The following is a 56267-nucleotide window of genomic DNA, read 5'->3' as shown; positions in this document are numbered from 1 at the left end:
TCGCACGCACAAGCTGTCGGCGTTCGTGATGTCGAGCATCGCGTCGGTCGCGATCACGTTCGCGGTGGCCTTCACCGTTTATCTGATCTATAGCCGCGCGACGGTTTTCGCGCGCTACCTCGGCGTCGAGGGCACCAAGGTCGCGCTGCGGGTGTCGGCGTTTCTGCTGCTGTGCATCGGCGTGCAGATCATACTGACCGGCGTGTCCGAATTCCTGATTCCGATTGCGACGATGCCGCCGGTGGCCAGATAACGCCGCCACGCGGTTAACGGGCGAGCAGCATCGAACCGAGCACGGAGAACGCCGTCGCCGGCAGCTCGGCGAGGCGGCTGATCACCACGTTGCGCGGGTAAAAGTCTTCCACCGCGTCGGTCAGCACGCCGATCCCCACGAGCTCGATGCCGCGTTTGCCGATCGCCGCGACGCGTTCGCGCAGATCGCTGCGCAACACCCGCGGATCGCCGTCGCCGGTGGACGGATAGCCGTCGGAGAACACCATCAGGATGCGGCGCGCGGCCGGATGATCGGCAAGTCGCGTCGCGGCCCATGCGAGCGCCTCGCCGTCCGGGTTTTCATGACCGCAGTCGATTTCGGCGATACCGCTCAGGTCCGTCGCGCCGAAGCGTTTGTAGATCTTCAGATCGAGCCGTTCGACGAAGCGGTTGTAGCGGCGCAAATCCGTGCCGGCCGCGAGCTGCCGCTCATGGAGCTGCCTCATCGGCGCCGATTCGAGCGAGCAATAGCCGAGCACTTCGCAATCGAACGACAGTTGGGTGAGCGCATCGCACAGCGCGCTCGCGCACAGGCGTGCGAGTTCGATCTTGCGCCCGGCCATCGAACCGCTACGGTCGATCAGCAGGCTCACCGCGACGTCGCGCCCCCTGGCGGCGCGCTGCGTGCGAAACGGCGTGCGATAACCGGGCGACGTCGCGAGCTTCGCGAGCGCGGTGCGGTCGATCTCGCCGCGCTCCTGCTCGCGGCGCCAGCGGATGCGTTCGTCGGCGCAAAGCGCGCGTTCGAGCTTGTCCTTCAGCGGCGCGGTGTCCGCGCGGGCTTGCGCGCGCAGCGCGCGCCATGCGGCGCTGTCGCCCTGGCCGGTGAGATCGGCGATCACGTCGAATTCGGTGGCGAGCGGAATCGACAGCAGCATGGGTGCCGCGGACGTGGCGGCCGCGCCGGGTTCGCCGGCGTCGCGCGTGGCGGCCGACGGTGAATCGGCGAGCGTTTGTCCCATGCCGACCGCGTCGTCGGACTGGGCGCCGCCGCCTTTCTCCGAGGGCGGCGTGGCCGCGTTGTCCTGATTGGCCAGCACGGTATCGTCGTCGCTGAACGAGGCGGACGAGACCGCCGTTTCCGTGTCGATGTCCTCAACCGGACCGGCGCTGAACATCATGCTGTTCGCATCGCCCGCCGACAAAGCCCGTACCCGCGCGACCAGGTCCCGCGCGAGCGCGATGCTGCGCGCGGTCGAACCGCTCCCGCGCGCCTCGTGCAGCAGATCCTGCGCGGCATGCAACGCGGCGAGCAGCGAATGGCTCGCTTCGGTGCGCGTCGGTGTTTCGTCCCACAGCGTGCGCTCGACCAGCCACGCGAGCCGGTCGCGCCAATGCAGCTTCGGCCAGCGTTGCCGCGCGCGCGCGGCCGCATGCGCGCGCAACCTGCCGATGAACCAGCGCGCGCCCGGATATTCGTCGAGCAGTTGCGCGCACACGCGGCGATCGTCGATCACCTGCGCGAGCTTTGCGGTAATACCCGTGGGCAACGCGTCGAGCTGCGCGAGCGACGCGTGTTTCGCGCGCGCGACCAGCAGGTCCAGATAGCCGATCAGCACGTCGCGTTCGACGCCGCCGTTCGCCTCGTAATCGGGAATCACGATGCGGCCCGGCTCGACGCGCGGGCCATCGGGGCTGAACACGACCGTCACGCCGTATTGCCCGGTCAGCACGCGCGCGACCTTGCCGAGCGTCGATTCGAACGCGAAGCCTTGCGTGTCGCGTTGCAGGTGGGCCGGGTGCCGGGCGTTCATCGCTGTCGCTGGGTTGTCGTCGCTGGGTGTCGTCAGCTACTTCCGTTTGGTGTTTCCGCGCGGGCCTTTGCTCAGTCCGCCGGCGCGATGTGATGACGGATGATGCCGCGAATCAGCGCGGCGTCTTCCGGACTCACCTTCGCATAGATGGCCGGGGCCGCCGCGCGCTCCGGGTCGCCGGTGCGCAGCATCAGTTCGGCCCAGTCGAGCAGCCGCCGCGTCGAGAACGCGCTCGCCAGGTCCTCGCGCGCGAACGCCGCGCGGCAGTCGGCGGCAATCGCGGCGAGCGTGAGCGCGAGCGGGCGCGTCATATGCGGCGCGAGCGTGCGCATCAATACGTCGGTTTCCTCGGCGGGCGTCAGATAGTCGAGCAGGTACACGCGCCAGCGATCGAGAAACGCCTCGTTCATCAGGTTCGCGCCCTGATACAGATGGCGGAACTGGCTCATCGCGCCGACCGCGTTCGCGGTCGCGAAGAGCCGGAAGGCCGGATGCGGCGCGACGATTTCGTTGCCTTTCTCCTTCAGCACGAGCCGGCCGTGCGGTTCGAGCACGGCGGTCAGCGCGGCCAGAATCGACGGTTCGGCGAAGTCGATTTCATCGACGATCAGCCACAGGCCTTCGCGCATCGCGGTGGGCAGCACGCCGTCGACCCACAGTGTCTCGCCACCCTTGACGGTCCAGAAACCGACGAAATCGCCGACCGTCGTCTGTCCGTTCATGTTCGAGCGCAACACGCCATGCCGGGAGCGCGCGGCGACCTGTTCGATCAGGCTGGTCTTGCCGGCGCCCGTGTGACCGATCAGCATCACGCGGCGGTTCTCGACGATGTCTTCGACGATGTCGTTGAAACGCGGCGAAAACAGATACGCGGGGTTGATGCGCGGCACGAGCGGATGGGGCGCGCCGCGTCGCACGTCGACGTGGCCGATGCGCACGGTGCCGTGCGGCTCTTCCCGGGCGGTTTCATCCGCTGCCGCGCGCTCCTGCTTCGCGGCCAGCATGCCCGCCGATGCCCGCCGCAGCTCCGGCATGAAGGCGACGCGGGTGGGCACATCGCCTGCGCCCGCGTCGCCGCCGTCGATTGCAAAGCCTTCGCGGCGCCACTTCTTCAGCTTCGCGCGCAGATTTTCCGCATCGACGACCAGATCGATATCGACCACGCCCGCGCCGTTTTCATCGCCGGTGCCGTGTTCGAGGCGATAGGTTTCGGGCCGGTCGCCGACGCTCACGCGCCACCATTGCGCGCCGCTCTGCGTCGCGCGCCGATAGAGGCCGAGGTTGTCGTCCTTGTTTCCGTCTTCGGGTTCGATCAGGTCGGGCGCGCTCATGGCAAGAGGGTCGAAGGTCGAATCGCACCATGCGTTTCGATCTGGCCGAGGCCAGCTTGCCGATCATCTTATCGTGCGCGGCTTTCGATCGTCCAGGTTGTCGCCGCGCGCGTCGCGTGGCGGCGCCGCCGGCAGCTTGCGCAGCCGCACCGGAATCGACTTCGACGCCGGCACCAGACTCGCCTTCGCATGATGCGCGAGCGGGATCAGTCCGTTGCATTCGGGGTAATAGCCCATCACGCAGCCGCGCGGGATGTCGTACGCGTGCACGCGCATGCCGTCGATCTCGCGCGCGAGTCCATCGTCGCAGACGGTCGAGATACGCACCGCCTCGCCTTCCACGAAGCCGAGACGCGCGAGATCGTCCGCATGCATCAGCAGCACGTCGCGCGTGCCGTGCACGCCGCGAGCGGCCGGTGAAAACCGCCGGGTTGCCGGAAGCGGCGGTTGAAATCCTTGAACTGATCCGGATACGTGCGCTCGATCGCGTCGCGCACGAGCGCGTAATCGCCGACCCATGCATCCCAGTCGATGCGCGGATTGCGCGGCAGCAGCGCCTGGGCGATCCCCGCGACGATCGCCGGCTCCGCCAGCAGCATGTCGCTGACCGGTTCGGCCAGCCCGTGCGAGCCGTGGATGCACGCGGTGCTGTCTTCGACGCTGACCCACTGCTCGCCGCTCGCCCGGCGGTCGATCTCGATGCGCCCGAGGCACGGCAGCAGGTACGCGACTTCGCCATGCAGCAGGTGGCTGCGGTTGAGCTTCGTCGCGATCTGCACGGTCAGGCGCAGGCGCCGCCATGCCGGGTCCATCACCTGATGATCCGGAATCGCCACCTGGAAATTGCCGCCGAGCCCGATAAACGCCTTGACCCTGCCGTCGAGCACGCCCCGGCACGCCTCGACGGTGCTCAGCCCTTTGTCGCGCGGCGGCTCGAAGCCGTACAGCGCCTTCAATCTGTCGAGCGGCGCGAGCTCCGGCTTTTCGGTGATGCCGACCGTGCGCTGCCCCTGCACGTTGGAATGGCCGCGGATCGGACAGATGCCGGTGCCGGGGCGGCCGATATTGCCGCGCAGAAGCAGCAGGTTCGACAGCATCTTCACGTTGTCGACGCCGCTGCGATGCTGCGTGATGCCCATGCCGTACAGCACCATCGCCGCGTTCGCGTGCGCGTAGACACGCGCGGCTTTTTCGAGCGCGGCGCGCGGCAGTTGCGCATGCCGCTCGATGTCCTCCCATGAGATCGCGCGCATTGCCTGCGCGAAGGCCTCGAAGCCCTGCGTATGCTCCGCGATGAACGCGGCGTCGACCACGCGCGGACAGCCGCTGCGCCGCGCCTCGTCGTCCCATTCGATCAACTGCTTGCACAGGCCCGCAATCGCGGCGAGATCACCGCCCACCTTCACCTGATGGTATTGCGTGCTGATCTGCGTCTGCGCGGGCGTCAGCATGTCGAGCGGCGATTGCGGATTCGCGAAGCCGACGAGACCGGCCTCGCGCAGCGGATTGAACGTGATGATCTGCGCGGCGCGTCTGCGTGCGTCCTGGAGCTGATGCAGCATGCGCGGCGCGTTCGTGCCGGTGTTGTGGCCGAAGAACAGCATGCAGTCGGTGGACGCGAAATCCTCGAGCTGCACGGTGCCGACCGGCACGCCGATCGTCGTCGGCAATGCGACCGACGTGCTTTCGTGGCACATGTTCGAGCTGTCCGGCAGATTGTTGGTGCCATAGAGGCGCGCGAGCAGCGCAAACATATACGAGGTTTCGAGCGACGCGCGCCCCGACGTATAGAACACCGCTTCGTTCGGCTCGATCTGGCGCAGTTCGCGCGATGTCGGCGAACGCGTGTTCCCAGGTGGTCTGCACGTAGCGGTCGGTGGCCGCGTCCCAGCGCATCGGCGCGCTCAGGCGGCCGCGCGATTCGAGCGCGAAGCCGCTCCATCCGCGCAGCTCCGTCAGCGTATGAGTCGCGAAGAAGTCCGCGTCGATGCGCCTGTTGGTGATTTCCCACGCGGTCGCTTTCGCGCCGTTTTCGCAGAATTCGAACAGATGCGGATCCGCGGGTTTGGCCCATGAGCAACTGACGCATGCAAAGCCTTCCGGCTTGTTCTGCCGCGACAGGACCCGGCTGCCGTTCAGCGCGACATGCTCGCGCACGAGGATCGACGAGACTGCTTTCAGCGAGCCCCAGCCGCCCGCCGGATGGTCGTAAGGCTTAAGGGGCGCGGCGGCTGCTTCGGTGTCGGGGGCGGCCCCGGTATGCGCGGAGTTCGTGCTCATGTCCACTCCTGATGGTTGTCCGCCGATCGGTACGGGCGGTTTGTCCGGGAGGGCCGCAATGAGTGGACCTGTGTGTTGCCCGCGCACGATGCATGCAAGGGCGGGGGGCTCGCCGGCGGATCGCCCTCGGGTGTGTCGTCCGGATCGCCGAGGGGATCGTCGGGCAGCGGATCAGGATCGATGTTCGGCGGTGGTGTTTTGGGCGGCGTCTGAGGGTCGACCTCGGGTGGCATCGGTGTGTGCAGGCGATACATGAGTGGGTCCGTGTGCGACAGCGTCCGCAACGGGCGCGGGTCGAGTTTGCCGAACACGCGGCGCGGGTGAAGGGTCGGGTGGGGTAAATACATCGGGCTCTCCTGGGGTGTCCGTGTTCGGATGCGCAACCCTCATGCCCCGACGCCGCGCTTATCGGCGATCAGCGCGCGACGCATCGGCGCCGCGTTGAGGAACGTCTATTGCTTGATGCCGTCACGCGCACGACATGGCGCGCGACATCGACATACGCAAAGCACAGGACGAGGAACGCACATGGCGCGACACAAGGCCGACGTGGCTGACGATGAGTTCGAGATTTACGCCAGCTATCACGGAACAGGCGACGGCCGTTACATCGGAGGACTGAAGGTGGTCAGGAAAGCGGACAGGCGGGTCCTGTTTCCGTTCGACGGCGCGCCGCAGATCGGCCCCTATGCGACCGCCGACGAAGCGCGGCGCGCGGCCATCGCGTACGGCCGCGAGATCGTCGCGGCGGATCGCGCGGCGCCGGAGAGTTGAGCGCGGCCGCGCCATCACGGCATGCCGCCGAGCGATGGGGAAATCGTGCTGCCGCGCGCGGGGTCGTCCGGATGCCGGTCGGGCACGACGGGGCACGCCGACAGCGGCGGATGCTCGCGGTAGCAGGTGTCGACCGAACCGTCGACGAGGCATTGCTGGAAGGCATCGGCGTCGCTCTTTTGCGCGAACGCATACAGCGTGCGCTCGACCTGCACTTCGGTGTCGGATACGCGGATGGTCGTGATGCTCATGAAGTGCTCCTTTTTACAAAGAGATCGTGCGGCTCTGCACGTGTCGATGCCGCAATGGCCGTGCCCGTTGTTCCGCCATTGCGGCCTGGGCGGCGAGATCTGCGCCCGCTCGGGAAGGCTCGATTGTTGCTGCGCGAATGAGGTGCCTGAAGTGATTAACGAGGAGGGCGTCATGCAGGATCACCAGTCGACCGATATGCCGATGAAGGAGCCGGCCGCCGCGCCAGCCGGAAAGCAACCCGAAAGCCGCGCCACGCCGGCCACGTCCGAAGAAGTCAGGGCGCGCAACAAGCCGAGCGGCACGCACTATGTCGAGCCGAGTCCGCTCGGGATCGAGCCGGTCGAGCAGACCGGCGTGGACCGGCAGACCAACCCCCGGCGTTCGAACGAGCCGGCTCGTCAAACCGCCGAAGTGCCGCTCGGCACCGGCGGGCACGCCGAGCCGCCGGGCGGCGGCGGGCGCGAATCTCATCACAAGGAGCGGGGCGGTCAATGACGTCGCGCGCCGGCGACTCGCATCGGAAAGCCAGGAGCCCATCATCATGTTCAACGATTCAAAGCACGGTTTCGACGCCGCGCAGACCGGGTACGAAGCGTTCATGCTCGCGCCGCACGACTGGGTGCCGAACAATCGCAAGCTGCCGGTCGTGATCTACCGGCGCGCGCTGGCGCCGGCAAGCGGCAATCTGGCCAGCGAGTTCGAGATCCTGTTCGAGCGCAACGCGTGGCCGGCGCAATGGCGCAACAGCATCTTCGATTTCCATCATTTCCATGCGACCGCGCACGAGGTGCTCGGCGTCACCGGCGCGCGCGCCGAGGTGATCGTCGGCGGGCCGGGCGGGCGTGTCGTGACGCTGCACGCGGGCGACGTGCTGCTGTTGCCGGCCGGCACCGGCCATTGCCTGCAATCGTTCGAGCGGCACTTTCAGGTGGTGGCCGGCTATCCGGCGGGACAGCAGTGGGACATCCGCCGCGAAGCGCTGACGCCGGGCGAACTCGCGAAGATGCAGGCGTTGCCGTTTCCGCCGCTCGATCCGGTCGACGGCAAGCAGGGTCCGCTGATCGAGCATTGGCTGCACGCGGCCTGAACGTCATTCGTTTCCGCACAGCGAACCTGTGGCGGCATCGCGTGCAGAGTTGCGTGGATCGGCGCATCATCTGTGGGCTTCGCCGCGATTTCCGGCACGCGCTTTCATCTTTCACGTATCGCCGACGTACCGCGTGACTCCACGCCGACCCGATGCGCCGCTTCCCGCGAGCGCCGCGCAATGCGCCCCGGCCATCTTCCGAATTGCCGAACAAGGAGCGTCTCATGCAAAACGATTCCGCCCTCGATCAGTTGTGCATCAACACGATCCGCACGCTGTCGATGGACGCCGTGCAAAAAGCCAATTCCGGCCACCCCGGCACGCCGATGGCGCTCGCGCCGGTCGCCTATCACCTGTGGCAAAACCATCTGCGCTACGACCCCGATGAACCGCTGTGGCCGAATCGCGACCGTTTCGTGCTGTCGGTCGGACATGCGTCGATGCTGCTTTATTCGCTGCTGCATCTGGCCAACGTGAAGGCCGTCGACGGGCACGGCAAGCCGACCGGCGCGCCCGCCGTCTCGCTCGACGACATCGAGCATTTCCGCCAGCTCGACAGCAGGACGCCCGGCCACCCCGAATACCGGATGACCACCGGCGTCGAAACCACCACGGGGCCGCTCGGCCAGGGGCTCGGTAACAGCGTCGGCATGGCGATGGCCGCGCGCTGGTACGAAGCGCATTTCAACCGCGCGGACGCGCCGCTGTTCGATTACCGCGTCTACGCGCTCTGCGGCGACGGCGACATGATGGAAGGCGTGTCGCACGAAGCGGCGTCGCTCGCGGGCCATCTGAAGCTGTCGAACCTGATCTGGATTTACGACAGCAACCGCGTGACGATCGAAGGCCATACGGACCTCGCGTACAGCGACGATGTGGAGAGCCGCTTTCACGGCTACAACTGGCATACGCTGCACGTCGACGATGCGAACGACGCGGCCGCGCTCGAAAAGGCACTGGTCGAAGCGAAGAGCGTGACGGACCGGCCGACGCTGATCGTGGTCCACAGCATCATCGGCTGGGGCGCGCCGCATAAGCAGGACACCGCGTCGGCGCACGGCGAACCGCTCGGCGTCGACGAAGTGGCGCTCGCGAAAAAGGCCTACGGCTGGCCCGAGGACAAGTTCTTCTACGTGCCGGATGGCGTGCACGAACGCTTCGCGCAAGGCATCGGCGCGCGCGGCAAGGCGGCGCGCGAGCAATGGCAGACGAAGTTCGAAGCCTATAAAAAGCAGTATCCGGAGCTCGCGCGCGAATTCGCGCAGATCGAAGCGCACGAATTACCCCAAGGCTGGGACAGCGATATCCCGAACTTCGACGCGGACCCGAAAGGCATCGCGACGCGCGAATCGTCGGGCAAGGTGCTCAATGCGATCGCCGCGCGCGTGCCGTGGATGATCGGCGGTGCCGCCGACCTCTCGCCCTCGACGAAAACCAATCTCAAGTTCGAAGGCGCGGGTAGCTTCGAAGCGGACAACTACGGCGGCCGCAATCTGCACTTCGGGATTCGCGAACACGGCATGGGCGCGGTCGTCAATGGTCTCGCGCTGTCGAATCTGCGGCCGTTCGGCTCGACGTTCCTGATCTTCAGCGACTATATGAAGCCGCCGATCCGGCTGTCGGCGATCATGGAAGTGCCGGCCATCTATATATTCACGCACGATTCGATCGGCGTCGGCGAGGACGGCCCGACGCATCAGCCGATCGAGCAGCTTGCGTCGCTGCGCGGCGTGCCGGCGCTCACCGTACTGCGCCCCGGCGATGCGAACGAAGCGGCCGAGGCGTGGCGCGTCGCGCTCACGCAGCCGCATCGGCCGGCCTGCATCGTCGTGTCGCGCCAGCCGCTGCCGACGCTCGATCGCAGCCGCTATGCGCCCGCCAGCGGTGTCAGGCGTGGCGCCTATGTGCTCGCCGATGCACCCGCCGGACAGAAGCCGCAGGTGATCCTGATGGCGACCGGCAGTGAACTGTCGATTTGCGTCGACGTGTACGAGAAGCTGAAGAGCGAGGGTATCGCGGCGCGCGTCGTGTCGATGCCGTCGTGGGACATCTTCGAGCGCGAGGACAGTGCGTATCAGGAGTCGGTGCTGCCCGCGGACGTCGAGGCGCGCGTCGCGGTCGAGCAGGCCGCGTCGCTCGGGTGGGACCGCTATACCGGACGGCTCGGCGCGCAGATCGTGATGCATACGTTCGGCGCGTCGGCGCCGATTGCCGAGCTGAAGAAGAAGTTCGGCTTCACGCCGGAGCACGTGTACCGCGCGGCGAAGGAGCAGATCGAACGGGTGAAGGCAAAGGGCTGAGGCCCGCGCGCGGCGCAGTGAGGCACGCTCAATTCGCCGGAATCGTCACCACCGGCGCCTTGCTGCTGGTATCGGCTTCGGCGAGCGCCATCAGATTCTGCACCACCGTGAACGCGTATTTCGAATCGAAGTCGTTGCGCTCGACCCAGTACATCGACGGTCCATACGCGATCGACACGTACGCGTCGGCGGGCGCGGCCTTGCCCGAATGCACGATGATCGTCGGACGCGTTTCGCCGCCGATCAGGCCGACGGTCGGCTTGGTCGAGCCGTCGCTGATCCGTTCGACCGGCACCTGCACCTGCGCGCCGAGATCGCTGAGGATGCCGAGCACCGAGCGCGTCACCATCGGGATACGGTCGCCGTTCCGATACGCCGACGACGGTCCATACACGATCTCGTAGCTGCGCGTCTTCGGCGACAGATGCAGCAGTTTTCGCACGCGCGCGACATCCGCGGCCGTGCGCGGCGATTCGCCGCTCGTGGTCGCGCCGATCACGAGGAACACGCCCATTTGTCCGGTGTTGGCCGCGCTATTGCCGCTCCTGTTGCCCGCCTTGTCGGCCGTCCTGGTGTCGGGCTGGCGCGATTCGATGTTCAGCTCGCCGGCGAGTTGCAAACGCCGCAACGCCTGCAGCAGCTCGAAGAAGCCCGGCGCGCCCGCGCTGTTTTCGCCGCCGAGCGCGTTGCCGTTCTGCAGGCCGCCGATCGATTGCGCGGTGATCCGCAACAGCAGATCGATCGGCACGCCGCCTTCGGCGAGCGGCAGCACCAGCGCCGGCGCGAGCGGACGGATATAGGCGGATGCGAATGCTTCGCCGGTGGTCGGCGTGAACGTGAAGGTCGGGCGATTCGAATACGACACGCTGCCGGTCGCCTGTGCGTAGTTCGGCATGCTGCCCGACCCGGTGTTGAGCGTGGCGCCGCCGGTGGTGTCGAACGTGTACGCGGCGATGATGCTGCTGACGGTCAGGAAGGCCGGCGCGTCGCCGTAACGCAGGCCGATCACGGCGGCGAGAATCTCGCGCTTCTTCGCGTCGCCGAGCGCGCGGGCGTAGTCGACCTGATCGGCCTTCAGGCGGGCAGGCCCGATATGCACACAGGCGGAAGTGAGACAGGCGGCGCACAGCGCGGCGGCGACGGAAGCGGTTCTGAACATGGCAACGGGCGCAAGCGGGGTTAATCCGCTGAAGAATGGAGTTCGTCGTCGGCGGTAGCAGAACCCATTCCCGTGCCAGCGGCCGGTATCGATGTTTATGCGCAGTTACCTGCCCCCGCCGCCGTTGGCAGGATTTGCCGCCGGCTTGCAAGATTTGCATGAAATTTGCGCGGCGCCAGTGGGCCAGCGAGATGACCCACGCACACCGCGCTTACGAACCTTCGGCCTGTTCGGCTCGTTTCACCTCATCGGTCTTTTCGTCGCCGATTGCATCGAGCGCGCCGCGATATGCGCGCGATTGCATTTCCGCCAGCCGGCTCAACGTGCGCGACAGATCGTGCGCGCCTTCGAGTCCGATCAACGCCGTCTCGATCGGCTGATCGGACGCGATGAACAGCGCGCGCTTGCGATCGTAGAAGATGTCGATCAGCCATATGAGGCGCTGCAACGTATGCGACTGCTGGAGTGCCGCGGTGTGCAGGTTATCGACGATGAGCCCTTGCCATTGCCCGGCGAGATCGAGGTAATCGAGGTGCGAACGGCTCGCCACGCACAGTTGCTCGAAGTCCACCCACAGCAGCGCGCGTCCCGCCGCGCGCGCCGCGAGCGGGCGGCCTGCCGCGCTCAGCATCGACGGCTCGACAGGCGCGCCGGGTTCGTGGCTTGCGAAGATCTCCCGCAGCGCGTGCTGGCTCGACGTGTCGAGCGGCGCGAAAAAGCGCGGCACCTCGGCCGCTTCGCCGCCGAAACGGTAGTCGCGCGCGCCATCGAAATGAATCACCGTGAAGCAGCGTTTGATCTGCGCGATGGTCGGCAGGAAACGCTCGTGAAACTCGGAGTCGGGCAGCAGATCGTCGGGCGCGTAGTTCGAGGTCAGCACGATGCGTATGCCGAGTCCGATCGCGGTATCGAGAAAGCGGCCCATCAGGAACGCGTCGGCGATGTCGTGCACGTGGAATTCGTCGAAGCACAGCAGCTCGATGCCGTCGAGCCATTGCCGCGACACGTCGCCGAGCCGGTCGTCGCCGCGCGGCGCATTGACGAGCCGCCGGTTGATCTCGCGCAGAAATTCGTGAAAGTGCAAACGCCGCTTGCGGCACTGAGCGAGTTCGAACAGGGTATCGACGACGAGGCTCTTGCCGCGTCCCGGCAGCCCGTGGCAGTAGACGCCTTGCGGCGCGAACGCGGCGCTGGACCACGCGTGCCGCGCGTGTTGCTGCGAGCCGAGCAGCGCGGCGAGCGCGCTGATGGCCTCGCGCTGACGCGTATCGGGTGTGATGCCGCGCGCCGCCAATGCGCGTGTGATGCGGGCTTCGTCAGGCATCGGCGGGGGCCGCCGCGAAGACGGAGAGGATAGGTGCGGACATGAAAGGACGGCTGACGTAGGAACGTGCAACAGGAGCGTGCAACAGCGCATGCAACCAGCGCATGCAACCAGCGCGCGTCATTTTAACAGCCACATCCCCCGTCAAAACCGTTGCCGCCCGCACGCCGGTCGAGCGCTTGTCGTTGCGCTCCTTCGTGACGTCATGGGTCGCGATGCCCCGGCAGCACCGCGCCGAGCACCTGCTTCGCCGTTTCGACGACGACGTTGCCTTCGTCGGGATCGCCCTTCATCAGCGTCGACGCAAACGCCTTCGCCTGCGCGAGCGTGATGTGCGGCGGCAGCGGCGCGACATCCGGATCGGCCTTCACCTCGATCACGACCGGACGATTCGCGCCGAGCGCATCGTCCCACGCAGCGGCCAGTTGTTCGGCATCGTCGACATAGATACCCTTGAGACCGATCAGCTCCGCGAAACGGTGATACGGCACGGACGGAATATCCTGTGATGCCTCGAACTTCGGATCGCCTTCCATCGCGCGCTGCTCCCATGTGACCTGATTGAGGTCGCCGTTATTGAGCACCATGCAGATCCAGCGCGGATCGCGCCAGCGTTGCCAGTATTTGGCGACCGTAATCAGTTCGGCCATATTGTTCATCTGCATCGCGCCGTCGCCGACCAGCGCGATCACGGGCCGCTCGGGGTACGCGAACTTCGCGGCGATCGCATACGGTACCGCCGCGCCCATCGACGCAAGCCCGCCCGACAGCGAGCACATCATGCCGCGCTGCACCTGAAGATCGCGTGCATACCAGTTCGCGACCGAACCCGAATCGCTGGTGACGATCGCGTTCGACGGAATCCGCCTCGACAGTTCCCATACCGTGCGCTGCGGATTGACGCCATTTCTCGCAGGCTCGTGCGCGCGTTTGTCGAGCGTTTTCCACCAGTCCGACGTCCAGCCTTCGATCCGCTCGCGCCACCCGCGGTCTTTCTTCTCTTCGAGCAGCGGCAGCAGCGCGCGCAACGTCTCGGCGCTGTCGCCGACCAGGTTCACCTCCATCGGATAGCGCAGGCTCAGCATATCGGCCTTGATATCGATCTGCACGCCGCGCGCGTCGCCTTCCTTCGGCAGAAATTCCGCATACGGGAAGCCCGAACCGATCATCAGCAACGTGTCGCAATGGGTCATCATGTCGTAGCTCGGCTTCGTGCCGAGCAGGCCGATCGAACCGGTGACCCACGGCAGATCGTCGGGCAGCACGGCCTTGCCGAGCAGCGCCTTGGCGACGCCCGCGCCGAGCCGATCGGCAACGGCTGTCACTTCGTCGGTCGCTTCGAGCGCGCCCGCGCCGACGAGAATCGCAACCTTGCGGCCCGCGTTGAGCACGTCGGCCGCCCGGCGCAACTGGTCGTCACGAGGCACGACGCGCGGCCGCTCGAAGCCGATGCCCGAATGCAGCGTGCCGTGCTTGCGGCCCGGCGGCTCATAGGGCAGGTCCTGCAGATCGTTGGGCAGCACGATCGCGGTAACCGTGCGTTCGGCCAGCGCGATGCGCACCGCGCGGTCGACCAGATGGCGCACCTGCGCGGGCACCGCCGCCTGGCCGACGAACGAGCCGGCGACGTCCTTGAACATCGAGAGCAGATCGAGCTCCTGCTGATAGTGTCCGCCGAGCGCCGCGCGCGCCTGCTGTCCGGCAATCGCGAGCACCGGCATATGATCCATGCGCGCATCGTAGAGGCCCGTCAGCAGATGCGACGCGCCGGGCCCGGACGTCGCGATGCACACGCCCAGCTCGCCGGTGAACTTCGCGTGCGCGGCGGCCATGAACGCGGCCATTTCCTCGTGACGGACCTGAATGAATTCGATCGGGCCCGGCTGATCCGTGTCCTTATGGCGTTTTTTCGCATTGGACTGCGCGCGGTTCAGCGCGCCGAACACGCCGTTGATGCCGTCGCCCGGATAGCCATAGATGCGCCGCACGCCCCATGCGTGCAGCCGGTCGATGATGAAGTCGCCGACGGTTTCAGCCATGATCCTCGCTCCTCGAAGTTCGTTCGATGCCGCCGTGCGAGACGGCATGATCGTGGAACGGGCGAGCAAGGGGTGTTCCTTGCGGGGGTATCGAACAGAGGCCCTAGCCGGTTTCGATTTTGGGCTGCGACGCATCGAGCGGTTCGTGGCCGAAGCGCTCGTATTGCGAAATCACCTGCGCGCCGAACAGCAGCAATGTGGCGAGCCATTCGAAGCTCAGCAGGATCACGATCGCCATCGTCAGCGATCCATAGACGACGCTGACCTGCGACAGCGTGGCGAAATACCAGACCAGCACATGCCGCGTGATCTCCCACAGCATGCCGGCCACCACGCCGCCGATCAGCGCATGCTTGAGCGACGGACGTCCGACCGGCATCACCAGATAAACCGACGTCAGCACGAAGATCTCGCCGGCGAGCCCCAACAGATACAGCAGCATGCGCGAGAGGCCCTGCAACGACACGTGCAGCCCGAATAACTGGATTCCCTCGGCGCCGATTGCATCGAGCACGCTCGACACGCACGTGACGATCAGCAGCCCGACGCCGAGAAACAGGATGTAGCAATAAGGCAGCAGCGCGGACACGAGAAAGTGCCGCCGCTTGACGACGACGCGATGCACGAAGATCAGCGACATCGCGTTTTCGAGCACGGTGAACGCAAGCGAACTGAAGAAGATCATCGTAATCAGCAGCACCACGCCGATCACCGCGCGATGCGCGAGAAAGTTGGAGAGCTCCCGCACGAGCGCATTCGACTGCCCCGGTACGAGCCAGCGCAGCAGATGCGCGAGCGCGTCGAGCACGAGCTGCTGCGGCACCACGCGCGACAGCACGATGACGATCAGGATCAGCAGCGGCACGATCGACAGCAATGCGTAATACGCGACCGCGCCCGCGAGCAGCAGCCCCTGGTTCGCGCGGAATGCCTTCAGCGTCTGTAGCACGAAGCGGCCGGGATGTCGGGCGATATACAGCGCCTGCTGGTCGAGCATGATCTGCATGGGGCCTCGCGGTGCGCGCCGGGCGCTGCCGGGTGGCAGCCGGCCTCGACACGCCTGTCTGCTTTATATACCGTAAGCAGGAACGCGGCCACATCGCCCCCCGGCGTGAGCGTTTTCGGCGGGAATGCAGTTTGCTTGGCGCGGCGTGGGGAAGCCTGCCGGATGCTTTCTTTCCTGAATGGATTGTCAATCGTGTCGCTAATCGTGTCGTAAAGGAGCCGATGGACCAGCCGCAACGTCAGGTGAATCTTGCAACAGAGCATGCCGATCTGGTCGTCGCGCGGCCCGAGGGGCTGTATTGCCCGCAAGGCGACTTCCATATCGATCCGTGGCAGCCGGTCGAACGCGCGGTGATCACGCATGCGCATTCCGATCACGCGCGCTTTGGCCATCAGCGCTATCTGGCGACGCGCGCGGGCGCGGGCGTGCTGTGTTCGCGCCTGCCCGGCATCGCGTTGCAGACGCTCGAATACGGCGAGCCGCTGACGATCGGCGCGGTGCGTGTGTCGCTGCATCCAGCCGGGCATGTGCTCGGTTCGGCACAGGTGCGCATCGAACATGCGGGACGTGTGTGGGTCGCATCGGGCGACTACAAGCTCGACGCCGATCCGACCTGCGCGGCGTTCGAACCGGTGCATTGCGACACCTTCATCACCGAATCGACGTTCGGGCTGCCGATCTATCGCTGGGATCCGCCGCAAACGGTCTTCGATTCGATCGATTCCTGGTGGCGCCACAACGCGTCGGAAGGGCGCGCGTCGGTGCTGTTCTGCTATTCGTTCGGCAAGGCGCAGCGCGTGCTCGCGAGCGTCGACGCGGCGATCGGGCCGATCTTCTGTCACGGCGCGGTCGAACCGCTCAATCGCGCGTATCGCGACGCGGGCGTGCGCTTGCCGCCGGTCGGCCTGGTTAGCGACATCCCGGCGAAAGAGAAGGCGATATTCAAACAGGCGTTGGTGATTGCGCCGCCGTCCGCGCAAAACAGCGCATGGCTCAAGCGCTTCGGCGACTATAGCGATGGGTTCGCATCGGGCTGGATGCGTCTGCGCGGCGCGCGCCGCAGACGCGGCGTCGATCGCGGCTTCGTGCTGTCGGACCATGCGGACTGGCCGGGGTTGCAAACCGCGATCCGGGAGAGCGGCGCCGCGCGCGTGATCGTCACGCATGGGTCGGTCGAGCCGATGGTGCGCTGGCTGAACGAGCAGGGCTTGCAGGCGAGCGCGTTCGCGACGCAATACGGCGACGATACCGTCGAGGCCGATGCCGCCGGCGCGAACGCCGAGGTTGGCGCGCCACCCGCCGACCCGTCGCCGGCGGACAATTCATGAGCGCACGATGAAACGCTTCGCGGCCCTCTACACCGCGCTCGACGCGACGACCTCGACGCACGACAAGCTCGCGGCGCTCATCAGTTATTTCGCGGCGGCCGAGCCCGAGGACGCCGCATGGGCGTCGTATTTCCTCGCCGGCGGCAAGCCGCGTCAACTGGTGCCGACGCGGCTGCTCACCGAGATCGCGCGCGAGCGCGCCGGTCTGCCCGAATGGCTGTTCGAGGAGTCGTATCACGCGGTCGGCGATCTCGCGGAGACGATCGCGCATATCCTGCCGCCCGCGCAGCGCAGTTCCGAACTCGGTCTCACGCAATGGATCGAGCAACGCATGCTGACGTTGCGCGGCTTGCCGCCCGATGAGTTGCGCGCGCGTCTGCTCGGCTACTGGGATGAACTCGACTGGAGCGGGCGCTTTCTGCTGACGAAGCTGATCGGCGGCGGCTTTCGTGTCGGCGTGGCGCGACAACTCGTGGTCAGGGCGCTCGCGGAGGTGGCGGGCGTCGATCACAAGCGGATCGCGCAACGCATGGTCGGCTGGACCGATTCGCAACAGAAGCCCGACGCGGCGCGCTACCTGCGTCTGATCGCGCCGCAGGCCGATGACGGGGCGAAGCCGGACGAGCAGCACGACAGCGATCTCGGCCTGCCGTATCCGTTCTTTCTCGCGCATCCGTTGCAGGCCGATCCGGCGACACTCGGTGATCCGTCGCAATGGCTGATCGAATGGAAGTGGGATGGCATTCGCGCGCAGCTCGTCAAGCGCGGTGGCCGCGTATGGTTGTGGTCGCGTGGCGAGGATCTGATTACCGATCGCTTTCCCGAGATCACGGCATTGGGCGATGCATTGCCGGACGGTCATGTGATCGACGGCGAGATTCTTGCGTGGGAGCCCGGCGCGAGCACGCCGTTGCCGTTCGCGCGGCTGCAACCGCGCATCGCGCGCAAGACGCTCACGCGCGGGATTCTCGCCGCTTCGCCCGCCGCGCTACTCGCGTACGATCTGCTCGAATACAACGGGCAGGACCTGCGCATGACGCCGCTCGTCGAACGGCGCGCACGGCTCGACGCGCTTGCCGCGTCCGTCGACGGCACGCTCGCGCGCGGTCTGCTGCGCGTGTCGCCGCTCGTCGGCGCGCCGGACTGGCAGGCGCTCGCGGCATTGCGCGACGAGAGCCGCGCGCGCGGCGTCGAAGGTCTGATGCTGAAGGAGCGCGAGTCGATGTATGGCGTCGGCCGCACGAAAGCATCGGGCACGTGGTGGAAATGGAAGATCGAACCTTATGCGGTAGATGCCGTACTCGTTTACGCGCAGCGCGGTCATGGTCGCCGCGCGAGTCTTTATACGGACTTTACGTTCGCAGTGTGGGACGAAGCCGACGGCGTGCGCACCCTCGTGCCGTTCGCGAAGGCTTATTCAGGATTGACCGACGAAGAAATGCGCGAGGTCGATGCGATCGTGCGCAAGACCACCGTCGATAAATTCGGCCCCGTGCGCAGCGTGACACCGACGCTCGTATTCGAAATCGGCTTCGAAGGCATTCAGGCGAGCACCCGCCACAAGTCGGGCGTGGCCGTGCGTTTTCCGCGCATGCTGCGCTGGCGCACCGACAAACATATCGACGACGCCGACACGCTTGCGATGCTGAAAGGCTTTATCGACGACCGTGCGGGATAACCCGCAGAGCACAAACCCCTAACACGCAGGATGTTTTTTTATCGGCGCTGTCGCTTATTCTTTCGTTATGACCGCGCATTCGATACGCGCCACTCAAAGCGCGAGCGGCACGCATTTTGAATCCCCTCACGCCGTTGAAAACTCACGTCGCGCAACGCCCGCTAACGAGGCGGGCTGCACGACGGCAGTGCATCTGGGCGACGCGCGCGCGCCATTATCGCGGGCGCTGTCACTGAAGCGTCGCCGCGAATTGGCAAGCTGAATCGCGCATTCGAGTCGATACGCCGCGCTGAGGCGCTTGCGGCGGCGTTCCAGCGGCAACATGAATAGCGCATAAAGAAGCACGGTTAAAGCAATGCGCTTAAAAGCGCAATAGGAGCAAATCTTGCGCGTGACGCGAGATGCCCTTCAGGGCGAATGGAAAATGGCGAGAAAAAATGACGATATTCAACGACAACGTGGACAGCAACGACGACGTACTCGTGTGGCGGCCGATCCGTTACGCGATGGCCGCGCATCGCCGCGTGCTCGTGGTCGACGATTACCGGGAAGCGGCCGAAGCGCTGCAAATGTTGCTGATCGCCGATGGCTTCGACTGCCGTGCGCTCGACGATCCGTTTGCCGTGTGCGAGATGGCGCGCGAATGGCAGCCGTTCGCGGTGGTGCTCGACATCAAGATGCCGGGGCTCGACGGACTCGAACTGGCGCGCCGGTTGCGCGCGCATCCGCAGACTTCGCACATGCTGCTGATCGCGTGTACTGCGTTCGCGTCGCGCGAGGATCGCGTGCTTGCGAAGGATGCGGGCTTCGACGCGCATTGCGCGAAGCCGTTGACGCCGGAGCGTCTGCTGCGCGTGCTCGAATCGGCGGCGGCGTTGCATGCGGTAGGGCCGCCTTGAAGATGTCGTGCGGGTGCCGCATGGGCGCATGCTGCCGCCGCGTTTGAATTACGCCGACGCGCCGATCCAGGCGGTCTTCATGACCGGCATTTTTTCCCTCTCCGTTGCACTTTTCCCGCTCCAGACGCCCGGCGCCTGCCACGCATACATGTATCGCTTCGCGTGGCGTGCGCGGGCCTACCGGTTGCTGAACCGTTCGTGACGCGACGCCTTTCGCGCGCCGCCGATGTCGACCAGCTTCCGGAGATCCATCATGAGCAGCGATACGCAACGTCCCACGCCACCGTTTCCGAAACAGCAGCAGGCGCGCACACCCGGCCGCACGGCCTCGATGGACCCGCCGCCCGATCATGGCGAAAAGACCTATAAGGGCTCGGGAAAACTCGCGGGCAAGGCGGCGATCGTGACCGGCGGCGATAGCGGAATTGGCCGGGCGGTGGCGATCGCCTTCGCGCGCGAAGGCGCCGACGTGCTGATCGCCTATCACGACGAGGACGACGATGCACGCGAGACCGCGCGCTGGGTCGAGGACGCCGGCCGCAACGCGGTGCTGCTCGGCGGCGACATCCGCGATCACCGGCATTGCGATGAGATCGTCGACAAGGCCGTCGAGGCGTTCGGCCGGCTCGACGTGGTCGTCAACAATGCCGCGTATCAGATGAGCTATCCGTCGCTCGAGGCGATCAGCGACGAAGAGTGGGACAAGACCTTCGATACCAACATCGGCGCGATGTTCAGGATCACGCGCGCCGCGGTCCGTCACATGAAGCCGGGCGGCGCGATCATCAATACGACGTCGATCAATGCGGATCATCCGAACCCCGGTCTGATCGCGTATGCGGCGACCAAGGGCGCCATTCAGAACTTCACCGGCGGTCTCGCGCAGTTGCTCGCGGAAAAGGGCATTCGCGCGAACTGCGTGGCGCCGGGGCCGATCTGGACACCGCTGATTCCATCGACGATGCCGCCGGAAAAAGTCGAGCAGTTCGGCGCGCAGGTGCCGATGAAGCGCCCCGGTCAACCGGCGGAACTGGCGGCGGCCTATGTGATGCTCGCGTCGGACGAGGCGAGCTATGTGTCGGGCGCGACGTTGGCGGTGACGGGGGGCGCGCCGATTATCTGAGCGGTTGGGGCGGGCGCACTGGCCCGTTGCCGTTGCACGGCAGGTGCTCCGCCCGAAGACGATCAATCCGGCGCATACCTGAATTCCGGCAACGCCTCGAGCGATTTCTTCGTAGCGTCGGGCAGTACGACGCGCCGGTTGTCGATCTGCAGATCGTTGAACGGCACGGCGACCAGATGCTTGCCCATGCCGAGAAAGCCGCCGACCGACAGGATCGCGTACGTGGTACGCTCCGCGCCCGGCGACACGATCAGATCGTCGAGCGTGCCGATGCTGTCCTTGTTGCGGTTATACACGGTCACGCCCGTCAACTTCGATGCCCGATAGCCGCTCGCGAGCTGCACGACGTCCGTGCGTTTTTCGGTAATCGCCTGCGGCGCGCCTTGCGCATACGCGCTGCCGTACAGGCCGAACACGGGCGTCAAGGTGGCCGCGAGAAGCGATGCGGAAACCACGAGTGGTTTGATCTGCGTGTTGCGCATGATGTGTTTCTCCCTGGTTTTCGTGGCGGTTATGCCTGTCGTGTTTGCACAGCCCGTTGCAAAACTCATGCCGCGCACGGAACGGCTGGCATCCGCTGCCGCAAAACCCGGGTCCGTAATTTGCTACTCCAGCGGGCTTCCCCGCGAGGCGCCGCGGAAAGTCCGCATCGCCCGCTTTCACTGCCTACACTTGGAAAAGTGCTGGCATACGCATGCCAACCGCCGTTGCGTTCACAGGAACCGCTATGTCATCGCAGACTCACTATTCGACGCGCATTTCGGAAGGCACGCCTTTTCCGCTCGGCGCGACATGGAACGGCAACGGCGTCAATTTCGCGCTGTTCTCCGCGCACGCGACGAAAGTCGAACTGTGTCTGTTCGACGAAACCGGCCAGCACGAAATCGAACGGATCGAGCTGCCCGAGTACACCGACGAGGTCTGGCATGTGTTCGTGCCGAATCTGAAACCGGGCGCGGTGTATGGGTATCGTGTACACGGTCCTTACGAGCCCGGCAGCGGCCATCGCTTCAATCCGAACAAGCTGCTGCTCGATCCGTACGCGAAAGCGCACATCGGCGAACTGAAATGGGCGCCGGAAATTTTCGGCTATACGCTCGATTCGGAAGAGGGCGATCTGTCGTTCGACGAACGCGACAGCGCGGCTTTCGTGCCGAAATGCAAGGTGGTCGATGCGAACTTTTCGTGGAGCCATCCCGAGCGCAATGCGCTGCCGTGGGAGCGCGTGATTCTCTACGAGACCCACGTGCGCGGCTTTACGAAGCGTCACCCGGACGTGCCCGAGCGTTTGCGCGGCACCTTCGCGGGGCTCGGCCAGCAGGCCGTGCTCGACTACATCCGCGGCCTTGGCGTGACCACGGTCGAACTGCTGCCGATCCAGACCTTCGTCAACGACAGCTATCTGCTCGACAAGGGCCTCACGAACTACTGGGGCTACAACACGATCGGCTTCTTCGCGGCCGATCCGCGTTACTTCGCGTCGTCGAACGATTCGGTCGGCGAGTTCAAGGAGATGGTGGACCGCTTTCACCAGGCCGATCTCGAAGTGATCCTCGACGTCGTGTACAACCACACCGCCGAAGGCAACGAGCGCGGCCCGACGATCTCGTTCAAGGGCATCGACAACGCGTCGTACTACCGCCTGATGCCCGACGACGCGCGCTACTACATCAACGACACCGGCACCGGCAACACGCTGAACCTGTCGCATCCGCGCGTGCTGCAGATGGTGACCGACAGTCTGCGCTACTGGGTCACGGAGATGAAGGTGGACGGCTTCCGCTTCGATCTCGCGACGATCCTCGGCCGCGAGGATCACGGCTTCGACGAAGGCGGCGGCTTTCTCGACAGTTGCCGGCAGGACCCGGTGCTCTCGAGCGTGCGGCTGATCGCCGAGCCGTGGGATTGCGGCCCTGGCGGTTATCAGGTGGGCGGCTTTCCGCCGGGCTGGGCCGAGTGGAACGACCGCTTTCGCGATACCGTGCGCGAGTTCTGGAAGGGCGACGAAGGCAAGGCCGCCGATCTCGCGACGCGGCTCACCGCGTCGGGCGACAAGTTCAATCATCGCGGCCGGCGGCCGTGGGCGAGCGTGAACTTCATCGCCGCGCACGACGGCTTCACGCTGAACGATCTCGTGTCGTACAACGACAAGCACAACGACGCGAACGGCGAGGACAACCGCGATGGCCACTCGGACAACAAGTCCTGGAACATGGGTGTCGAAGGACCGACTGACGACCCCGAGATCCGCCAGCAGCGCGAGCGTCAGAAGCGCAATCTGCTCGCGACGCTGCTGCTCGCGCAAGGCACGCCGATGCTGCTCGCCGGCGACGAATTCGGCCGCACGCAGCAGGGCAACAACAATGCGTACTGTCAGGACAACGAGATCAGTTGGGTCGACTGGAGTGCGATCGACGACGACGGCCGCGCGCTCACCGAGTTCGTGCGCAATCTGACCACGTTGCGTCATCGTCTGCCGGTGCTGCGGCGCGGCCGTTTTCTCACCGGCGAATACAACGAAGCGCTCGACGTGACCGACACGCGCTGGCTGTCGCCGGACGGCACCGACATTTCGGCCGAGCAGTGGGCCGATCCGGCGATGCGCTGCTTCGGCCTCGTGATCGACGGCCGCGCGCAGGCGAGCGGCATCCGCCGGCTCGCGTCCGACGCGACGTTGCTGCTGGTGCTGAACGCGCATCACGACGTGGTCAATTTCACGCTGCCCGACATCCCCGAGGCCGAGCGCTGGACCTGCCTCGTCGACACCAACATGCCGGTGCGCGCGGAGCTGCCGCAGTTCAGCGCGGGCGACACCTATCAGGTGACCGGCCGCTCGCTGCTGCTGTTCGCGCTCGAAGCGCCGAGCCGCGCGACGCAGCGCGTGTTCGACCGCCTGGAAGAACAGTTGACCTCCGACGAAGGCGAAGCGCCCGCGAGCGCGTGACGTTGTCCCGCGCCGCGCCGACGTAAGCCATGCCACGCGCCCCAGGTATGGCCCTTGCTCGACCCTCAGCGACGATGTACGCGTTTTCCGGCTCATTGCGTTACGCATGTGTGCCGGCGGCGCGCGCACGCAAGCAGCCAATACCGGCCTTCGCAAAATCCAACCTGGGGCAATCAAATGGAACACGAACCAAACGTCGAAGAGCAGATTCGCACGCGTGCCTACTACCTGTGGCAGCAGGCGGCGGAACCGAAGGGCACGCCTGAGCAGTACTGGGAGCAGGCACGCGACGAGATCGAAAAGGAAGCGCCGCCGGTCGAAAGCGGGCCGGTTTCCGGGGATAAGCGGAAATAACGCTTCTTCAACGTGGCGAAATCGAACCGCGGGCCGGCGCGCAAAGGTGCCCGCCCGCTGCCCGGCTCATGACATGAAAGACCTTCCCGAACCGCGCGGCGCGAGCCCCGCCACGCGTATTCAGGCGGCGTCCGCCGCCTTCGGTGTCGAGGGGCTCATCACGCTCGTCGTGGGCGTGACGGCCGTGACCTGTCTGTACTTCGCGAGCGCCGTGCTGATTCCGATCACGCTCGCGATCCTGCTCAGCTTCCTCGTCGCGCCGCTCGCCGATGCGCTCGCGCGGCTGCGGCTCGGCCACGTCGCGTCGGTCTTCGCGGCGGTGCTGATCTCGGTGTCGGTGATCGCGTTGCTCGGCGCGTTGATCGGCACGCAACTGACCGATCTCGCGGCCGGCATGCCACGCTATCAGGCGACGATCGAACACAAGCTCGACACGGTGCACAACCTCACGATCGGCAGGCTGAACCGTTTCGCGACTGCGGCGGGGCAGGCGCTGCAGCGCGCGACGATCGAAGCTCCGCAACCCGAAGTGCCGAGCGGCGCCGCCGCGCCGGCCAGCGCGCATGCGTCCGCCGTGCTGCCGGTCGAGGTGCGCGAACCGGTGCCGACGCCGATCGAGCTCGCGCGACGCGTGCTGTCGCCGGCCGTCAGCCCGCTCGAAACCGCGTTCATCGTCTTCGTCGTGACGATCGTGATCCTGCTGCAACGCGACGATCTGCGCGACCGCGCGATCCGTCTGTTCGGCTCGCGCGACCTGCACCGCACGACCACCGTGATGGACGAGACCGCGCGGCGCCTGAGCCGCTACTTCGTGTCGCAACTCGGCCTGAACACCGGCGTGGGTGTCGTGATCGGCGCGGGGCTCTTTCTGATCGGCGTGCCGAATCCGATCCTGTGGGGCATTCTCGCCGCGCTGCTGCGGCTCGTGCCGTACGTCGGCATCTGGATCGCGGCGACGCTGCCCGCCGCGCTCGCCGCCGCCGTGAGCCCCGGCTGGGCGATGGCGCTGTGGTCGCTCGCGCTGTTCGTGACCGTCGAGCTGCTGGTCGGGCAGGTCGTCGAGCCACTGCTGTACGGCCGCAGCACCGGGCTGTCGCCGTTTTCGGTGGTGGTCGCGGCGATCTTCTGGAGCTGGATCTGGGGGCCGATAGGGCTGATCCTGTCGACGCCGCTGACGCTGTGCCTGCTGGTATTGGGCCGGCATGTGCGGCGCCTCGAATTTCTCGACGTGCTGCTCGGCGATCAGCCCGCGCTGACGCCGGTCGAAAACTTCTACCAGCGCGCGCTCGCGGGCGATCCGGACGAAGCGATCGAGCAGGCCGAGCTATGGCTGCGCGAGCATTCGCTGTCGGCCTACTACGACGAAGTCGCGATCAGGGGGTTGCAGCTCGCCGCCGCCGACGTGACGCGCGGCAGCGTGACGAGCATTCAGCTCGCGCGCATCGAGTCGACGACCAGCGATCTCGTCGATGGCCTCGACGGCTACGAGGATCGCGAGCCCGAGCCGCTCGCGCGGCGGGAAAACTGGAGCGCGGTGGGACCGATGGCGCCGCCCGGCGCGGCGGAAGCCGCGCCTGCGCAGCCGAGCGAAGCCATCGCCGGCGCGCACGCCACGGACGCCGCCCACAGTCCCGAACAGCCGCCGGTACCGCCGCTGGATGAAAACCCGTCGCCCGCGTCCGCCATCGCATGGCATGCTCCGACGAGCCGGGTGCTGTGCATCCCCGGCCGCGGGCCGCTCGACGCGAGCGCCACGACGCTCCTGTTGCAGTTGCTCGGCAAGCACGGCTTTGCCGCGCGTTCGCTGCCGCACGAGTCGGTGTCGCGCGCCTCGATCGACAGTCTCGACGCGGAGGACGTCGGCATCGTCTGCATTCTTTATCTGCGCATCGACGGCATTCCGTCGCATCTGCGCTACCTGGTCAGGCGGCTTCGCGCGCGGCTGCCGAACGTGTCGGTCGTCGTGGGTTTGTGGACGCCCGAGGATGCGCAGCCATGGAGCGCGGATCTGCAAGGCGCGCTGGAAGCGGAGTGCCATGCGACCTCGTTGCAGGAGATGCTGGCCGCGTGCCGGCGCATCGATGCTGCGCGAACCGCGCTCGACGAACCGGTTTTAGCGGGCGGCTAGCCGCTCGTTCGCGAGGTGGCCGCCGCATCCGCATCGCTCTGCCAGCCGCCGCCGAGCGCCTTGTACAGCGACACGAGATCGGTGCTGACCTGCATCGTGCTTTCGGCGTATTGCTCGCGCGCCTGCGCGAGCTGCCGTTGCGCATCGAGCACGTCGATGAAGCTCGTCAGCCCCTTGCGATAGCTGTCGCGCGCGAGATCGAACGAGGTCCGCTGCGCGGCGACGCTTTGCGCCTTCGCCGGACTTCGTATCGCCGCTGCTTCCCGCCGCGTTACGTTCGGGTGCTTCCTGCTCGCTGCCGGCGGAGCGGGTTTCGTCTGACATGGTTATTGGTTCCCTTCGTTGCGCTGCGTGGCGAATGCATGAACACGGAAAACCCGCCCGCGGGCACCGCCGCGGGCGAGGTCGCGGCCGTGTCGCGCGAGGCGGGCCGCGCGTCTAGCGATCAGCCGGCTTGTCGTGCCCGCTCTTCGCGTCGTCCTTATCGGGGACGATCTTCGTGGTGCCGCCCGTGGAAGGCGGATCGCTGGCCGGAAAACTGTCTTCGACCTGCTTGTCGATCTGCTTTTCGCTCTTTTCAGCGTGCGGATGTTTTTCCTTGTGTGTCGTCATGGTGGCTATTCCTCCAGGTTAACCGGTCGCGCCGCGTCGCCGATGATCTTCAGCGCGTCGGCGCGCGACAGCCCGTCGCGCATCGCGTCGATCAGACGCGCGGTGAGCGCTTCACGTTCGCAGGCGAGCACCGCGTCGACATGGCCGTCGCGCACGTACAGCGCGATGAACTGCTGATGGTCGAGATCGCCGTCGACGACGATCTCGTCCCACTCGCTCGCATGGCCGAGATATTCGAAGTTCCTGCCGTAGTGATAGGTCCAGAAGTAGGGCACGCCCGCGTAGCGATTACGCGCGCCGCACATGTTCTGCGCGGCGATGCGCGCATGCTGCTGCGCGACGCGCCAGTGCTCGATACGCACCGGCTCCTGGTTCTCGTGCAACGAAAACACCGCGATATCGCCGGCCGCATAGAGACCGCCCGCCGCGTGCATGCCCGCATTGACGACGATGCCGCCGTCCTTCTGCAACGGCAAACCTTCGACAAAACCGGTTGCGGGCGTCACGCCCGTGCCCAGCAGCACGAGGTCGGCGGCGATGTGCTCGCCGCTTTCCAGCATCACCGCATGCACGTTGCCTTCGTCGCCCTCGAGCGACGCGATCTTCGCGCCGAGATAAAACTTCACACCGTTGCTTTCGTGCAGCGCGCGCACCATCTGGCCCACGCGCTCGCCGAACTGCTTCGCGAACGGCACCCTGTCCGGCGAAATCACGGTGACGGGCACGCCATGTTTGCGCAACGCGGATGCCACCTCGAGGCCGATAAAGCTGCTGCCGAGAATCGCGACCCGCATGTGCGACGCATCCTCGCCGAGCGCGTCGACGAGCGCGGTGGCATCGTCGAGACGACGCAGCACGTGCACGCCGCCGAGTTCGCAGCCGGGGATGTCGGGCACCTTCGGCACGCTGCCGGTCGCGAGCAGCGCGGTGTCGTATTTCAGCGGTTCGATACCTCGGTTGCCACCTTGGGCACCGGCCTCGAAATAGATCGTGCGCGCGGGCACGTCGAGCCGCGCGACCTTCGCGACGATGCGCTCGATGCCGTGCGTTTGCAGCCAGTCGGGCGAGACGAGCGGCGGTACGTCGGCGGGCGGCATTTCGAACGACGGCACGAATTTGCTGAGCACGGTGCGGTCGTACGGCACGTACGCTTCGTCGCCGATCAGCGTGATGCGGCCATCGAAACCGCATTCGCGCAACGTCACACAGGCGGCGCCGCCCGCCGCGCCCGCGCCGATCACCGCGTAGTGCAGCTTGGGCGCGGCGGGGTCAGCCGGCTTCGCGCGTGCCGCGGGCTGCCGCGGCGGCACTTTCTCCGGCGTGACCAGCACGTCGTCGCCGTCGATCGTGACCGGATAGCGATCGAGCGGCAGCAGCGGCGGCGGCTCGAGCACGTCGCCGGTCGCGGCGTCGAACGTCCCTTTGTGCCACGGACAGATGATGCGGCCGCGGCACAGCGCGCCCTGTTCGAGCGGGCCGCCCGCATGCGGGCAATCGGCGGAATAGGCGTGGACCGTGTCGCCGTCGCGCACGAGCAGGATCGGCGTGTCGTCCACGCTCACGCGCTCGGCGCGGTCCACCTGCAGTTGCGATAGCCGGGCGACGCGGCGGGCAGTCGTGGACATGGTGATTCCTCGCGAAAGGATGGGCTCTGCCGGTGGCTGGAACGCGTCAGAAGCCGTGACGGAAGTCGGGTCTCGCGCCCAGGCAGCGGCACGAAAGCCGCGGATAGAGAGCCACTCATGACAGAGCAATCCATGTGCCCGCCGCGGCGCGAGTGGCGGCGCTAGCGGCGTATTTGGGGAGACGGGCGGAAGTGCGGTAAATTTCCGGATAAAGGAATTAGCGCGCGAACAGCGACGCGCTAATTCTCATGCACCGTGTGCAATGCCTTCCCTGATCGTATGTAAATTTCATGGAGTGCGTGACCGTGCAGCGTGCGGAACGTGTCGCAGTCGACTTGCCGATGCCGTCGCGCAATTTTGCGGCGACCCGGCGCATGCTGCTGATCGTGCTCGCGGTGTCGGTCCTGTTTCCGCTGGTGTGCCTCGCGGGTTACGGCTATTTCGATTACCAGCGCCGCATCGCCGACGCGAACGACATGATCGACCGGCTCGCGCGCGTGACCGAGGAGCAGGCGGTCAAGGTGCTCGATCTGAACCGGCAGATGGCCTCGCGCATCATCGAGCTGCTCGGCAATTCGGACGATGCGCAGATCCGCGCGCGTCAAGCGGAGTTGCATCAGCGTCTGCGCGATATCGGCGGCGATTTTCCGCAGGTGTCGGCGATCGCGCTGCTCGGCGCGAGCGGCGACCTTCTCGTGTCGAGTATCGCGTATCCCGCGCCCGCGATATCGACCGCGCAGCGCGATGATTTTCTCGCCGCGAAAGCGATGCGCCCGCAACCGTATTTCTCGCTGCCGATGTTCGGTCCGCTGTCGAAGACCCACGTGTTCACGACCGCGATCGGACGCTCGGGTGCGGACGGTCAGTTTCTCGGCGTCGTCACGGTCGCATTGCGCAACGACTACTTTTCGCGCTTCTATCGCGAGCTGACCAATGGCGACCCGGCGCTCGCACTCGCGCTGTTTCGCCAGGACGGCAATCTGCTGGTGCGCTATCCGCCGTGGCCAGCGGGCGCGCGGCCGCTGATGCACAGCGCGTTTACCTTGGCGTTGCACGACAAGCAACTGTTCGGCCACGTGCGCCAGAGGTCGGGCGTCGATGGCGTCGAGCGGCTGCTGGCGTTTCGCCGCGTCGGCGACTATCCGCTCTATGTGATGAGCGCGTACGCGACACCGTCGATCGCGGCCGCCTGGCGTAGTCACTTTCTGATGATCGCGGCGCTCACCGCGGTGCCGTGCATCGCAATCTGGCTGCTGGTGTTCTATTCGCTGCGCCGACTCGCGGCCGAGCGGCGCGCGTGGGAACGCTGGCAGGGCGAGGTGGCGATGCGGCTGTCGGCCAAGGCATCGGGCCGGCAATTGCAGCGCATGGGCGCGCTCGGCAATCTGGTCGCGAACGTCGCGCACGATTTCAACAACCTGCTGATGGTGGTCTCCGCCAACATCGAGCTCGCGCGGCTCAAGCATTACAACGGTCTCGAGAAGGAAGTGCTCGCGGTCGAGCGCGCGACGGCCAGCGCCGAAGCGCTGACGCGGCGTCTGTTGAGCGTCGCGCGCAAGCAGCCGCTGAAGCAGGAGGCCATCGATCTCGCGCGCTGGCTGCCGGCGGCCGCGCCGCTGATCGATGCGGCGCTCGGCGACACGATCGAACTGTCGCTGCGCCTGCCCGACGATCCGTGGCAGGTGCTCGCCGATCCGACCGACCTCGAATTCGCGATCATGAACCTCGCGATGAACGCGCGCGATGCGATGCCGCACGGCGGGCACTTCGTGATCCGTTGCCAGAACAATCGTCTGGTCGGCAGCGATACGCTGCTGCCCGACGGCGAATACGTGCTGATCACCTGTTCCGACGACGGCGAGGGGATGCCCGAAGCGGTCATGCGGCGCGCGTTCGAGCCGCTGTTCACGACGAGGCTGCGCGGCTCGAACACGGGGCTCGGCCTCGCGCAGGTGCTGTCGATGTGCGAGCAGGCGGGCGGCACCGCGAAGATCGACAGCGTGCCCGGCAGCGGCACGACGGTGCGGCTCTATCTGCCACGCTATCGCGCGCGTGATGCCGAGGCGACGAGCGCGGACGCGCTGCCGGCCGCGCCGACGTCGGCCGGCGCCGTGCTGCTCGTCGAGGACAACGAAGACGTCGCGGCGGGCGTGACCGCGGTGCTCGAAACGTTCGGCTGCGAGGTGCGGCACGAACCGACCGCCGACCAGGCGCTCGATGTGCTCGCCGGCGGCGCACGCTTCGAACTCGTGCTGTCCGACATCCAGATGCCGGGCAAGCTGAACGGCATCGACCTCGCGGAAAAAGTCCGCAGCGCGTGGCCGTCGCAGAAGATCGCGCTGATGACCGGCTACGCCGACGAGCTCGAACGCGCGCGCCGGCTTGGCATCGCGATTCTCGCCAAGCCGTTCAATATCGACGAACTGCATGCGCTCGTGGCTTGCGCGCCATGAGGCTTTCCGGGTGACTGGCGCGCGGCGCGTGAGGCGGCTCGCGTTTCAGCGCCGTTTCTTCATGTAGACACGCCCGGCGTTTCCGTTCAGTGCTTCGTCGTCCATCCACGCAACGCCATTGCGCCGCGTGCCGGCTTCATACTCCCTGATCTTCCGCGGCATAGCCCTTGCTGAAAAGAGCGTGAGGTATGCGCGCTCGGCGGCAGCCGTACGCGTCCGCTTCCTTTCGACACTTTCGACACGCAGGAGAATCGCCATGAAGATCAGACACGCAGTGCTCGTTTCCACGTTGCTCGCCGCTTCGTCCGTTGCGTTGGCCCAGGGCACGGGTGGCGGAGCCGGAGGCGGCCCGGCCGGCAACGACCCGAGCGCGGGCACCAATGCTTCGACGCGCGAGGGCGGCGAGACGGGGGCATCGGGCGCGATGGCGCATTCGAGCAGGCAGCACATGAAGAAGCATTCGAAGAAGACGGCGAAACCGGCGACCGACACCACCCAAACCCCGGGCGCCAACGCGAGCAGCGATACGAAGGGGCAATAGCAAAGGCGTAACAGGCGATGCCGGGCGGCTCGCGTGGCCGCCTTTTTATTGCGCCGAGCCAATGGGTATGGCGCTTGCTGAAACCGACCGCATGCATGGCTGTCGAGTGCCCCGGCATCGAAGCCTCCGATGGGTCCGTGCGTCGTTCCGCGAGGAATTTCACTCGCGGGAACCACCAGGAGCGCTCCCATGACACTCGGAGACACACTCAAGGGCATGCTCGGCTTCGACCCGACGGGTCACGCCGATGCCGACATGAAGGCCGTGCTCGACGCACTGAAGAGCCTGAACCCGAAACCGGTCGAAGACTGTTCCGTATCCGAAGCACGACAACAGCCGACACTCGCCGACGCGCTCAGCAAGCTGATGAACGATTCCGTGTCGAGCGCGCGGCCCGCGCCGGAACGGGCGGCGGTGCGTATCGAAGACATCCTCATTCCGGGCGCGGCCGGCAGCAATCCGGCACGGGTCTATACGCCGCAAGGCGACGGACCGTTCCCGCTGATTCTGTATTTTCACGGCGGCGGGTGGGTGCTCGGCGATCTCGACAGCTACGACGCGACGCCGCGCGCGATGGCCATGCAAAGCCACGCGATCGTCGTGTCCGTGCACTACCGCCAGGCGCCCGAACACCGGCTGCCCGCCGCGCACGACGACGCGTTCGCCGCGTGGCGCTGGCTCGCCGGCAGCACGACCGGCTCCGGCCGCGAGCCCGGCAAGCTCGCGGTGATGGGCGAGGGCGCCGGCGGCAATCTCGCGATCAACGTATCGATCCGGGCCCGCGACGCGGGCATGCCGTTGCCCGTGCATCAGGCGCTGATCTACCCGGTCGCGAGCAACAACATCGCGTCGGTGTCGTACGAGGAGAACCGCAATGCGAAGCCGTTGAACAAGACGATGATGCTGTGGTTCATGCAGAACGTGATCGACAGCGACCGCGATCTGAAGAGTCCGTTGATCGACGTGGCGAGCGCGAACCTCGCGCGGTTGCCGCCGACGGCGATCGTGACGGCGGGTATCGACCCGTTGCGTTCGGACGGTGAGATGCTCGCGCGGAAGCTGCGCGAAGCGGGCGCGGCGGTCGAGCATCGCAACTATCGCGGCGCGACCCATGAGTTCTTTGGTCTGGCGGCGGCTGTCGGGGCCGCGCGTGATGCGCAGGCGTTCGTGGCGCAGGCGCAGCGGCGAGCATTTGGCGCAGCGGGGGAATGAGGATCCGGGCGGTCCGCCGGACGCGACGAAAACGACGCCTCCGGCGGACCGCCGGCACTTAACTCTTCTCCATCTCCGCTTCATACCTTCCCAATGCCGCGGCGCCATTGAGTCGCGCCCGCTTCAGCAGGGCCTGCTGCGCCGCCTCGACATTGCCCGCCTGCCCACGCCAGGCCTGCAACGGCGGCTCCTGCAATGCGCGCCCATAGGAAAAGCTCAGATTCCAGGGCAGCGCTTCGAGCCGGTTCATCGCATCGAGATTCGCGGTGGCTTCCTCGGGCGATTGGCCGCCGGACAGAAACACGATCCCCGGCACCGCGGCAGGCACGGTCCGCTTGAGCACACGCACGGTCGCCGCGGCAATCTCCGGGGTCGTCGACTGCTGCTCATGCTCCGAGCCGGAGAGCACCATGCTCGGCTTCAGCAGGATATGTTCGAGCACCACGCGATGCCGATGCAACGCATGAAACACCTCGTGCAGTACTGCCTCGGTCACTTCCGCGCAGCGCCCGATCGTGTGATCGCCGTCCATCAGCACCTCGGGTTCGACGATCGGCACGATGCCGGCTTCCTGGCTGATCGCCGCGTAGCGCGCGAGCGACTCGGCGTTGGCTTCGATCGCGGCCCAGCCCGGCAGGCTTGCCGTGATGTTGTACACCGCGCGCCATTTCGCGAAGCGCGCGCCCTGGCGCTTGTAATCGACGAAACGTTTGGCGAGGCCGTCGAGTCCTTCGGTGATTTCGTCGCCGGGCGAGAGCGCGAGCGGCACCTTGCCGAGGTCGACCTTGATGCCGGGCACGATGCCGTTCGCGGCGGCGAGCTGCGGGAATGGCGTGCCGTCGTCGGCTTTCTGGCCGAGCGTTTCCTGGTAGAGGATCACGCCGCTCACGAACTCGCCGAGGCCGGGCGTCGAGAGCAGCAGATTGCGATAGGCGCGGCGGTTTTCCTCGGTCGATTCGAGTCCGATCGTCTTGAAGCGTCTGGCGATGGTCGGGCCGCTCTCGTCGGCGGCGAGAAGGCCTTTGCCGGGTTGAACCATCGCGTTGACGGTGGCTTGCAGCTCGCTACGGGTGTCCATGAGATGTGCTCCCTTCGGTTGGTTCTGGAGTTGGCTCCGTTCGATCCGGTGTGCGGAGAAGAGTGGGTGACCGGTTCCTTTGCGTGACGTACTGGCGTATTGGCGGAAAAGGGCGCTTCGCTGTCGCTTGCCGCTACCTGATGATTATGGCGGCCTGCGTTGTGATTGGACCGTTCGCATGCGCCATCATTCACCGAGCAGATGCAGCACGATATCGCGAGGCTGCGTCTGGCGGCGATGCTCGAACAGATACAGCCCCTGCCACGTGCCGAGCACCATCCGTCCATGTTCGACCGGCACGGACAATTGCACCTGCGTGAGCGCGGTGCGCAAATGCGCGGGCATGTCGTCCGGGCCTTCGGTGTCGTGTTCGTAGCGCTCGGCGTCTTCGGGCGCGAGGCTCGCGAAGTAGCGCTCCAGATCGCGCCGCACCGACGGATCGGCGTTTTCCTGAATCAGCAGCGACGCCGACGTATGGCGGCAAAACAGCGTCAGCAGCCCGGTACGGATGCCCTGATCGGCGACGAAGCGGCGGGCTTCGCCGGTAAATTCGACCAGCCCGCGGCTGTGGGCCTGAACGCTTAGATGATGGATGGCTTGGCGCATGACAGATGGACGAGGCAGAAAGGCAGAGCGTGGCGAGGCGGTTCGAATCAGGTTAACGCGGCCGGGCCGATTGCACGGTGAAGCGAAGCGACGGGCGGGCGATGCAGCGGAGAAACGCCCCCTTGCGCCGATGCGAATCAAAGCGACGCGAACGCATCCTCGATATCCCCGGCGCTCCTCGGCCGGACCACGCGCGCGACTTCGATGCCGTCGCGCATCAGCACGAGCGTCGGCCACAGCTTGATCTTGAACGAACGGCCGAGCGGCCGGCCGGGGCCATCCTCGATCTTCAGATGCCGGAGCCCGGCGTGCGGCGCGAGCGCTTTTGCAATCGATGCCTGCGCGCCCTGACAATAGCCGCACCAGTCCGTGCCGAACTCGACCACGGTGTCGCCGGGCAGCGCGTCGACTTCGGCGCGCGACGGGGCTTTCGGGGAATAGGCGGTGGGGGTGGCCATGCATGCTCCGGTGCTGTACGGGTTCGGATGAAGAGATCGCGCGCCGCGTTTGCTTGCGCGGTGTTTCTTGCGCGGAGATTTGCCAAGAGTAGCAGCTATGCTGTGGGTCGTCATGGAAGCGGCCCGGCAGTGGCGCCGTGCGCGTGGCGCTCGGCTTGTTGTCGCGTTGGCGTGTTAAAAAGCGCTTCGCGCGCTGACGGCGGATCGACGCGTGGCCGATGCCTGTCGCAATTGAAAAGGATTCAGCAAGGAAAATGGGAGCACGTATCTATTTGCAGCATCCTGGAGACACGGAAACCGTTGCGGTCGCGACCGGTTTCAGTTGGGGGGCGTGTCTGCTCGGTTTCATCTGGGCGTTGTCGAAGAGAATGTGGTTTGCCGCGTTCGTGATGCTCGGGGTCAATCTGATTCTGTTCGGCATGGGTTTGTGGGGGGAGACAGCGGATCTGATCGGCTTCGTGTTGACGATTCTGTTTGGTGTTGCCTGCGGCGCGTATGGAAACCGGTGGCATCGGTGGACGCTTGAGAGGCGTGGGTATGTCGTGAAGTGAGGAGGAAAACATCTCAATGCGACATGTACAGAACCGCAGCAGTCGCGCCGAGCAGGACGGCAACCAGGTAAACGCAGATCAGAAAGAACATGAGATCTCAGGTATATATGACCGCTTTGGCTCGTCTGCGGCATTTGTTCTCCGGCTGAATTACGAAGATTTCCGCTTTTCGGCTACGAGATCGCAGGGTATCAGGCCGATATAATCTCGCCTGAATCATGCAATATGAATAAATATACGCAAAAGCATTTGCTGATGGGATGTGTTCCCAACAACTATCGGAATTTCTCGGCATCCTATCTGATACTGCTGAACGCTAGCGTGCCGTTATGCGATATTTTTTGATACATTGGGCAGCATCCTTCAGATTAACGTGCCCTGAAGGATGCTGCCCAATGATTTCTCATCCCGGAAGCTGGTTCTGGCATCCATTACTCGTCCTTAGATCGAAATGACGCCAACTCATCAATTTCTTTCTGCTCCCATTTTTTTTGCAGATGTATAGAAATGAATACTGACCCAGCGGAGAGCCCAAGGAATAATGCGCCAATAATCCATCCGATAATATTTCTGGAGGTTAGCAGAAAGGTAAGACCAAATGCCGCAAATACGCCTGCAAGAGATTTGAATATTTTAATGGACGAACGAGTTGGTTGGTTCATTTTTGCACTCATTTATAATCAATCAGGCATTGTGCCATGTCATCAGGAGGAGCATTCGAGCAAAAATGCTGAAGATACGCCTGGTCGTCGACAGGGGTGAAACTCCCAGGCACCGCTGTTTCGCTAAAATTAAGACCACTAAAACCACCTGATGTCATTTCCTTGATATTTGTAAACAGGAGATTATTATCCAAATTCATCACCTCGTCATATGTGCATACTTGATTTCCTCCGTTTCCGGTCGTCAAATATAGCGAGGCGGCATCAGTTGAAAGCGGTGTTTGGAAATTATCAAAGTAGCTCTTATACACAGGAGGCCATATATATTGAAGCGTTGGCAAATAGCTATTGAATGTTGATGAAAGATCAGATGCCAACGCAACAGCAAACCCCGCAGCAGCTGCCTCTGGCGCGATTTCGGCGAGGACCACAACTGTCGCGACTATTGTACCGGAAGCGCTTAGCAAACTTAATACATCGTTAGTATTAACTTTTTTACCCGGATCTTGCCAATCTGAAACAATTTTTAATAAAACTGCAGTTGCAGCAAACGTGTTGGTTTCAATTCGAATTGGTTGGAGCATTGGAAAGACGTTGGTGATTGTTGCAATTAAAAGGCCAGCATCTGTTTCCAAATTCAAGGGCTGCGTGTCACTCGCTGCACTAATAATGTTCGAATACATTTGCATACTATTGGAGCCATCTTCTATCCATTTCAGAACGAATTCAACAGGTGTAGTCATATCTTACTCCGGGTACGAAATTGTATTCCAAGGTGATATGGATGCCACTGGACTCAACACTAATGAAGTTGAAGCTGAGGGGGAGAGCGACCGTAGCACGTATCGGTAATAAATTACTGAATTGGCATATTTTGGTCGATATCGAGGCATGGCGATGAAGGAATTTTTCTCAGTCAGGTTGACATCGATTGAATCAACTATCTGCGAAAATGAACGATCAGTCGCGATCTGAATGGATACAGGAATTATTTCCTTTCTGCTACCAGGTTTTATCACTCTAACCCAAAATCGCCATGACCCATCGCGTAATCGCATAGCTTTATTTCCGTTTGTTAATTTATATGCAGATTCTCCTTTAGAAGAAGTGGGGTTAAATGGTGCTGCCATTCCAATTGGCACCAGAGCAATTCCCAACGTGGTAGATGTAAGGAGCCTCAAAAATTTTCTTCTTTTCTTCATGACAGATCCTATTACTTAATTGAAATGCGTATCGTATAAGTTATGAATCTGAATGCCGTCGAAAGATAGCAAGATTGTTTGGTTATTGCAAGATTGTTGTATGAAGAATTAAGGGGATTTGTTAAAAACATTCATTTAAGCTTGACCTGCGTCGCGCCTCCTGATTTGGCCTCCGCAAAGAAAACAGGCGAGCCAGCGCGCCCCATACACGCACTCCACGAATTCAAGACACCGCGCAGCGGGTTTACGCGAACCACGATCCGGGTCGATAATGCCCCGTCGTTCCGGCCCCGAACCTCCGGCACCTAATCGTGCCTCAAGGCGCGAGCCTGAAAGCGCCTGAAGACATCTGAAGGCACCCCCACCTGACCCACCCGCCCCGTGTTGAAAACTTCGCGTTTTTTCAGCCTGCTTCACATCCCTGGCTTCAAGCCGCTGGCCGCCGCCACCCTCATGCTCGGGGTGGCGATGTCGTTTACCGCCCCCTATCTGTCGCTATTCGGCGTCGAACGCGCCGGCATGACCCCATTCCGGCTCGGCGTGTTCATGACGCTGATCGCCGCGAGCGGCGTGCTCGCGAGCACGCTGGCCGGCCGCTGGAGCGACGCGAAAGGACGGCATCGACCGTTGCTACTCGCCGCGCTCGTCGCGGCCGCGCTCGGTTATCTGTCTTTATGCGTGGTGCGTGACTACCGGATGCTGCTCGTGGTCGGCATCGTGTTCATCGGCGCGGGCGGCTCCGCGATCTCGATGGTGTTCTCGTTCAGCCGCGCGGCGCTGCCGGTCCCCGACCCGGCCGAGCGCGTATTCGCGAGCGCGACGCTGCGGACCATCCTGTCGGCGGCCTGGGTGTTCGGGCCGTCGGTCGGCGCGCTGGTGCTCGCGGCCACCAGTTTCTACGGGCTGTTCCTGTTCGCCGCCGCCAGTTTCGCGACCTGCGGCTTCATCGTCTGGCGCATGCGCGAGCCGCAGGGCCATCTCGGCGATCACACGGTCGAGGACACCGCGTCCGAGCCGTCCGCGTCGATCACCGTGCCGCCGCTCACCGCGCCCGGCGAAGACGCGCACGAAACGCTGCCGGGCGTCGCGTCGGCCAACGACATCATGCGCGCGGTCGCCGCGCTCACGCTGCTCGGCCTCGCCGCGAACGCGACGATGATCGTGCTGCCGCTTTACATCGTGCACGGGCTGAACGGCTCGCATCTGGACGTCTCGGTGATGCTCGGCCTCGGCGCGCTGACCGAAATCCCGATGATGCTCGCGCTCGGCGCGAAGTCGTCGTCGCTGCACAAGCCGAACTGGCTCGCCGCGTGCGCGGCCGTGCATGCGGTCTATTTCGTCGCGATGTCGCTCGCGGGCAACGTCAGCGTGCTGATTCCGATGCAGATGCTCAATGCATTCGTCGTCGCCGTGACCTCGTGCCTCGGCATGACCTACGTGCAGGATCTGATGCCGCATTCGCCGGGACGCGCGACCGCGCTGTTCTTCAACGCGGCGCGGGTCGGCTCGATTCTGTCGGGCGTGCTGTCGGGGCTGCTCGTGCAGGCGTTCAGCTATCGCGGCACGTTCCTGTTCTGCGGCCTGCTCGCGCTGTGCGCGCTCGTGCTGTTCGCGGTGCCGGGGTATCGCTATCCGCTGATGTGGGCAGCGGTGAAGCGTTTCACGGCTGCGCAATACACGAAGCTGCTGGCAAGGCGCGGAGCACGCGTGCCTGAGCGTAGCGAGTGAGCGAGGCGGGGCCCACGCCGACGAATGAGATGGACGCGGAGTGTAAGTCCAGGTGTAAGTCGATAGTCAGCCGGCGCCGTTCCTTCGCTGACATTACAACGCGCAAGCGAAGGTATACCGCGCCTGCGCGGAACTTCACGCGACACCGCGCCTCTGCAACAAGGTGCGGCGTTTTCGGCGCATGCGGCGAGCACCGCTTCACAGCGCCTATGCTTAAGGGCAGCTACGCTGTGTCGAACAGGTGCGCGCCGCGGCAGCAACATCGCTACAACACCACGACCTGAACACCAGCATCTTCCGGAGCGAGCTATGCAGCTAGGCATGATTGGATTGGGACGGATGGGCGCCGACATGGTACGGCGCCTCACGAAGGGCGGTCAGCAGTGCATCGCGTACGACGTGCAGCCGGCGGCCGTCGAAAGGCTCAAGCAGGAAGGCGTGGCGGGCGCGGCGTCGCTCGAGGATCTCGTCGCGCAACTCGCCAAACCGCGCGCCGTGTGGCTGATGGTGCCCGCCGCGGTGGTCGACGCGACGCTCGACAAACTCGTGCCGCTGCTCGAGCCGGGCGATATCGTGATCGACGGCGGCAACTCCTACTATCACGACGACATCCGCCGCGGCCAGCAACTCGGCGCGCGCCAGCTTCACTATGTCGACGTCGGCACGAGCGGCGGTGTCGCGGGACGCGAGCGCGGCTACTGCCTGATGATCGGCGGCGAGGCCGAAGTCGTGAAGCGGCTCGAACCGGTTTTCTCGACGCTCGCGCCGGGCGCGGGCGCCGCGGCCGCGACGCCGGGCCGGGCCGCCGGCGCGAGCACCGCCGAACAGGGCTTCCTGCATTGCGGCCCGCAAGGCGCCGGGCACTTCGTGAAGATGGTCCACAACGGCATCGAATACGGCCTGATGGCCGCCTATGCCGAAGGTCTGAACGTGCTGCGCCATGCGGACGCCGGCCGGCATGCGCGCGAAGTCGATGCGGAGACCTCGCCGCTGCGCCGTCCCGAGCTGTATCAGTACGATCTGAATCTCGCCGACATCGCCGAAGTCTGGCGGCGCGGCAGCGTGATCGGCTCATGGCTGCTCGATCTGATCGCCGGCTCGCTCGCGAGCGACGCGCAGTTGACGAACTACACGGGCCGCGTATCGGATTCGGGCGAGGGGCGCTGGACCGTCGCCGCGGCAATCGACGAAGGCGTGCCCACGCCGGTGCTGAGCGCGGCGCTGTTCGCCCGCTTCAGTTCGCGCGGCGATGCGGACTTCGCGAATCGCGTGCTGTCGGCGATGCGGCACGATTTCGGCGGCCACGCCGAGAAGCCCGCCGCGCCGGATGGCGGGCAGAACGGCTAGCCGGTGTGCAATACGCGGCCGAAAGACGGGCCGAAAGACGCCGGGAAAAATAACGCCGATCCGGCAGACCATCCACGCGAACCCAGCCCCAAGGAGCCACGATGCCCGCCACCCCCGCCACGCCGCACGACGTCGTGTTTCTGTTCGATTGCGACAACACGCTGCTCGACAACGATTCCGTACTGCGGGATCTGCGCACGCACATGACGCGCGAGTTCGGCGAGCAGAACAGCGCGCGCTACTGGGAAATCTTCGAGAACCTGCGCGCCGAGCTCGGTTACGCCGACTACCTCGGCGCGCTGCAGCGCTACCGGATCGAGCGTCCGCGCGACACGCGGCTGCTGCTGATGTCGTCGTTCCTGATCGAGTATCCGTTTGCGAACCGGCTCTATCCGGGCGCGCTCGATGCGTTGCGGCATGTGGCGAGGCGCGGGCCCACGGTGATCCTGTCCGACGGCGACGTCGTGTTCCAGCCGCGCAAGATCGCGCGCTCGGGCCTGTGGGATGAAGTCGAGGGGCGCGTGCTGATCTACATCCATAAGGAACAGATGCTCGATCAGGTGAAGGACTGCTATCCGGCGCGCCATTACGTGATGGTCGACGACAAGCTGCGGATTCTCGCCGCGATGAAGAAAGCGTGGGGCGCGGAATTGACGACCGTGTTTCCGCGCCAGGGGCACTATGCGTTCGATCCGAAGGAGATCGCAAACAATCCGCCCGCCGATGTGACGGTCGAGCGGATCGGCGAGCTGGCGGATATCGATGTGGATACGCTGCTGCGCGGCGCGAAGGAGTAGGCGCGGGGGCCGGCGGTTTTCTGCCCGCCGCGCGTCACGTCCCCAGCGATTTCAGCCGCGCGAGCGTATCGCCGGCGCCCATGCGCGCCGCGGCGTCGGCCGCGCTGACGCCGTTCGCGTCGCGCGCATGCGGGTCGGCGCCGTGCGCGATCAGCAGATCGACGATCGCCGTGCGGTTGAACATCGCCGCGATCATCAGCGCGGTGCGGCCATCGGGCGACGCGCCTTCGACGTCGGCGCCGTGCGCGAGCAGGGTCTCGATCACGTTGTCGAAGCCCTTGAACGCGGCGCCCGCGAGCGGCGTCTGGCCGGCGTCGTTGCGCAGGTTGGGGTCGGCGCCCTGGTCGAGCAGCGTGCGCACCGCGTCGGCGTGACCGTGGTAGCTCGCGAGCATGACGAGGCTGTCGCCGCGTTCGTTGCGCAGGTTCGGCGGCACGCCTTTTTCGATCACGGCGGCGAGCATCGTCGCGTCGCCGCGCCGCGCGAGATCGAAGACTTCCTGCGCGAGCGCCTGCAGTTCGGGATCGGGTTGCGAAGGCGGGAGGTTATTGGCGTGGTCGGTCAATGGAGTCTCCTTGCGATGGCTGCGGGAACGACGAACAGGCGCGCACGGCAGCGGTGCCGCGACCTTTCGCCCAGCATACCCATTTTGCGCAGCCGGCGCGGGCGAGGGCGCCGCCCGCCGATGCCCACCGATGCGATGCGTTACCCGTGGCCGAACAGCTTGACCAGCAGTCCGAACACGCCGATCAGCACGGCGATCGCCGCGCACGGCAACACGAGCGCGAGAACCAGGATCATGAGTACTTTGAGCGGACTGGGAGATGTCGACATGGCGGCCGTTAACCTGAGGCGAGGAAACGCAAAAAAGGGAGCACCGGACGCAGCGGCGACACAGTACCAATGCATCGTGAATAGCGACACACGCGATTCGCGGACTGACTCACGCACGTCCAGTTCGAGCAGCTTAATGCATTCGCCGCGCGCACCGCAGCTTCGCGGCGATTGCGCCGAACCATGCGGCGCGGGGCCTGTCACAACCGCTGACGGACGCAGGCGCCGATCGGCGCCCCGGGCACACGCGTCGCGCGGTCCCGCGTCCAGTTTTTGCGCCCACCGCCTTCCGAACACCCACCGCGACCACCGCGGCACGAACCGCCACACCATCCGCCAACCCGCCTGACAGTCCTTTTCGAGGAGTGACGCCATGGCCGAATCAACCTCGCATCCCGCCCCGCCACGAGTTCTGGACCCCGACACGCTGCGCAACATGGATCGCTACTGGCGCGCGTGCAACTATCTGTCCGTCGGCATGATCTATCTGCGCGACAATCCGCTGCTGCGCGAACCGCTGAAGCCCGAGCACATCAAGAACCGGCTGCTCGGTCACTGGGGATCGGACCCGGGGCAGAGTTTTCTGCTCGTGCATCTGAACCGGCTGATCCGCCAGCTCGATCTCGACATGATTTATCTGTCGGGTCCCGGTCATGGCGCGCCGGCGAGCCTCGCGCACTGCTATCTGGAAGGTCACTACTCGGAGGTCTATCCCGATCGCGGCGAGGACGAAGCCGGCATGCAGCGCTTCTTCCGGCAATTCTCGTTTCCTGGCGGCATCGGTTCGCATTGCACGCCGGAAACGCCGGGCTCGATTCACGAAGGCGGCGAACTCGGCTACAGCCTGTCGCACGGCTACGGCGCCGCGTTCGACAATCCCGATCTGATCGTCACCGTGATGATCGGCGACGGCGAAGCGGAAACCGGGCCGCTCGCCACCTCATGGCATTCGAACAAGTTCCTCAACCCGATCCGCGATGGCGCGGTGCTGCCGGTGCTGCACCTGAACGGCTACAAGATCGCCAATCCGACGCTGCTCGCGCGGATTCCGCGCGAGGAACTCGAAGCGCTGCTGGTCGGCTATGGCCACAAGCCCTATTTCGTCGAAGGCGACGATCCGGACACGATGCATCAGCAGATGGCCGCGACGCTCGAGCAGTGCATCGGCGAAATCCGCGCGATCCAGCAGCATGCGCGCCGGAACAACGACACGACACGGCCGCGCTGGCCGATGATCGTGCTGCGCTCGCCGAAGGGCTGGACCGGGCCGAAGGAAGTCGACGGCCACAAGGTGGAAGGCTCGTGGCGCGCGCATCAGGTGCCGGTGCCCGATCCGGCGACCAATCGCAAGAGCCTGAAAATCGTCGAGGAGTGGCTGCGCAGCTACGGGCCCGAGACGCTGTTCGACGCGAACGGGCGGCTCGTCGACGAACTGCGCGCGCTCGCGCCGGAAGGCGCGCGCCGCATCAGCGCGAATCCGCACGCGAACGGCGGGCTGCTGTGCAAGGCGCTCGACATGCCGCCGTTTCGCGACTACGCGGTCGCGGTGAAGCAGCCCGCCTCGTCGTACACGTCGCCGACCGGAGTGCTCGGCACGTTCCTGCGCGACGTGATGCGCAGGAACATGACCAACTTTCGCCTGTTCGGCCCCGACGAGACCGCGAGCAACAAGCTGCAGGCGGTCTACGAAGCGTCGCCGAAAACCTGGCTCGCCGATCTCGAACCCAGCGACGCCGACGGCGGCGACCTGTCGCCCGCCGGCCGCGTGATGGAAATGCTCAGCGAGCACACGCTCGAAGGCTGGTTCGAAGGCTATGTGCTGACCGGCCGCCACGGTCTGTTCGCGACCTACGAGGCGTTCGTCCACGTGATCGACTCGATGTTCAACCAGCACGCGAAGTGGCTCGAAAAAGCCAAGCGCGAACTGGGCTGGCGGCAACCGGTGCCGTCGATCAACCTGCTGATCACGTCGCTCGTCTGGCGTCAGGATCACAACGGCTTCACGCACCAGGACCCCGGTTTTCTCGACGTCGTCACGAACAAGAGCCCGGACGTCGTGCGCATCTATCTGCCGCCCGATGCGAACTGCCTGCTGAGCGTCGCCGATCACTGCCTGCGTTCGCGCGACTACGTGAACGTGATCGTCTCCGACAAGCAGCCGCACCTGGACTATCTCGACATGGACGCGGCCGTCACGCATTGCACGAAGGGCATCGGCATCTGGGACTGGGCGTCGACCGATCAGGGCGTCGAGCCGGACGTGGTGGTCGCCTGCGCGGGCGACATCGCGACGATGGAGGCACTGGCCGCCGTGCAGATCCTGAAGGCGCGCTTCGCCGCGCTGAAGATCCGCTTCGTCAACGTGGTCGATCTGTTCCGCCTGATGCCCGAGCACGCGCATCCGCACGGCCTGTCCGATCGCGATTTCGATTCGCTGTTTACGACCAGCAAGCCGGTAATCTTCAACTTCCACTCGTATGCGTCGCTCGTGCACAAGCTCACGTACAACCGCAAGAATCACGAAAACATGCACGTGCACGGCTATCACGAGAAGGGCAACATCAATACGCCGCTCGAGCTCGCGATCATCAACGGAGTCGACCGCTTCACGCTGGCGATCGACGTGATCGACCGCGTGCCCATGCTGCGCGGCGTCGGCGATCACACGAAGGAATGGCTGCGCGGCCAGATCATCGAGCATCTCGCGTATGCGCACGCGGAAGGCATCGACAAGGAGGAAATCCGTAACTGGACGTGGCAGGACTGAGCGAGGACACCATGCACAACCACGCTCAGGAGCAAACGATTCTGGTGCTGAACAGCGGGTCGTCGTCACTGAAGTTCGGACTGTTCGCGGAGGCGGGCGGCGGCGGAAATAACGACGGGAGCGACAACGAAACGCTGCTGCTCGCCGGCGCGGCCGAAGGCATCGGCCGCGACGACGGCAGCCTGCGCGTCAAAACACCCGATGGCCGCGTGCTGTTGCAGCAGAAGCAGACGCTCGAATCGCAGACCGATGCGCTGCAAAAGCTCTCGCAGGTGCTCACCCAGCAGCATCACGCGCGGCCCGCGGCGGTTGGGCATCGGGTCGTGCATGGCGGTCCGCATCTGCGCACGCACCAGCGCATCACCGGCGACGTGCGGCGCCAGTTGCGCGACGCGCTGCACTTCGCGCCGCTGCATATTCCTCCCGCGCTCGCGCTGATCGACGAAGCCACGCAGATCTTCGGCGACGCCACGCATTTCGCGTGCTTCGACACCGCGTTTCATGCGACGCTGCCGCCGCGCGCGGCGCAGCTCGCGTTGCCGCGCCGGTACGCGCAGGCCGGCGTGATTCGCTACGGCTTTCATGGCTTATCGTATGAATCACTCGTCAGGCAGCTAGGCGCCGCGTTGCCGCGGCGCGCGGTGTTCGCGCATCTCGGCAACGGCTCGAGCGTGTGCGCGCTGCTCGACGGCCAATCGGTCGATACGTCGATGGGTCTGACGCCGACCGGCGGTATCCCGATGGGCACGCGCTGCGGCGACCTCGATCCGGGCGTGCTGCTGTATCTGATGCGCGCGGAACAGCTCGACGCCGATGCGCTCGAAACGCTGCTCAACCGCTACGGCGGCCTTGCCGGTTATAGCGATGGCGAGAGCGACATGCAGGCGCTCGAAAAGCGCGCGGCGGCCGGCGACGCGCGGGCATCGCTCGCGCTCGATGTGTTCGCGACCGCCGTGCGCAAGACGATCGGCGGGTATGCGGCGTTGCTCGGCGGAATCGATCTGCTGGTGTTTACCGGCGGGATCGGCGAGCACAGCGCGCCAGTACGCCGGCTCGTGTGCGAAGGGCTCGCGTTTATGGGGCTGGTCGAGAACGATCCCGCGGGCAAGGTGAGGGTGCTGCAAACCGAGGAGGAAAAGCAGATCGCCCGGCATTGCCGGGCGTTGATGCGAAGCGGCGCGGGATGACGCGCACCGGCACGGAGAGCACGCGTCAGGCCGTTCTGATCACGGTGCGGTCCGCGACGCCCGTCACGCCGAACAGCCGCGTCACGTCTTCGAGCATCGCGACGCGCTGCTGCTCGCGCTGCAGTTCGCCCGACAGCGTGATGCGGCCGCGCGCGACTTTCACGCACACGGCGTGTGGCGGGACCGCGGCATCCCATGTGAGGCGGCGGCTCGCTTCGGCGGCGATCTGCGCGTCGGCGAGGCGCGTTGTCGGACAGGCGGTTTCTCCCGAGCTGGGGTGCATGGATCGCATGAGTCCTCCACATGACAGGCGCTGATGCAGGAACACTAACACTAGCAGATGCGGCGGGTTTTGCCCGCGTACCCGACACGCGCGACAGCGCACGATCCACGCCGGGTACGCCGCTGCCGCCAGGCGATCGCGGGTATGCTGACGTCTCATCCAGAACAGCCGGGGCCCGAACCATGTCCGATCTTCCCATCGACAACCCGTTTCTCGAATCGCTCGGCGTGCGTCTCACGCACTGGCGCGATGGCTACGCGGAGCTGCTGATGCCGATCGACCCGAGCAAGCTCAATCGCCAGGGCGTGCTGCAAGGCGGCGCCATCGCGACGCTGCTCGACGCGGCGGCGGGCTACGCGGGGCTCTATGCGCCAGCCGGGCAACCGGCGCGCCACGGCTTCACGTTATCGCTGACCACGAATTATCTCGACAAGGGCCTCGGCGCTTCGGTCACCGCGAAGGGCTTTCTCGAACGTTCGGGCCGCTCGATTTTCTTTTCGCGCGCCGAGGCGTGGGTGGACGGCAAGCTGTTGATCGCGAGCGCGCAAGGCACGTTCAAGTATTCAGGAAGCGCGTAACGCGCGAGAAGAAGAGGCGAGGGCGGCTGACGTACGAATTGGCGCGCTACCGCGGCCCGGGCCGTTTATCATAGTGCCCATCCAGCAACAGAACGCGCCGTCCGACCCTCCGGACGCGAACGGCGCGCGTACCAGCCACGAGACCTCGCTTCCTCCATGAACTCCATTCCCGATGCTTCCTCCCGCCCCGCGATCCGCGAGCTCACGTTGCTCGAAGGACGCGTGCTCGGCGTGCTCGTCGAAAAGCAGCACACCGTGCCCGACAGTTATCCGCTGTCGCTGAACGCGCTGACGCTCGGCTGCAATCAGAAAACCGGCCGCGCGCCGGTCATGAACGCGACCGAGGCCGAGGTGCTGACCGCCGTCGACGGGTTGAAGCGCCTGAGCCTTGTGCTGGAAGGCAGCAGCAGCCGGGTGCCGCGCTTCGAGCACAACATGAATCGCGTGCTCGGGCTGCCGGGACAGTCGATCGCGCTGCTGACCACGCTGCTGCTGCGCGGCCCGCAGACCGCCGCCGAGTTGCGCCTGAACAGCGCGCGTCTGCATGGCTTTGCCGATATCTCGTCGGTCGAGGCGTTTCTCGACGAACTGGCCGCGAACGAGCCGCCGCGCGTCGTCAGGCTGCCGCGCATGGCGGGCGAGCGCGAGCATCGCTGGATGCATCTGCTGTGCGGCGAAGTGAGCGTAAGCGAGTCCGCGCAACCCGCGGCCGCCGACGACGATAGCGTGCCGCTGTCCGCATTCGAGGCGCTGAAGGCCGAGCAGAAGCGTCTCGCCGACGAGGTGAGCCGCTTGCAGACGGTGGTGCGGCGCATGGCGGCGGATCTCAACATCAGCGTGGACGATCTGTGAGATGAGCGCCGCGGGCGCGCGGGGGGTGCGATTGACGCGACGCGCTCGGGTATTCAGGCGCGGCGCGCCTCTTCATGCATCGCGCCGACGCGGCCTGTCCGCGAACAACGCCCGCTGCGTGCGATAAAAAACACGCGGCGGCACGTTCGGCGAATCCTCGGCGAGCCGGTCGAGTTCGGTGCGGATCGTGCTCAGGTAGTGCCCTTCGCGGGCGTCGGCATCGCCGGCAAACACCGCTTCGAGCCGGCGCCGCACCGCGCCGTAGCGCGCGCCGGCAGCCCGGTGTTTCTCGGCGCGCTCGGCATAGCGCAGGAACACTTGCAGCGCGGCCGAAATCGCGGCCGCCACGCTGACGAGACCGACGAAAATCCGCATCTCGATCGATACCGGCGGCACGCTCAGCGACGCGAATACCGCCGTGCCGACGAACGCGGTCAATATCGTCACGAGCCAGCCCATCCGGCGCTCGCGCGTCGACAGCAGATCCGCCATGTCGTAATGGCTCATCTGCGATTCGCGCGCGCGGCGGATCCATTTCAGCAGAAGCTCGTTTTCGTCGACGGGGGGCTCGTAGGCAGGCAGGGTCGTCATGGCGCTTGCGCGGGCTGTCCGCGTTAGGTCCGATTTATCCGCTCAGTGCGTGAGGCACGCGTTAATCGTAGGAAAACGAGCCGCCGAATTTGTCGATCCGCTCGAGCGCCATGCCGGAGCCGCGCACCACGCAGGTGAGCGGCGCCTCGGCGACGAACACCGGCAGGCCGGTTTCCTCGGCGAGCAGGCGGTCGAGATCGCGCAGCAGCGCGCCCCCGCCCGCCAGCATGATGCCGCGCTCGGCGATGTCCGCGCCGAGTTCCGGCGGCGTCTGCTCGAGCGCGATCTTCACCGACGACACGATCTGATTCAGCGGATCGGTCAGCGCCTCGAGAACCTCGTTGCTCGACACCGTGAAGCTGCGCGGAATCCCCTCGGACATGTTGCGGCCTTTCACCTCCATCTCCATGACTTCGGAGCCCGGAAACGCGGAGCCGATTTCCTTCTTGATGGCCTCGGCGGTCTGCTCGCCGATCAGCATGCCGTAATTGCGGCGGATGTAGTTGACGATCGCGTCGTCGAACTTGTCGCCACCGACGCGCACCGAGCCTTTATAGACGATGCCGCCGAGCGAGATCACGCCGACCTCGGTGGTGCCGCCGCCGATGTCGACGACCATCGAACCGGTGGCTTCCGACACCGGCAGCCCCGCGCCGGTCGCGGCGGCCATCGGTTCCTCGATCAGATAGACCTGCGAGGCGCCCGCGCTATGCGCGGCTTCCTTGATCGCGCGCCGCTCGACCTGGGTCGAGCCGCACGGCACGCAGATGATGATGCGCGGCGACGGCGCAAACAGCCGCGACTCGTGCGCCATCTGGATGAAGCGCTTGATCATCTGCTGGGTGATGTTGAAATCGGCGATCACGCCGTCTTTCATCGGGCGGATCGCCTCGATGTTGCCCGGCACCTTGCCGAGCATCTGCTTCGCTTCGCGGCCGACGGCCAGAATGATCTTCTTGCCGTTCGGGCCGCCTTCCTGGCGGATCGACACGACCGACGGTTCGTCGAGCACGATGCCCTTGCCGCGCATGTAGATCAGCGTGTTCGACGTGCCGAGGTCGATCGCGAGGTCGTTGGAGAAGTAGCCGCGCAGAAAACCGAACATGCGTATTCCTGTCTTGGGGAAATGGGCGCGCGAGCGCCGGGATGCTGTCGGGGTCTGCCGCTTGCTTGCGGCGGACGGCCGGATCGGCCGTGCGAGAGGAAGAATAGCAGTTTCGGCCCGCCGCGGCGTGGATGGCGTCCGCTGTTGAGTCGGCCAGGCCGATTGCGCCGATCGGGCCGGCTGGTGCAACCGGCTGCCCACCGGATCGCCGGCACTAACGTCCGCTGCCCGGCCCGAGCCGCGCCGCGATGGTCCGGCACGCCGCGAGCAGCGGCTCGATATAGCAGGTCCGCGCGTCGTCGCGACGGCGAAACGTCGGCATGCTGATGCTCACGCAACCGACCGCGCGGCCGTCCGGACCGCGAATCGCCGCGCCGTAGCAGCAGATCGACGCTTCGTTTTCCTCGCGGTCTTCCGCGTAGCCGCGTTGCGCGGTCGCGTCGAACTCCTGGCGAACCGCGTCGAGATCGGTCAGCGTGTGCTCGGTGAAGCGTTCGAGCGGCGCGTCCTTCAGCAGCGCCTCGCGTTCGGCCACGCCGAGCGTGGCCATATAGGCCTTGCCGACCGAGCTCGACGTCAGCGAGACCCGCGTGCCGATGCGCGATGCCATCCGCACCGCATGCGGACTTTCGAGCTTCTCGATGTACACCATCTCGCCCTGGCTCGGCACCGCGAGATGAATCGTCTCCGACGTGACGTCGCGCAACTCCATCAACGCATCGACGGCCGCGAGACGCAGATCCGAGCGCTCCCAGCTATGGCTCGCGAGATTGATCAGGCGCGGGCCGAGGCCGAAGCTATTGCCGCTGCCCGTCGCGACGATCAGCCCTTCGGCCTGCAACGCGGCCACGATGCGGTGCACGGTCGGACGCGGATAGCCGCTCGCCGCGCTCAGTTTCGCGACGTTCGGCGGTGTTTGTGCATCGGCGATCAGTTGCAGCACCGCGATGAACTTCGAGAACGCGGCGGCGCCGGCGACGGTTCGGGTGTCGGTCTTCGCGGCGCCAGCGTCAGCGGGCGCGGTCTCGACAGTTGCGTCGACCGCCGCGCGGGCACGCGAGGACGGTCTGGAAGGGGACTTTGGAGCAGGCATTGAAACAGGCATTGAGGCAGGACTTTGAAGCAGGTTTGGAAGCGGAGCCCGGCCTCGGACAAGGGCAGGGCACGGGCAGACCATTATGCCTTCATTCGCTAGGCTCAACGAACGCGACGCCGCTTCATGCGATGCCGTCACGCGACGAGATAGCCGCCGTCGACCGGCACGATCGCCCCCGTCATGAACGACGCCGCCGGCGTGCACAGAAACACCGCGACCTGCGCGACTTCGTCGGGCGTGCCCCAGCGGCGCAGCGGCGTGCGCTCGAGGATCGCCTGCGAGCGGCCGTCGTCGTCCTGCAATGCCTGCGTGAGCGGCGTCGCGATCCAGCCCGGCGCGATCGCGTTGACGCGAATGCCGTCGGCTGCGTACGCGAGCGCGAGCGACTTCGTCAGTTGCGCGACCGCGCCCTTGCTCGCGCTGTACGCGGGCACGAGACCGCCGCCGAAGAAGCTCAGCATCGACGCCGTATTGACGATGCAGCCCCCCGACGCCTTCAGCAATTCGCGCGCGGCCGCGCACACGCGCATCGTGCCGTTCAGGTTGATGTCCATCACGCGCTCGAACACCTCGAGCCGATGCTCTTCGACGCGGCTGATCACGCCCGCGCAGTTGACCACGATGTCGAGACGCTCGAACGCACTCACCGCGGCGCTCACGTCGTCGCCCGAGCGCACGTCGAGCGTGAGCCGCTGGATGTCGCGATTCAGCGGGTCCGGCGTGCCTTCGGGCACCGGCAGACCGGCCGCGACGGTGTGCGCGCCGAGTTGCGCGAGCGCGTTTGCGATTGCCGCGCCGATGCCGGACAAGCCGCCGGTCACGAACGCGGTCTTGCCTGCGAGTAGCTGATTCTGGAATGTCATAGGAGTCGCCGCATCAGGTAGGTTGAGTTTCTATCGAGTCCGACAGTGGCGCGGGCGCCACTTCCTTGACGACGAACAGATACACGAGCGCCGCGGCGAACGCGACAGCCGCGCTGATCAGCAGCGCATTGACGAACGAATGCGTCTGATCGACGACGATGCCCGTGATCACCGGCGCGAACGAGCCGCCCAGATAGCCGCCGAAGTTCTGCATGCTGCCGAGCGACGCCACCAGATGCCGCGGCGCGGCGACGCTGACCAGCGCCCAGGCGCTGCCGCTCGACAGATTCACGAACAGCATCGCGAGCGACACGTAGACGATTGCGAGCGTCGTGCTCGGCGTATACGCGGCCGGCACCGTGAACGCCGCCGCGCCGACGAGCCCGACGCACAGCGGCCACTTGCGGCTGCGAATCGGCGCCATGCCGCGCTTGAGCAGATAGTCGGCGATGAGGCCGCTGCTCAGCATGCCGATCGTGCCGAACACATACGGAATCGCGACGAGCCAGCCGGTATGCGCGATGCTCAGATGACGCTCTTTCTCCAGATAGCCGGGCAGCCACGTCAGGTACAGCCACACCATGTAGATCACGCCCATGAAGCCGAAGATCATGCCCCACGTGTTGCGTAGCTTGAAGAGCGCGCCCCATTCCGCCCAGCTCAGGCCTTGCGGGCTTTCCTGGGCGGTCGCGCCTTCGTTCAGATGCGCGGTTTCCTCTTCCGTCAGCGTGATTTCACTGCGGTTGCGATAGACCACGTACCACGCGAGCGCGACGACGATGCCGAGCACGCCCATGATGACGAACATCGTGCGCCAGCCGAAAGCGAGCATCAGCACGGTGAGCAGCGGCGGCGCGATCATCGGCGCGACGGTCGATGAAGAAATGAACGTGCCGATCGGCGCGCCGCGCTCGCGCACCGCGAACCATTCGTTGACGACTTTCGCGCCGGCCGGGAAGAGCGGCGCCTCGGCGACGCCGAGCACGACGCGCGCGGTCAGAAAGTGATTGAGCGTCTGGATGAAGCCGCCCGCGACCTGCGCGATCGACCACACCAGCATGCCGAGCCCGAGCATCACGCGCGAGCCGAAACGATCGAGCAGCGCGCCGACCGGAAGCTGCGCGAACGCATACGACAACGAAAACGCGGACAGCAGCAATCCCATCTGCGACGCCGACAGATGCAGCTCTTCGCTCACCAGATGATTCGCGATGGACAGCGTGCTGCGATCGAGATAGTTGACGATGCCCGCAACGGTCAGGAAAACGACTGCGACCACCTGGATACGTTTCAGACGTGGTGACTTCTGAAGCATGTTTGTCTCCTGCGCAATGTGTCCTGCTGATGTGGGAGTAATGCTGCCGCGTAGTACGTTGAAGTGCTGTGAAGTGCGATGTCGTGCCGCGGTGCCGCCCGGAGGATGAGCACGTCAGTAGGTCGCCCGTCCTCCCGACAGATCGAAGATCGCGCCCGTGCTGAACGAGCAGGATTCCGAGCAAAGCCAGAGTACGATTCCGGCAACTTCGTGCGTCGTGCCGAGCCGCTTCATCGGGCTTTTGTCGATCATCGTTTGCACGTGTGCGGGCGACATTTGCGCCAGCAGCGACGTTTCCACCGCCGCGGGCGCGACGCCGTTCACGAGAATGCCGGTGTGCGCGAGCTCCTTGCCGAGCGATTTGGTCATCGCGATCACGCCGGCCTTCGCGGCGCTATACGCGGAGGCATTCGGCGTGCCTTCCTTGCCCGCCAGCGACGCGATATTGACGATGCGTCCGGCTCCCGCGCGACGCATCACCGGCACGACGAAGCGGCTCACGTGATAGGTGCCGAGCAGGTTGACGTCGATCACGCGCTGCCATTCGAGCGGATCGTATTCGTCGAGCGGCAGCGTCGGGCCCGCGAAGCCCGCGTTGTTCACGAGATAGTCGATGCGGCCATAGGCGTCGAGCGTCGTGGCGAGCGCGGCTTCGATCGACTCGGGTTGTGTGATGTCGACCGCGACATGGCGCGGCGCGTCGGGCGAGTCCTGAGCGCCGGGCACGCGATCCCAGTTGAGCGTCGCCGCGCCGCTGCGCGCGAACGCCTCGCAGATCGCGCGGCCGATGCCGCCGGCCGCGCCGGTGACGACCGCGACGCGTCCGCGGAAATCGTATTGGGCGACGCTGGCGTGCGTGCTCATCGGATGAACTGGTCTACGTAGTCTTCACCGAGACCGACCGACGCGTAGTGCTTGCGGCACATGTCGATCTTCGTGAATACGTCTTCGTAGCCGGTGTAGTTGCCGTACGGATCGCAATAGAACATCACGCCGTTGACCTGGAAGTACGTGATCATTTCCTCGACGTCCTCGGGTACGTACAGCGTATGCGTCTCGCCCGGCGGCTCGAATACATAGCTGCCTTCGGTGGCGATCCAGTCGTGCTCGAGATACCGCCAGCGGCCCTTGAGCACCATGCCGTGCACGCTCTGCGGGTGACGATGGCGGCTCAGCACGCCCGATTTGCGCACTCGCAGCAGATTCATCCAGTAACCCTGCGACGCATTCAGGCACAGCGGGCGGAACGACACGTTTTCGGCCTGCGGGACCCATACGCGTTCGTCGGTCGGAATCGCGAAGGGCACGACGATTTCCTTTTGCGCCTCCTTCGGAAATGGCAACTGATAAGGCGTCAGGTCGGAGTGATGGGCCTCGGGCATGGGGTGTTCCTCGCTTGATGTCCTGAAAATCAGAATGTCCATATTGTGGACTGTAAGTCCATGATATGGCTATTATCGGAACAGCTTCTGGCGAGGTCAATCCTGGGGAAATTACTGGTCGGGAACGATAAAGCGTGAAACAAGCGAAGGGCTTTTTGCGGACACGCCGCATATGATTCGCTGGTTATCGCCCTCTGCGTGATCGTCGTCGAAGCGCGAAAAAGATGCGTGAGCAAGCATCGGGAAAATGGTGCGGCACGCGCGAATAACCCTATAAATAAAGGCTCGCACGGGCTTTCTGATCGCACACCATCTTTAAGCTTCCTTTAAGTGGCGGCCTCTACATTACGCATCCACCACGTAACCCTCCGCAACAATTCCTGACTATGACCACCAAAAAATATTGGCGCGGTAGCGCTGCCGTCTGCGTCGTTCTCGCGATCGGCGGCGCTTATGCGCTCAGCCATCGCAATGCCGATGCGTCCGTGAGCGAATCAAACGGTCCGGGGTCCGCGCCGCACGCGGCAGCGGATATCGCCGGTACGCGTTCGTCGGCGCCGGACTTTTCCAGCATCGTGTCGCGCTACGGCCCGGCGGTCGTGCATATCGGCGTGAAAGAAGCAGCGTCCGTCGACGAGAACGGTCAGCGCAAGAGCGGCGGCGAAGCGCTCGGTTCGGGCTTCATCATCAGTCAGGACGGGTACATTCTGACCAACAATCACGTCGTCGACGGCGCGAGCAGCGTGAGCGTGAAGCTCACCGACGGCCGCGAATTCCACGCACGCGTGATCGGCAAGGACAAGGCCACCGACGTCGCGGTGGTGAAGATCGATGCGTCGAATCTGCCGACCGTGAAGATCGGCAATCCCGACGCCAGCAAAGTAGGCGAATGGGTCGTGGCGATCGGTTCGCCGTATGGCTTCGACAGCACGGTGACGTCGGGCATCATCAGCGCGAAATCGCGTTCGTTCTCCGACGACAGCCCGATCCCGTTCATCCAGACGGACGTGCCGGTCAATCCGGGCAACTCGGGTGGTCCGCTGTTCAACCTGAACGGCGAGGTGATCGGCATCAACTCGATGATCTATTCACGCACCGGCGGCTTCCAGGGCCTGTCGTTCGCGATTCCGATCGACGCAGCCATGCATGTGAAGGACCAACTGGTGCGCACCGGCCACGTGACCCGCGGCCGTATCGGCGTGGGCGTGCAGCCGGTCAGCGCCGACAAGGCGAAGGCACTCGGCCTCGACCCGGCAGGCGGCGCGCTGGTCGGCTCGGTCGATCCGAACGGTCCCGCGCAGGCGGCCGGCCTGCGTCAGGGCGACGTGATCGTCGGCGTGAACGGCAAGCGGATCAACAGCACCACGGAATTGATCGGGCAGGTCGCGCAACTGGCGCCGGGCAGCGACGCGACGATCAGCGTGTGGCGCAACGGCGGCGAACACAAGCTGTCGGTCACGATCGGCGCGCAGCAATCGTCCGACGTGGCATCGGCCGCGCCGCGCGAGCAGCAGCAGGAACAGCCGCAGCAACAGAATCGTCCGCGTCTCGGCGTCGCCGTGCGTCCGCTGAGCGAAGACGAACAGCAGGAAGCGTCGCTGCCGGGCGGCGTGGTCGTGCAGCAGGCCACCGGGCCAGCCGCCGAGGCGGGCATCCAGGCCGGCGACATCATCGTTGCGGTCGACGGCAAGGTGATTCACGGTGTCGAGCAGTTGCGCCGCATGATCGCTCAGGCCGACGACAGCGTGTCCGTCACCGTGGTGCGCGATGGCGAAGAAGCCTCGGTCGACGTGACGCTCGGCTGATGAGTTGAACCCGCCGGTGCAACGCCGGCGGCCAGCACGGCGCGCAACAGATGTGCGCCGTGCCTTACTTCGAGGGGCTCCCCCCGTCTGCTTGCGATGTGGCTTGCGACGCCTTCGGTGACATGTCGCGAGGCGCATCAGGCCCGCCACCCAGCGCGACGTAAAGCGATACTCCATTCTGCAACGCAGTCGCCCGCAACTGGATCAACTGCTGCTCGGCAGCGAACAGATTGCGCCGCGCATCCACCACCTCCAGATAGATCGAGATCCCGTTTTCGTAGCGCAGCTCGGCCGTTTCGGCGAGCTGCCGCTGCGCTTCCACGGCCTGTTCCTGCGCCGCGATCTGTTCCTTGTAGCGTTGCCGTCCGATCAGCGCATCGGATACCTCCCGAAACGCGTTCTGCACCGTGCGCTGATAATCGGCGACCAGTTCGTCGCGCCGCGCGCGCGCCTGTGAAAGCTGCGCCTGGCGCTGACCGGCATCGAAGATCGGCATGCCGACCAGCGCGCCGACCGACCACGCCTGCTTGCCGGGCACGAACAGGTCGCCGAGTTCCGGCGATACGTAACCGAAGCTGCCCGTCAGCGCGATGCGCGGGAAGAAGTCCGCGCGCGCGGCGCCGATATCGGCATCGGCCGCGCGCAATTGCTGCTCGGCTTGCTGGATATCCGGCCGGTTGACCAGCAACGCGGACGGCAAGCCG

Annotated in this window: 54 protein-coding genes and 2 pseudogenes (2 of these 56 only partly in view); 26 read left to right on the top strand and 30 right to left on the bottom strand. The window is 65.3% G+C overall.

Going from position 1 to position 56267, the window contains the following annotated elements; all coding sequences use genetic code 11:
* A protein-coding gene (locus QM685_RS17890; protein WP_415117703.1) for a MarC family protein crosses the window boundary here: on the top strand, positions 1 to 253 show its 3' end. 422 nt of this gene lie to the left of the window's left edge; only the last 253 of its 675 coding nucleotides appear in the window; its start codon lies off the left edge, out of view; the stop codon is at positions 251 to 253.
* Positions 254 to 266: 13 nt separating this feature from the next.
* Here QM685_RS17890 and QM685_RS17885 read toward each other — a convergent pair whose 3' ends face one another.
* The 4 genes and pseudogenes from QM685_RS17885 to QM685_RS17870 all read right to left on the bottom strand — a co-directional run bounded on the left by QM685_RS17885 (position 267) and on the right by QM685_RS17870 (position 5985).
* Positions 267 to 2027 carry a cobaltochelatase CobT-related protein gene (locus QM685_RS17885; protein ID WP_415117702.1) on the bottom strand — a complete coding sequence of 587 codons (1761 nt, stop codon included), beginning with the start codon at positions 2025 to 2027 and terminating at the stop codon, positions 267 to 269.
* Between the two features lie 71 nt (positions 2028 to 2098).
* Positions 2099 to 3358 (bottom strand): AAA family ATPase, encoded by a 1260-nt coding sequence (locus QM685_RS17880; protein WP_415117701.1) that lies wholly within the window; start codon positions 3356 to 3358, stop codon positions 2099 to 2101.
* Positions 3359 to 3421: 63 nt separating this feature from the next.
* Positions 3422 to 5638: pseudogene (locus tag QM685_RS17875) on the bottom strand (FdhF/YdeP family oxidoreductase).
* On the bottom strand, positions 5635 to 5985 hold the full coding sequence (locus QM685_RS17870) for a hypothetical protein (protein WP_415117700.1): 351 nt from the start codon (positions 5983 to 5985) through the stop codon (positions 5635 to 5637). Before QM685_RS17870 ends, QM685_RS17875 begins: the two are co-directional and overlap by 4 nt.
* 181 nt (positions 5986 to 6166) lie before the next feature.
* On the opposite strand from QM685_RS17870, the gene QM685_RS17865 reads away from it, so the two are divergent.
* Complete coding sequence (locus tag QM685_RS17865; RefSeq protein WP_415117699.1) at positions 6167 to 6412, top strand: DUF6723 family protein; 246 nt, start codon at positions 6167 to 6169, stop codon at positions 6410 to 6412.
* A gap of 14 nt (positions 6413 to 6426) precedes the next feature.
* Here the strand turns inward: QM685_RS17865 and QM685_RS17860 are convergent, their stop codons facing one another.
* Positions 6427 to 6663, bottom strand: coding sequence for a hypothetical protein (locus QM685_RS17860; protein WP_415117698.1), 237 nt, complete (start codon positions 6661 to 6663; stop codon positions 6427 to 6429).
* A gap of 172 nt (positions 6664 to 6835) precedes the next feature.
* Between QM685_RS17860 and QM685_RS17855 the strand changes: the two genes are divergently transcribed.
* From QM685_RS17855 to tkt, 3 genes are all read left to right on the top strand, one after another.
* The gene (locus tag QM685_RS17855; protein WP_415117779.1) at positions 6836 to 7159 is read left to right on the top strand and encodes a hypothetical protein; all 324 of its coding nucleotides are present in this window, start codon (positions 6836 to 6838) and stop codon (positions 7157 to 7159) included.
* Positions 7160 to 7205: 46 nt separating this feature from the next.
* On the top strand, positions 7206 to 7751 hold the full coding sequence (locus tag QM685_RS17850; protein WP_415117697.1) for a cupin: 546 nt from the start codon (positions 7206 to 7208) through the stop codon (positions 7749 to 7751).
* 224 nt (positions 7752 to 7975) lie between these two features.
* The gene (tkt, locus tag QM685_RS17845) at positions 7976 to 10051 is read left to right on the top strand and encodes a transketolase (RefSeq protein WP_415117696.1); all 2076 of its coding nucleotides are present in this window, start codon (positions 7976 to 7978) and stop codon (positions 10049 to 10051) included.
* A gap of 28 nt (positions 10052 to 10079) precedes the next feature.
* Here tkt and QM685_RS17840 read toward each other — a convergent pair whose 3' ends face one another.
* The 4 genes from QM685_RS17840 to QM685_RS17825 form a co-directional block, all read right to left on the bottom strand.
* Positions 10080 to 11210, bottom strand: coding sequence for a hypothetical protein (locus QM685_RS17840; protein ID WP_415117695.1), 1131 nt, complete (start codon positions 11208 to 11210; stop codon positions 10080 to 10082).
* A 211-nt stretch (positions 11211 to 11421) separates the two neighbouring features.
* Positions 11422 to 12534: a cell division protein ZapE gene (zapE, locus tag QM685_RS17835; RefSeq protein WP_415117694.1), complete on the bottom strand. Its 1113-nt coding sequence runs from the start codon at positions 12532 to 12534 to the stop codon at positions 11422 to 11424.
* A gap of 203 nt (positions 12535 to 12737) precedes the next feature.
* On the bottom strand, positions 12738 to 14573 hold the full coding sequence (locus tag QM685_RS17830; protein ID WP_415117693.1) for a thiamine pyrophosphate-requiring protein: 1836 nt from the start codon (positions 14571 to 14573) through the stop codon (positions 12738 to 12740).
* Positions 14574 to 14676: 103 nt separating this feature from the next.
* Positions 14677 to 15579 (bottom strand): YihY/virulence factor BrkB family protein, encoded by a 903-nt coding sequence (locus tag QM685_RS17825; protein ID WP_415117692.1) that lies wholly within the window; start codon positions 15577 to 15579, stop codon positions 14677 to 14679.
* A gap of 221 nt (positions 15580 to 15800) precedes the next feature.
* Between QM685_RS17825 and QM685_RS17820 the strand changes: the two genes are divergently transcribed.
* The 5 genes from QM685_RS17820 (at position 15801) to QM685_RS17800 (ending at position 20607) form a co-directional block, all read left to right on the top strand.
* Entirely contained in the window at positions 15801 to 16907 is a 1107-nt protein-coding gene (locus QM685_RS17820; protein WP_415117691.1) for a ligase-associated DNA damage response exonuclease, read from the top strand.
* Between the two features lie 7 nt (positions 16908 to 16914).
* Positions 16915 to 18585, top strand: coding sequence for an ATP-dependent DNA ligase (locus QM685_RS17815; protein ID WP_415117690.1), 1671 nt, complete (start codon positions 16915 to 16917; stop codon positions 18583 to 18585).
* Between the two features lie 437 nt (positions 18586 to 19022).
* A complete protein-coding gene (locus QM685_RS17810; RefSeq protein WP_415117689.1) occupies positions 19023 to 19484 on the top strand; it encodes a response regulator in 462 nt (153 codons plus the stop codon).
* Positions 19485 to 19512: 28 nt separating this feature from the next.
* Positions 19513 to 19686, top strand: a complete 174-nt coding sequence (locus QM685_RS17805; protein ID WP_415117688.1) for a hypothetical protein — start codon at positions 19513 to 19515, stop codon at positions 19684 to 19686.
* A gap of 51 nt (positions 19687 to 19737) precedes the next feature.
* Complete coding sequence (locus QM685_RS17800; protein ID WP_415117687.1) at positions 19738 to 20607, top strand: glucose 1-dehydrogenase; 870 nt, start codon at positions 19738 to 19740, stop codon at positions 20605 to 20607.
* A 62-nt stretch (positions 20608 to 20669) separates the two neighbouring features.
* Here the strand turns inward: QM685_RS17800 and QM685_RS17795 are convergent, their stop codons facing one another.
* The gene (locus QM685_RS17795) at positions 20670 to 21089 is read right to left on the bottom strand and encodes a PRC-barrel domain-containing protein (protein WP_415117686.1); all 420 of its coding nucleotides are present in this window, start codon (positions 21087 to 21089) and stop codon (positions 20670 to 20672) included.
* Positions 21090 to 21334: 245 nt separating this feature from the next.
* On the opposite strand from QM685_RS17795, the gene glgX reads away from it, so the two are divergent.
* From glgX to QM685_RS17780, 3 genes are all read left to right on the top strand, one after another.
* A complete protein-coding gene (gene glgX, locus QM685_RS17790) occupies positions 21335 to 23551 on the top strand; it encodes a glycogen debranching protein GlgX (protein WP_415117685.1) in 2217 nt (738 codons plus the stop codon).
* Between the two features lie 177 nt (positions 23552 to 23728).
* Entirely contained in the window at positions 23729 to 23905 is a 177-nt protein-coding gene (locus tag QM685_RS17785) for a DUF2934 domain-containing protein (RefSeq protein WP_415117684.1), read from the top strand.
* A gap of 73 nt (positions 23906 to 23978) precedes the next feature.
* The gene (locus tag QM685_RS17780; RefSeq protein WP_415117683.1) at positions 23979 to 26033 is read left to right on the top strand and encodes an AI-2E family transporter; all 2055 of its coding nucleotides are present in this window, start codon (positions 23979 to 23981) and stop codon (positions 26031 to 26033) included.
* Here the strand turns inward: QM685_RS17780 and QM685_RS17775 are convergent.
* From QM685_RS17775 to QM685_RS17765, 3 genes and pseudogenes are all read right to left on the bottom strand, one after another.
* A pseudogene (locus tag QM685_RS17775) lies at positions 26030 to 26254 on the bottom strand (TolC family protein); the annotation flags it as partial. The gene QM685_RS17780 and the pseudogene QM685_RS17775 sit on opposite strands and share 4 nt — an antisense overlap.
* 217 nt (positions 26255 to 26471) lie before the next feature.
* A complete protein-coding gene (locus QM685_RS17770) occupies positions 26472 to 26645 on the bottom strand; it encodes a hypothetical protein (RefSeq protein ID WP_415117682.1) in 174 nt (57 codons plus the stop codon).
* A gap of 5 nt (positions 26646 to 26650) precedes the next feature.
* Positions 26651 to 28270: an FAD-dependent oxidoreductase gene (locus QM685_RS17765; RefSeq protein WP_415117681.1), complete on the bottom strand. Its 1620-nt coding sequence runs from the start codon at positions 28268 to 28270 to the stop codon at positions 26651 to 26653.
* A gap of 305 nt (positions 28271 to 28575) precedes the next feature.
* Here QM685_RS17765 and QM685_RS17760 point away from each other — a divergent pair, with 305 nt between their 5' ends.
* Positions 28576 to 30723, top strand: a complete 2148-nt coding sequence (locus QM685_RS17760; protein ID WP_415117680.1) for an ATP-binding protein — start codon at positions 28576 to 28578, stop codon at positions 30721 to 30723.
* Positions 30724 to 30768: 45 nt separating this feature from the next.
* On the opposite strand, the gene QM685_RS17755 is transcribed toward QM685_RS17760, so the two are convergent.
* Entirely contained in the window at positions 30769 to 30981 is a 213-nt protein-coding gene (locus QM685_RS17755; RefSeq protein ID WP_415117679.1) for a hypothetical protein, read from the bottom strand.
* Here QM685_RS17755 and QM685_RS17750 point away from each other — a divergent pair.
* Positions 30980 to 31264, top strand: coding sequence for a hypothetical protein (locus tag QM685_RS17750; protein WP_415117678.1), 285 nt, complete (start codon positions 30980 to 30982; stop codon positions 31262 to 31264). The genes QM685_RS17755 and QM685_RS17750 overlap by 2 nt on opposite strands.
* 189 nt (positions 31265 to 31453) lie before the next feature.
* Positions 31454 to 32476: an alpha/beta hydrolase gene (locus QM685_RS17745; RefSeq protein WP_415117677.1), complete on the top strand. Its 1023-nt coding sequence runs from the start codon at positions 31454 to 31456 to the stop codon at positions 32474 to 32476.
* A gap of 58 nt (positions 32477 to 32534) precedes the next feature.
* Here the strand turns inward: QM685_RS17745 and QM685_RS17740 are convergent, their stop codons facing one another.
* The 3 genes from QM685_RS17740 to QM685_RS17730 form a co-directional block, all read right to left on the bottom strand.
* A complete protein-coding gene (locus QM685_RS17740; protein ID WP_415117676.1) occupies positions 32535 to 33554 on the bottom strand; it encodes a class I fructose-bisphosphate aldolase in 1020 nt (339 codons plus the stop codon).
* A 186-nt stretch (positions 33555 to 33740) separates the two neighbouring features.
* Positions 33741 to 34160, bottom strand: a complete 420-nt coding sequence (locus QM685_RS17735) for a secondary thiamine-phosphate synthase enzyme YjbQ (RefSeq protein WP_415117675.1) — start codon at positions 34158 to 34160, stop codon at positions 33741 to 33743.
* A gap of 137 nt (positions 34161 to 34297) precedes the next feature.
* Positions 34298 to 34618: a thioredoxin family protein gene (locus QM685_RS17730; protein ID WP_415117674.1), complete on the bottom strand. Its 321-nt coding sequence runs from the start codon at positions 34616 to 34618 to the stop codon at positions 34298 to 34300.
* Between the two features lie 254 nt (positions 34619 to 34872).
* Between QM685_RS17730 and QM685_RS17725 the strand changes: the two genes are divergently transcribed.
* Positions 34873 to 35169, top strand: coding sequence for a DUF2628 domain-containing protein (locus QM685_RS17725; protein WP_415117673.1), 297 nt, complete (start codon positions 34873 to 34875; stop codon positions 35167 to 35169).
* Between the two features lie 431 nt (positions 35170 to 35600).
* Here the strand turns inward: QM685_RS17725 and QM685_RS17720 are convergent, their stop codons facing one another.
* Together QM685_RS17720 and QM685_RS17715 are read right to left on the bottom strand one after the other, a co-directional pair.
* Entirely contained in the window at positions 35601 to 35831 is a 231-nt protein-coding gene (locus tag QM685_RS17720) for a hypothetical protein (RefSeq protein WP_415117672.1), read from the bottom strand.
* Between the two features lie 8 nt (positions 35832 to 35839).
* Positions 35840 to 36574: a hypothetical protein gene (locus QM685_RS17715; protein ID WP_415117671.1), complete on the bottom strand. Its 735-nt coding sequence runs from the start codon at positions 36572 to 36574 to the stop codon at positions 35840 to 35842.
* Positions 36575 to 36806: 232 nt separating this feature from the next.
* On the opposite strand from QM685_RS17715, the gene QM685_RS17710 reads away from it, so the two are divergent.
* From QM685_RS17710 to QM685_RS17695, 4 genes are all read left to right on the top strand, one after another.
* Positions 36807 to 37052, top strand: coding sequence for a hypothetical protein (locus tag QM685_RS17710; protein ID WP_415117670.1), 246 nt, complete (start codon positions 36807 to 36809; stop codon positions 37050 to 37052).
* Positions 37053 to 37414: 362 nt separating this feature from the next.
* On the top strand, positions 37415 to 38761 hold the full coding sequence (locus tag QM685_RS17705; RefSeq protein ID WP_415117669.1) for a sugar efflux transporter: 1347 nt from the start codon (positions 37415 to 37417) through the stop codon (positions 38759 to 38761).
* Between the two features lie 309 nt (positions 38762 to 39070).
* Positions 39071 to 40108, top strand: a complete 1038-nt coding sequence (gene gnd / locus QM685_RS17700; protein ID WP_415117668.1) for a phosphogluconate dehydrogenase (NAD(+)-dependent, decarboxylating) — start codon at positions 39071 to 39073, stop codon at positions 40106 to 40108.
* 101 nt (positions 40109 to 40209) lie between these two features.
* Entirely contained in the window at positions 40210 to 40905 is a 696-nt protein-coding gene (locus QM685_RS17695; RefSeq protein ID WP_415117667.1) for an HAD family hydrolase, read from the top strand.
* A 34-nt stretch (positions 40906 to 40939) separates the two neighbouring features.
* Here the strand turns inward: QM685_RS17695 and QM685_RS17690 are convergent, their stop codons facing one another.
* Both QM685_RS17690 and QM685_RS17685 read right to left on the bottom strand, forming a co-directional pair.
* A complete protein-coding gene (locus QM685_RS17690; protein ID WP_415117666.1) occupies positions 40940 to 41470 on the bottom strand; it encodes an ankyrin repeat domain-containing protein in 531 nt (176 codons plus the stop codon).
* A gap of 140 nt (positions 41471 to 41610) precedes the next feature.
* Positions 41611 to 41739 (bottom strand): hypothetical protein, encoded by a 129-nt coding sequence (locus QM685_RS17685; protein ID WP_415117665.1) that lies wholly within the window; start codon positions 41737 to 41739, stop codon positions 41611 to 41613.
* 373 nt (positions 41740 to 42112) lie between these two features.
* On the opposite strand from QM685_RS17685, the gene QM685_RS17680 reads away from it, so the two are divergent.
* Together QM685_RS17680 and QM685_RS17675 are read left to right on the top strand one after the other, a co-directional pair.
* The gene (locus tag QM685_RS17680; RefSeq protein WP_415117664.1) at positions 42113 to 44506 is read left to right on the top strand and encodes a phosphoketolase; all 2394 of its coding nucleotides are present in this window, start codon (positions 42113 to 42115) and stop codon (positions 44504 to 44506) included.
* Positions 44507 to 44517: 11 nt separating this feature from the next.
* Positions 44518 to 45693 carry an acetate/propionate family kinase gene (locus QM685_RS17675; RefSeq protein ID WP_415117663.1) on the top strand — a complete coding sequence of 392 codons (1176 nt, stop codon included), beginning with the start codon at positions 44518 to 44520 and terminating at the stop codon, positions 45691 to 45693.
* A gap of 25 nt (positions 45694 to 45718) precedes the next feature.
* Here the strand turns inward: QM685_RS17675 and QM685_RS17670 are convergent, their stop codons facing one another.
* A complete protein-coding gene (locus tag QM685_RS17670; RefSeq protein WP_415117662.1) occupies positions 45719 to 45985 on the bottom strand; it encodes a BON domain-containing protein in 267 nt (88 codons plus the stop codon).
* A gap of 173 nt (positions 45986 to 46158) precedes the next feature.
* Between QM685_RS17670 and QM685_RS17665 the strand changes: the two genes are divergently transcribed.
* Both QM685_RS17665 and QM685_RS17660 read left to right on the top strand, forming a co-directional pair.
* Positions 46159 to 46554 (top strand): PaaI family thioesterase, encoded by a 396-nt coding sequence (locus QM685_RS17665; RefSeq protein WP_415117661.1) that lies wholly within the window; start codon positions 46159 to 46161, stop codon positions 46552 to 46554.
* Positions 46555 to 46710: 156 nt separating this feature from the next.
* On the top strand, positions 46711 to 47406 hold the full coding sequence (locus QM685_RS17660) for a YceH family protein (RefSeq protein WP_415117660.1): 696 nt from the start codon (positions 46711 to 46713) through the stop codon (positions 47404 to 47406).
* A 72-nt stretch (positions 47407 to 47478) separates the two neighbouring features.
* Here the strand turns inward: QM685_RS17660 and QM685_RS17655 are convergent, their stop codons facing one another.
* The 7 genes from QM685_RS17655 to QM685_RS17625 form a co-directional block, all read right to left on the bottom strand.
* Positions 47479 to 47997, bottom strand: a complete 519-nt coding sequence (locus tag QM685_RS17655; RefSeq protein ID WP_415117659.1) for an SLATT domain-containing protein — start codon at positions 47995 to 47997, stop codon at positions 47479 to 47481.
* Between the two features lie 61 nt (positions 47998 to 48058).
* Positions 48059 to 49102 carry a rod shape-determining protein gene (locus QM685_RS17650; RefSeq protein ID WP_415117658.1) on the bottom strand — a complete coding sequence of 348 codons (1044 nt, stop codon included), beginning with the start codon at positions 49100 to 49102 and terminating at the stop codon, positions 48059 to 48061.
* 214 nt (positions 49103 to 49316) lie between these two features.
* Positions 49317 to 50195, bottom strand: coding sequence for an IclR family transcriptional regulator (locus tag QM685_RS17645; protein WP_415117657.1), 879 nt, complete (start codon positions 50193 to 50195; stop codon positions 49317 to 49319).
* Positions 50196 to 50332: 137 nt separating this feature from the next.
* Complete coding sequence (locus QM685_RS17640; RefSeq protein WP_415117656.1) at positions 50333 to 51061, bottom strand: SDR family NAD(P)-dependent oxidoreductase; 729 nt, start codon at positions 51059 to 51061, stop codon at positions 50333 to 50335.
* Positions 51062 to 51074: 13 nt separating this feature from the next.
* Positions 51075 to 52376 carry an MFS transporter gene (locus tag QM685_RS17635; RefSeq protein ID WP_415117655.1) on the bottom strand — a complete coding sequence of 434 codons (1302 nt, stop codon included), beginning with the start codon at positions 52374 to 52376 and terminating at the stop codon, positions 51075 to 51077.
* A 114-nt stretch (positions 52377 to 52490) separates the two neighbouring features.
* Positions 52491 to 53240, bottom strand: a complete 750-nt coding sequence (locus QM685_RS17630; protein ID WP_415117654.1) for an SDR family NAD(P)-dependent oxidoreductase — start codon at positions 53238 to 53240, stop codon at positions 52491 to 52493.
* Positions 53237 to 53758 (bottom strand): 2,4'-dihydroxyacetophenone dioxygenase family protein, encoded by a 522-nt coding sequence (locus QM685_RS17625; RefSeq protein WP_415117653.1) that lies wholly within the window; start codon positions 53756 to 53758, stop codon positions 53237 to 53239. The genes QM685_RS17630 and QM685_RS17625 overlap by 4 nt, the downstream gene beginning before the upstream one ends.
* Positions 53759 to 54144: 386 nt before the next feature.
* Here QM685_RS17625 and QM685_RS17620 point away from each other — a divergent pair, with 386 nt between their 5' ends.
* Positions 54145 to 55563 (top strand): trypsin-like peptidase domain-containing protein, encoded by a 1419-nt coding sequence (locus QM685_RS17620; RefSeq protein ID WP_415117652.1) that lies wholly within the window; start codon positions 54145 to 54147, stop codon positions 55561 to 55563.
* Between the two features lie 64 nt (positions 55564 to 55627).
* Here the strand turns inward: QM685_RS17620 and QM685_RS17615 are convergent, their stop codons facing one another.
* Positions 55628 to 56267 carry the 3' end of an efflux transporter outer membrane subunit gene (locus QM685_RS17615; RefSeq protein ID WP_415117651.1) on the bottom strand. Its footprint extends 854 nt past the window's final position, so only the last 640 of its 1494 coding nucleotides appear in the window; its start codon lies off the right edge, out of view; its stop codon occupies positions 55628 to 55630.

The sequence above is a fragment of the Paraburkholderia sp. genome (assembly GCF_047605525.1).
Taxonomy (GTDB): Bacteria; Pseudomonadota; Gammaproteobacteria; order Burkholderiales; family Burkholderiaceae; genus Paraburkholderia.
This window is presented reverse-complemented; position numbering and strand designations above follow the sequence as displayed.

Coding starts and splice junctions, on each gene's coding strand:
- QM685_RS17880 (WP_415117701.1), bottom strand. CDS start 3,358: ATGAGCGCGCCCGACCTGATCGAACCCGAAGACGGAAACAAGGACGAC.
- QM685_RS17870 (WP_415117700.1), bottom strand. CDS start 5,985: ATGTATTTACCCCACCCGACCCTTCACCCGCGCCGCGTGTTCGGCAAA.
- QM685_RS17850 (WP_415117697.1), top strand. CDS start 7,206: ATGTTCAACGATTCAAAGCACGGTTTCGACGCCGCGCAGACCGGGTAC.
- QM685_RS17730 (WP_415117674.1), bottom strand. CDS start 34,618: ATGGCCACCCCCACCGCCTATTCCCCGAAAGCCCCGTCGCGCGCCGAA.
- QM685_RS17810 (WP_415117689.1), top strand. CDS start 19,023: ATGACGATATTCAACGACAACGTGGACAGCAACGACGACGTACTCGTG.
- QM685_RS17640 (WP_415117656.1), bottom strand. CDS start 51,061: ATGACATTCCAGAATCAGCTACTCGCAGGCAAGACCGCGTTCGTGACC.
- zapE (WP_415117694.1), bottom strand. CDS start 12,534: ATGCCTGACGAAGCCCGCATCACACGCGCATTGGCGGCGCGCGGCATC.
- QM685_RS17740 (WP_415117676.1), bottom strand. CDS start 33,554: ATGGACACCCGTAGCGAGCTGCAAGCCACCGTCAACGCGATGGTTCAA.
- QM685_RS17695 (WP_415117667.1), top strand. CDS start 40,210: ATGCCCGCCACCCCCGCCACGCCGCACGACGTCGTGTTTCTGTTCGAT.
- QM685_RS17885 (WP_415117702.1), bottom strand. CDS start 2,027: ATGAACGCCCGGCACCCGGCCCACCTGCAACGCGACACGCAAGGCTTC.
- QM685_RS17765 (WP_415117681.1), bottom strand. CDS start 28,270: ATGTCCACGACTGCCCGCCGCGTCGCCCGGCTATCGCAACTGCAGGTG.
- QM685_RS17630 (WP_415117654.1), bottom strand. CDS start 53,240: ATGAGCACGCACGCCAGCGTCGCCCAATACGATTTCCGCGGACGCGTC.
- QM685_RS17635 (WP_415117655.1), bottom strand. CDS start 52,376: ATGCTTCAGAAGTCACCACGTCTGAAACGTATCCAGGTGGTCGCAGTC.
- QM685_RS17665 (WP_415117661.1), top strand. CDS start 46,159: ATGTCCGATCTTCCCATCGACAACCCGTTTCTCGAATCGCTCGGCGTG.
- QM685_RS17840 (WP_415117695.1), bottom strand. CDS start 11,210: ATGTTCAGAACCGCTTCCGTCGCCGCCGCGCTGTGCGCCGCCTGTCTC.
- QM685_RS17675 (WP_415117663.1), top strand. CDS start 44,518: ATGCACAACCACGCTCAGGAGCAAACGATTCTGGTGCTGAACAGCGGG.
- QM685_RS17815 (WP_415117690.1), top strand. CDS start 16,915: ATGAAACGCTTCGCGGCCCTCTACACCGCGCTCGACGCGACGACCTCG.
- QM685_RS17865 (WP_415117699.1), top strand. CDS start 6,167: ATGGCGCGACACAAGGCCGACGTGGCTGACGATGAGTTCGAGATTTAC.
- QM685_RS17720 (WP_415117672.1), bottom strand. CDS start 35,831: ATGAACCAACCAACTCGTTCGTCCATTAAAATATTCAAATCTCTTGCA.
- QM685_RS17750 (WP_415117678.1), top strand. CDS start 30,980: ATGAAGATCAGACACGCAGTGCTCGTTTCCACGTTGCTCGCCGCTTCG.
- QM685_RS17805 (WP_415117688.1), top strand. CDS start 19,513: ATGCTGCCGCCGCGTTTGAATTACGCCGACGCGCCGATCCAGGCGGTC.
- QM685_RS17620 (WP_415117652.1), top strand. CDS start 54,145: ATGACCACCAAAAAATATTGGCGCGGTAGCGCTGCCGTCTGCGTCGTT.
- QM685_RS17745 (WP_415117677.1), top strand. CDS start 31,454: ATGACACTCGGAGACACACTCAAGGGCATGCTCGGCTTCGACCCGACG.
- gnd (WP_415117668.1), top strand. CDS start 39,071: ATGCAGCTAGGCATGATTGGATTGGGACGGATGGGCGCCGACATGGTA.
- QM685_RS17830 (WP_415117693.1), bottom strand. CDS start 14,573: ATGGCTGAAACCGTCGGCGACTTCATCATCGACCGGCTGCACGCATGG.
- QM685_RS17715 (WP_415117671.1), bottom strand. CDS start 36,574: ATGACTACACCTGTTGAATTCGTTCTGAAATGGATAGAAGATGGCTCC.
- QM685_RS17680 (WP_415117664.1), top strand. CDS start 42,113: ATGGCCGAATCAACCTCGCATCCCGCCCCGCCACGAGTTCTGGACCCC.
- QM685_RS17660 (WP_415117660.1), top strand. CDS start 46,711: ATGAACTCCATTCCCGATGCTTCCTCCCGCCCCGCGATCCGCGAGCTC.
- QM685_RS17860 (WP_415117698.1), bottom strand. CDS start 6,663: ATGAGCATCACGACCATCCGCGTATCCGACACCGAAGTGCAGGTCGAG.
- QM685_RS17770 (WP_415117682.1), bottom strand. CDS start 26,645: ATGACGACACACAAGGAAAAACATCCGCACGCTGAAAAGAGCGAAAAG.
- QM685_RS17755 (WP_415117679.1), bottom strand. CDS start 30,981: ATGGCGATTCTCCTGCGTGTCGAAAGTGTCGAAAGGAAGCGGACGCGT.
- QM685_RS17685 (WP_415117665.1), bottom strand. CDS start 41,739: ATGTCGACATCTCCCAGTCCGCTCAAAGTACTCATGATCCTGGTTCTC.
- QM685_RS17710 (WP_415117670.1), top strand. CDS start 36,807: ATGGATACAGGAATTATTTCCTTTCTGCTACCAGGTTTTATCACTCTA.
- QM685_RS17725 (WP_415117673.1), top strand. CDS start 34,873: ATGGGAGCACGTATCTATTTGCAGCATCCTGGAGACACGGAAACCGTT.
- QM685_RS17825 (WP_415117692.1), bottom strand. CDS start 15,579: ATGCAGATCATGCTCGACCAGCAGGCGCTGTATATCGCCCGACATCCC.
- QM685_RS17855 (WP_415117779.1), top strand. CDS start 6,836: ATGCAGGATCACCAGTCGACCGATATGCCGATGAAGGAGCCGGCCGCC.
- QM685_RS17800 (WP_415117687.1), top strand. CDS start 19,738: ATGAGCAGCGATACGCAACGTCCCACGCCACCGTTTCCGAAACAGCAG.
- QM685_RS17625 (WP_415117653.1), bottom strand. CDS start 53,758: ATGCCCGAGGCCCATCACTCCGACCTGACGCCTTATCAGTTGCCATTT.
- QM685_RS17670 (WP_415117662.1), bottom strand. CDS start 45,985: ATGCGATCCATGCACCCCAGCTCGGGAGAAACCGCCTGTCCGACAACG.
- QM685_RS17655 (WP_415117659.1), bottom strand. CDS start 47,997: ATGACGACCCTGCCTGCCTACGAGCCCCCCGTCGACGAAAACGAGCTT.
- QM685_RS17785 (WP_415117684.1), top strand. CDS start 23,729: ATGGAACACGAACCAAACGTCGAAGAGCAGATTCGCACGCGTGCCTAC.
- tkt (WP_415117696.1), top strand. CDS start 7,976: ATGCAAAACGATTCCGCCCTCGATCAGTTGTGCATCAACACGATCCGC.
- QM685_RS17735 (WP_415117675.1), bottom strand. CDS start 34,160: ATGCGCCAAGCCATCCATCATCTAAGCGTTCAGGCCCACAGCCGCGGG.
- glgX (WP_415117685.1), top strand. CDS start 21,335: ATGTCATCGCAGACTCACTATTCGACGCGCATTTCGGAAGGCACGCCT.
- QM685_RS17795 (WP_415117686.1), bottom strand. CDS start 21,089: ATGCGCAACACGCAGATCAAACCACTCGTGGTTTCCGCATCGCTTCTC.
- QM685_RS17650 (WP_415117658.1), bottom strand. CDS start 49,102: ATGTTCGGTTTTCTGCGCGGCTACTTCTCCAACGACCTCGCGATCGAC.
- QM685_RS17820 (WP_415117691.1), top strand. CDS start 15,801: ATGGACCAGCCGCAACGTCAGGTGAATCTTGCAACAGAGCATGCCGAT.
- QM685_RS17780 (WP_415117683.1), top strand. CDS start 23,979: ATGAAAGACCTTCCCGAACCGCGCGGCGCGAGCCCCGCCACGCGTATT.
- QM685_RS17645 (WP_415117657.1), bottom strand. CDS start 50,195: ATGCCTGCTCCAAAGTCCCCTTCCAGACCGTCCTCGCGTGCCCGCGCG.